The 54,780-nt window shown below is 65.1% G+C and carries 61 protein-coding genes and 1 pseudogene (2 of these 62 only partly in view); 20 read left to right on the top strand and 42 right to left on the bottom strand.

Translation table 11 applies throughout. The features are described from left to right. Both G9465_RS04515 and G9465_RS04510 read right to left on the bottom strand, forming a co-directional pair. Positions 1 to 1,059 carry the 5' portion of an ABC transporter ATP-binding protein gene (locus tag G9465_RS04515; protein ID WP_166967925.1) on the bottom strand. Its footprint begins 81 nt before the window's first position, so 1,059 of the gene's 1,140 nt are visible here — the first part of the coding sequence; it begins with the start codon at positions 1,057 to 1,059; the stop codon falls past the left edge of the window. A gap of 50 nt (positions 1,060 to 1,109) precedes the next feature. Further along, positions 1,110 to 3,233 carry a glycoside hydrolase family 32 protein gene (locus tag G9465_RS04510; protein ID WP_166967923.1) on the bottom strand — a complete coding sequence of 708 codons (2,124 nt, stop codon included), beginning with the start codon at positions 3,231 to 3,233 and terminating at the stop codon, positions 1,110 to 1,112. 124 nt (positions 3,234 to 3,357) lie between these two features. Between G9465_RS04510 and G9465_RS04505 the strand changes: the two genes are divergently transcribed. The 5 genes from G9465_RS04505 to G9465_RS04485 all read left to right on the top strand — a co-directional run bounded on the left by G9465_RS04505 (position 3,358) and on the right by G9465_RS04485 (position 9,366). Continuing rightward, positions 3,358 to 5,574: a TrmB family transcriptional regulator gene (locus G9465_RS04505; RefSeq protein ID WP_166967920.1), complete on the top strand. Its 2,217-nt coding sequence runs from the start codon at positions 3,358 to 3,360 to the stop codon at positions 5,572 to 5,574. 41 nt (positions 5,575 to 5,615) lie between these two features. Next, on the top strand, positions 5,616 to 6,647 hold the full coding sequence (locus tag G9465_RS04500; RefSeq protein WP_166967918.1) for a Gfo/Idh/MocA family protein: 1,032 nt from the start codon (positions 5,616 to 5,618) through the stop codon (positions 6,645 to 6,647). Between the two features lie 73 nt (positions 6,648 to 6,720). Further along, on the top strand, positions 6,721 to 8,043 hold the full coding sequence (locus G9465_RS04495) for a M28 family peptidase (protein ID WP_166967916.1): 1,323 nt from the start codon (positions 6,721 to 6,723) through the stop codon (positions 8,041 to 8,043). 151 nt (positions 8,044 to 8,194) lie between these two features. Further along, a complete protein-coding gene (locus tag G9465_RS04490; RefSeq protein WP_166967914.1) occupies positions 8,195 to 8,614 on the top strand; it encodes a hypothetical protein in 420 nt (139 codons plus the stop codon). After that, positions 8,611 to 9,366: a DICT sensory domain-containing protein gene (locus G9465_RS04485; RefSeq protein ID WP_166967912.1), complete on the top strand. Its 756-nt coding sequence runs from the start codon at positions 8,611 to 8,613 to the stop codon at positions 9,364 to 9,366. The genes G9465_RS04490 and G9465_RS04485 overlap by 4 nt, the downstream gene beginning before the upstream one ends. 425 nt (positions 9,367 to 9,791) lie before the next feature. On the opposite strand, the gene G9465_RS04480 is transcribed toward G9465_RS04485, so the two are convergent. Further along, positions 9,792 to 10,484 (bottom strand): hypothetical protein, encoded by a 693-nt coding sequence (locus tag G9465_RS04480; protein WP_166967910.1) that lies wholly within the window; start codon positions 10,482 to 10,484, stop codon positions 9,792 to 9,794. Positions 10,485 to 10,593: 109 nt separating this feature from the next. Between G9465_RS04480 and G9465_RS04475 the strand changes: the two genes are divergently transcribed. From G9465_RS04475 to queC, 3 genes are read left to right on the top strand one after another with little or no spacing between them, the layout of a single operon-like run. Beyond that, the gene (locus tag G9465_RS04475) at positions 10,594 to 11,043 is read left to right on the top strand and encodes a 6-pyruvoyl tetrahydropterin synthase family protein (RefSeq protein WP_166967908.1); all 450 of its coding nucleotides are present in this window, start codon (positions 10,594 to 10,596) and stop codon (positions 11,041 to 11,043) included. Further along, the gene (locus G9465_RS04470; protein WP_166967906.1) at positions 11,043 to 11,831 is read left to right on the top strand and encodes a 7-carboxy-7-deazaguanine synthase QueE; all 789 of its coding nucleotides are present in this window, start codon (positions 11,043 to 11,045) and stop codon (positions 11,829 to 11,831) included. Before G9465_RS04475 ends, G9465_RS04470 begins: the two co-directional genes overlap by 1 nt. A 23-nt stretch (positions 11,832 to 11,854) precedes the next feature. Next, complete coding sequence (gene queC / locus G9465_RS04465) at positions 11,855 to 12,553, top strand: 7-cyano-7-deazaguanine synthase QueC (RefSeq protein WP_166967904.1); 699 nt, start codon at positions 11,855 to 11,857, stop codon at positions 12,551 to 12,553. Between the two features lie 18 nt (positions 12,554 to 12,571). Here queC and G9465_RS04460 read toward each other — a convergent pair whose 3' ends face one another. From G9465_RS04460 to G9465_RS04445, 4 genes are all read right to left on the bottom strand, one after another. Next, positions 12,572 to 12,955: a methylglyoxal synthase gene (locus G9465_RS04460; RefSeq protein WP_166967901.1), complete on the bottom strand. Its 384-nt coding sequence runs from the start codon at positions 12,953 to 12,955 to the stop codon at positions 12,572 to 12,574. A 41-nt stretch (positions 12,956 to 12,996) separates the two neighbouring features. Then, the gene (locus G9465_RS04455; protein WP_166967899.1) at positions 12,997 to 13,275 is read right to left on the bottom strand and encodes a HalOD1 output domain-containing protein; all 279 of its coding nucleotides are present in this window, start codon (positions 13,273 to 13,275) and stop codon (positions 12,997 to 12,999) included. Between the two features lie 99 nt (positions 13,276 to 13,374). After that, a complete protein-coding gene (locus G9465_RS04450; protein WP_166967897.1) occupies positions 13,375 to 14,037 on the bottom strand; it encodes a helix-turn-helix domain-containing protein in 663 nt (220 codons plus the stop codon). A gap of 232 nt (positions 14,038 to 14,269) precedes the next feature. Next, complete coding sequence (locus G9465_RS04445) at positions 14,270 to 14,734, bottom strand: deoxyuridine 5'-triphosphate nucleotidohydrolase (RefSeq protein ID WP_166967895.1); 465 nt, start codon at positions 14,732 to 14,734, stop codon at positions 14,270 to 14,272. A 138-nt stretch (positions 14,735 to 14,872) separates the two neighbouring features. Here G9465_RS04445 and G9465_RS04440 point away from each other — a divergent pair, with 138 nt between their 5' ends. Continuing rightward, entirely contained in the window at positions 14,873 to 16,849 is a 1,977-nt protein-coding gene (locus tag G9465_RS04440) for an aconitate hydratase (protein ID WP_166967893.1), read from the top strand. A gap of 310 nt (positions 16,850 to 17,159) precedes the next feature. Here G9465_RS04440 and flaJ read toward each other — a convergent pair whose 3' ends face one another. The 18 genes from flaJ to G9465_RS04350 all read right to left on the bottom strand — a co-directional run bounded on the left by flaJ (position 17,160) and on the right by G9465_RS04350 (position 33,455). Beyond that, positions 17,160 to 18,908, bottom strand: coding sequence for an archaellar assembly protein FlaJ (flaJ, locus tag G9465_RS04435; RefSeq protein ID WP_166967891.1), 1,749 nt, complete (start codon positions 18,906 to 18,908; stop codon positions 17,160 to 17,162). Positions 18,909 to 18,910: 2 nt separating this feature from the next. Then, positions 18,911 to 20,584 carry a type II/IV secretion system ATPase subunit gene (locus G9465_RS04430; protein WP_166967889.1) on the bottom strand — a complete coding sequence of 558 codons (1,674 nt, stop codon included), beginning with the start codon at positions 20,582 to 20,584 and terminating at the stop codon, positions 18,911 to 18,913. 15 nt (positions 20,585 to 20,599) lie between these two features. Further along, positions 20,600 to 21,361: an ATPase domain-containing protein gene (locus tag G9465_RS04425; RefSeq protein ID WP_166967887.1), complete on the bottom strand. Its 762-nt coding sequence runs from the start codon at positions 21,359 to 21,361 to the stop codon at positions 20,600 to 20,602. Continuing rightward, positions 21,358 to 21,816: a flagellar protein G gene (locus tag G9465_RS04420; RefSeq protein ID WP_166967885.1), complete on the bottom strand. Its 459-nt coding sequence runs from the start codon at positions 21,814 to 21,816 to the stop codon at positions 21,358 to 21,360. The genes G9465_RS04425 and G9465_RS04420 overlap by 4 nt, the downstream gene beginning before the upstream one ends. Beyond that, positions 21,817 to 22,260, bottom strand: a complete 444-nt coding sequence (locus G9465_RS04415) for a flagellin (RefSeq protein WP_166967883.1) — start codon at positions 22,258 to 22,260, stop codon at positions 21,817 to 21,819. Next, positions 22,244 to 23,860: a FlaD/FlaE family flagellar protein gene (locus G9465_RS04410; RefSeq protein WP_166967881.1), complete on the bottom strand. Its 1,617-nt coding sequence runs from the start codon at positions 23,858 to 23,860 to the stop codon at positions 22,244 to 22,246. The genes G9465_RS04415 and G9465_RS04410 overlap by 17 nt, the downstream gene beginning before the upstream one ends. A gap of 239 nt (positions 23,861 to 24,099) precedes the next feature. Beyond that, complete coding sequence (locus G9465_RS04405; RefSeq protein WP_166967879.1) at positions 24,100 to 24,621, bottom strand: chemotaxis protein CheD; 522 nt, start codon at positions 24,619 to 24,621, stop codon at positions 24,100 to 24,102. Further along, the gene (locus G9465_RS04400) at positions 24,621 to 25,838 is read right to left on the bottom strand and encodes a chemotaxis protein CheC (protein ID WP_166967877.1); all 1,218 of its coding nucleotides are present in this window, start codon (positions 25,836 to 25,838) and stop codon (positions 24,621 to 24,623) included. Before G9465_RS04400 ends, G9465_RS04405 begins: the two co-directional genes overlap by 1 nt. Next, the gene (gene cheY / locus G9465_RS04395) at positions 25,839 to 26,198 is read right to left on the bottom strand and encodes a chemotaxis protein CheY (protein WP_166967876.1); all 360 of its coding nucleotides are present in this window, start codon (positions 26,196 to 26,198) and stop codon (positions 25,839 to 25,841) included. It lies immediately after the preceding gene. A 108-nt stretch (positions 26,199 to 26,306) separates the two neighbouring features. Further along, positions 26,307 to 28,247 (bottom strand): hypothetical protein, encoded by a 1,941-nt coding sequence (locus G9465_RS04390; protein ID WP_166967874.1) that lies wholly within the window; start codon positions 28,245 to 28,247, stop codon positions 26,307 to 26,309. Next, entirely contained in the window at positions 28,244 to 28,720 is a 477-nt protein-coding gene (locus G9465_RS04385; RefSeq protein WP_166967872.1) for a hypothetical protein, read from the bottom strand. Before G9465_RS04385 ends, G9465_RS04390 begins: the two co-directional genes overlap by 4 nt. A 45-nt stretch (positions 28,721 to 28,765) precedes the next feature. Continuing rightward, on the bottom strand, positions 28,766 to 29,335 hold the full coding sequence (locus tag G9465_RS04380; RefSeq protein ID WP_166967870.1) for a hypothetical protein: 570 nt from the start codon (positions 29,333 to 29,335) through the stop codon (positions 28,766 to 28,768). Positions 29,336 to 29,415: 80 nt separating this feature from the next. Next, entirely contained in the window at positions 29,416 to 30,060 is a 645-nt protein-coding gene (locus G9465_RS04375) for an archaellin/type IV pilin N-terminal domain-containing protein (RefSeq protein WP_166967868.1), read from the bottom strand. 326 nt (positions 30,061 to 30,386) lie between these two features. Beyond that, the gene (locus tag G9465_RS04370; RefSeq protein ID WP_166967866.1) at positions 30,387 to 30,992 is read right to left on the bottom strand and encodes an archaellin/type IV pilin N-terminal domain-containing protein; all 606 of its coding nucleotides are present in this window, start codon (positions 30,990 to 30,992) and stop codon (positions 30,387 to 30,389) included. 360 nt (positions 30,993 to 31,352) lie between these two features. Then, the gene (locus tag G9465_RS04365) at positions 31,353 to 31,628 is read right to left on the bottom strand and encodes a hypothetical protein (protein WP_166972900.1); all 276 of its coding nucleotides are present in this window, start codon (positions 31,626 to 31,628) and stop codon (positions 31,353 to 31,355) included. A gap of 91 nt (positions 31,629 to 31,719) precedes the next feature. Next, the gene (locus tag G9465_RS04360; protein ID WP_166967864.1) at positions 31,720 to 32,055 is read right to left on the bottom strand and encodes a helix-turn-helix domain-containing protein; all 336 of its coding nucleotides are present in this window, start codon (positions 32,053 to 32,055) and stop codon (positions 31,720 to 31,722) included. A gap of 155 nt (positions 32,056 to 32,210) precedes the next feature. Further along, a complete protein-coding gene (locus G9465_RS04355) occupies positions 32,211 to 32,936 on the bottom strand; it encodes an ATPase domain-containing protein (protein WP_166967862.1) in 726 nt (241 codons plus the stop codon). Between the two features lie 84 nt (positions 32,937 to 33,020). Further along, positions 33,021 to 33,455 carry a chemotaxis protein CheW gene (locus tag G9465_RS04350; RefSeq protein ID WP_166967860.1) on the bottom strand — a complete coding sequence of 145 codons (435 nt, stop codon included), beginning with the start codon at positions 33,453 to 33,455 and terminating at the stop codon, positions 33,021 to 33,023. Positions 33,456 to 33,626: 171 nt separating this feature from the next. Here G9465_RS04350 and G9465_RS04345 point away from each other — a divergent pair, with 171 nt between their 5' ends. The 5 genes and pseudogenes from G9465_RS04345 to G9465_RS04325 all read left to right on the top strand — a co-directional run bounded on the left by G9465_RS04345 (position 33,627) and on the right by G9465_RS04325 (position 39,646). Beyond that, positions 33,627 to 34,694 carry a chemotaxis response regulator protein-glutamate methylesterase gene (locus G9465_RS04345; RefSeq protein WP_166967858.1) on the top strand — a complete coding sequence of 356 codons (1,068 nt, stop codon included), beginning with the start codon at positions 33,627 to 33,629 and terminating at the stop codon, positions 34,692 to 34,694. Continuing rightward, positions 34,694 to 36,663 (top strand): annotated as a pseudogene (cheA, locus tag G9465_RS04340) (chemotaxis protein CheA). The gene G9465_RS04345 and the pseudogene cheA overlap by 1 nt, the downstream one beginning before the upstream one ends. Further along, positions 36,660 to 37,469, top strand: coding sequence for a protein-glutamate O-methyltransferase CheR (locus G9465_RS04335; protein ID WP_166967856.1), 810 nt, complete (start codon positions 36,660 to 36,662; stop codon positions 37,467 to 37,469). The pseudogene cheA and the gene G9465_RS04335 overlap by 4 nt, the downstream one beginning before the upstream one ends. Further along, complete coding sequence (locus tag G9465_RS04330) at positions 37,466 to 38,698, top strand: HEAT repeat domain-containing protein (RefSeq protein WP_166967854.1); 1,233 nt, start codon at positions 37,466 to 37,468, stop codon at positions 38,696 to 38,698. Before G9465_RS04335 ends, G9465_RS04330 begins: the two co-directional genes overlap by 4 nt. A 78-nt stretch (positions 38,699 to 38,776) precedes the next feature. Continuing rightward, the gene (locus G9465_RS04325) at positions 38,777 to 39,646 is read left to right on the top strand and encodes a CheF family chemotaxis protein (protein WP_166967852.1); all 870 of its coding nucleotides are present in this window, start codon (positions 38,777 to 38,779) and stop codon (positions 39,644 to 39,646) included. Here G9465_RS04325 and G9465_RS04320 read toward each other — a convergent pair whose 3' ends face one another. From G9465_RS04320 to tenA, 5 genes are all read right to left on the bottom strand, one after another. Further along, positions 39,647 to 41,578, bottom strand: a complete 1,932-nt coding sequence (locus G9465_RS04320; RefSeq protein WP_166967850.1) for a hypothetical protein — start codon at positions 41,576 to 41,578, stop codon at positions 39,647 to 39,649. Beyond that, on the bottom strand, positions 41,575 to 42,039 hold the full coding sequence (locus G9465_RS04315) for a hypothetical protein (protein WP_166967848.1): 465 nt from the start codon (positions 42,037 to 42,039) through the stop codon (positions 41,575 to 41,577). The genes G9465_RS04320 and G9465_RS04315 overlap by 4 nt, the downstream gene beginning before the upstream one ends. Positions 42,040 to 42,111: 72 nt before the next feature. Next, positions 42,112 to 43,638: a sodium:proline symporter gene (locus G9465_RS04310; protein WP_166967846.1), complete on the bottom strand. Its 1,527-nt coding sequence runs from the start codon at positions 43,636 to 43,638 to the stop codon at positions 42,112 to 42,114. Next, positions 43,632 to 44,387 carry a TenA family protein gene (locus G9465_RS04305; protein WP_227015709.1) on the bottom strand — a complete coding sequence of 252 codons (756 nt, stop codon included), beginning with the start codon at positions 44,385 to 44,387 and terminating at the stop codon, positions 43,632 to 43,634. The genes G9465_RS04310 and G9465_RS04305 overlap by 7 nt, the downstream gene beginning before the upstream one ends. Then, positions 44,384 to 45,049, bottom strand: a complete 666-nt coding sequence (gene tenA, locus G9465_RS04300; RefSeq protein ID WP_166967844.1) for a thiaminase II — start codon at positions 45,047 to 45,049, stop codon at positions 44,384 to 44,386. The genes G9465_RS04305 and tenA overlap by 4 nt, the downstream gene beginning before the upstream one ends. 110 nt (positions 45,050 to 45,159) lie before the next feature. Here tenA and G9465_RS04295 point away from each other — a divergent pair, with 110 nt between their 5' ends. Next, complete coding sequence (locus G9465_RS04295) at positions 45,160 to 46,083, top strand: thiamine-phosphate synthase family protein (protein ID WP_166967842.1); 924 nt, start codon at positions 45,160 to 45,162, stop codon at positions 46,081 to 46,083. Between the two features lie 133 nt (positions 46,084 to 46,216). On the opposite strand, the gene G9465_RS04290 is transcribed toward G9465_RS04295, so the two are convergent. The 3 genes from G9465_RS04290 to G9465_RS04280 all read right to left on the bottom strand — a co-directional run bounded on the left by G9465_RS04290 (position 46,217) and on the right by G9465_RS04280 (position 47,992). Then, positions 46,217 to 47,095, bottom strand: a complete 879-nt coding sequence (locus tag G9465_RS04290) for a CheF family chemotaxis protein (protein ID WP_166967841.1) — start codon at positions 47,093 to 47,095, stop codon at positions 46,217 to 46,219. Positions 47,096 to 47,177: 82 nt separating this feature from the next. Continuing rightward, positions 47,178 to 47,606: a hypothetical protein gene (locus G9465_RS04285; protein ID WP_166967839.1), complete on the bottom strand. Its 429-nt coding sequence runs from the start codon at positions 47,604 to 47,606 to the stop codon at positions 47,178 to 47,180. Next, the gene (locus G9465_RS04280; RefSeq protein ID WP_166967838.1) at positions 47,603 to 47,992 is read right to left on the bottom strand and encodes a 30S ribosomal protein S6e; all 390 of its coding nucleotides are present in this window, start codon (positions 47,990 to 47,992) and stop codon (positions 47,603 to 47,605) included. Before G9465_RS04280 ends, G9465_RS04285 begins: the two co-directional genes overlap by 4 nt. Before the next feature lie 156 nt (positions 47,993 to 48,148). On the opposite strand from G9465_RS04280, the gene G9465_RS04275 reads away from it, so the two are divergent. Next, entirely contained in the window at positions 48,149 to 48,457 is a 309-nt protein-coding gene (locus G9465_RS04275) for a hypothetical protein (protein WP_166967836.1), read from the top strand. On the opposite strand, the gene G9465_RS04270 is transcribed toward G9465_RS04275, so the two are convergent. Further along, positions 48,454 to 48,879, bottom strand: coding sequence for a dCTP deaminase (locus G9465_RS04270; RefSeq protein ID WP_166967835.1), 426 nt, complete (start codon positions 48,877 to 48,879; stop codon positions 48,454 to 48,456). The genes G9465_RS04275 and G9465_RS04270 overlap by 4 nt on opposite strands. 57 nt (positions 48,880 to 48,936) lie before the next feature. After that, positions 48,937 to 49,242: an Hsp20/alpha crystallin family protein gene (locus tag G9465_RS04265; protein WP_166967834.1), complete on the bottom strand. Its 306-nt coding sequence runs from the start codon at positions 49,240 to 49,242 to the stop codon at positions 48,937 to 48,939. Positions 49,243 to 49,371: 129 nt separating this feature from the next. On the opposite strand from G9465_RS04265, the gene G9465_RS04260 reads away from it, so the two are divergent. Then, positions 49,372 to 49,803: a DUF5807 family protein gene (locus G9465_RS04260; RefSeq protein ID WP_166967832.1), complete on the top strand. Its 432-nt coding sequence runs from the start codon at positions 49,372 to 49,374 to the stop codon at positions 49,801 to 49,803. A 15-nt stretch (positions 49,804 to 49,818) separates the two neighbouring features. Here G9465_RS04260 and G9465_RS04255 read toward each other — a convergent pair whose 3' ends face one another. The 3 genes from G9465_RS04255 to G9465_RS04245 are packed head-to-tail and all read right to left on the bottom strand — an operon-like array spanning position 49,819 to position 51,613. After that, entirely contained in the window at positions 49,819 to 49,959 is a 141-nt protein-coding gene (locus G9465_RS04255; protein WP_166967831.1) for a hypothetical protein, read from the bottom strand. 51 nt (positions 49,960 to 50,010) lie between these two features. Further along, positions 50,011 to 51,102, bottom strand: a complete 1,092-nt coding sequence (locus G9465_RS04250; protein WP_166967829.1) for a DHH family phosphoesterase — start codon at positions 51,100 to 51,102, stop codon at positions 50,011 to 50,013. 43 nt (positions 51,103 to 51,145) lie between these two features. Next, positions 51,146 to 51,613, bottom strand: coding sequence for a universal stress protein (locus tag G9465_RS04245; RefSeq protein ID WP_166967828.1), 468 nt, complete (start codon positions 51,611 to 51,613; stop codon positions 51,146 to 51,148). Between the two features lie 104 nt (positions 51,614 to 51,717). On the opposite strand from G9465_RS04245, the gene G9465_RS04240 reads away from it, so the two are divergent. Further along, positions 51,718 to 52,155, top strand: a complete 438-nt coding sequence (locus G9465_RS04240; protein WP_166967827.1) for a universal stress protein — start codon at positions 51,718 to 51,720, stop codon at positions 52,153 to 52,155. Here G9465_RS04240 and G9465_RS04235 read toward each other — a convergent pair. After that, entirely contained in the window at positions 52,152 to 52,673 is a 522-nt protein-coding gene (locus tag G9465_RS04235) for a GNAT family N-acetyltransferase (RefSeq protein ID WP_166967825.1), read from the bottom strand. The two genes, G9465_RS04240 and G9465_RS04235, sit on opposite strands and share 4 nt — an antisense overlap. Further along, positions 52,670 to 53,041, bottom strand: a complete 372-nt coding sequence (locus tag G9465_RS04230) for a universal stress protein (protein WP_166967824.1) — start codon at positions 53,039 to 53,041, stop codon at positions 52,670 to 52,672. The genes G9465_RS04235 and G9465_RS04230 overlap by 4 nt, the downstream gene beginning before the upstream one ends. 101 nt (positions 53,042 to 53,142) lie before the next feature. Between G9465_RS04230 and G9465_RS04225 the strand changes: the two genes are divergently transcribed. Both G9465_RS04225 and G9465_RS04220 read left to right on the top strand, forming a co-directional pair. Next, the gene (locus tag G9465_RS04225) at positions 53,143 to 53,808 is read left to right on the top strand and encodes a DUF5806 family protein (RefSeq protein WP_227015707.1); all 666 of its coding nucleotides are present in this window, start codon (positions 53,143 to 53,145) and stop codon (positions 53,806 to 53,808) included. Positions 53,809 to 53,923: 115 nt separating this feature from the next. Next, positions 53,924 to 54,250: a hypothetical protein gene (locus G9465_RS04220; RefSeq protein WP_166967822.1), complete on the top strand. Its 327-nt coding sequence runs from the start codon at positions 53,924 to 53,926 to the stop codon at positions 54,248 to 54,250. Here G9465_RS04220 and G9465_RS04215 read toward each other — a convergent pair. Both G9465_RS04215 and G9465_RS04210 read right to left on the bottom strand, forming a co-directional pair. Continuing rightward, complete coding sequence (locus tag G9465_RS04215) at positions 54,247 to 54,426, bottom strand: hypothetical protein (RefSeq protein ID WP_166967821.1); 180 nt, start codon at positions 54,424 to 54,426, stop codon at positions 54,247 to 54,249. The two genes, G9465_RS04220 and G9465_RS04215, sit on opposite strands and share 4 nt — an antisense overlap. 84 nt (positions 54,427 to 54,510) lie before the next feature. Then, a protein-coding gene (locus tag G9465_RS04210; RefSeq protein WP_166967819.1) for a dihydroorotase crosses the window boundary here: on the bottom strand, positions 54,511 to 54,780 show its 3' portion. The gene runs 1,035 nt beyond the window's last position; 270 of the gene's 1,305 nt are visible here — the last part of the coding sequence; its start codon lies off the right edge, out of view — the gene reads right to left on this strand; the stop codon is at positions 54,511 to 54,513.

Raw genomic sequence — 54,780 nt, 5'->3', positions numbered from 1 at the left:
GACGTGCAGGTGTTCCGGCGGGAGCGAGAACTCGACCGTCTCGCCCCACTCGAACCGCGTGTTGCCGTCGACGCGGACCGTCCACTCGGTGTCGCCCTTCGAGAGGTAGAGGTAGTTGTCGCTCCCCTCGTGTTCGAGGACGTCGAGGGTCGCCGCCACGGTGTCGGCGCCGTCGGTATCGACGGTGACGTGTTCCGGTCGGATGCCGAGGACGAGGTCGTCGCTCCGCGCGTTATCGCGGACGACGTTCGCTAAGTCGCTCGGAATCGCGTACTCGAAGTCGTCGCCGTAGAGGACGCCGTCATCCAGCGAGACGTCGAAGAAGTTCATCGAGGGCGACCCGATGAAGTCCGCGACGAACTTGTTGACCGGGTCGGCGTACACCTCGGCCGGCGTCCCGACCTGCTGAATCGTCCCGTCGTTGAGGATGACGATGCGGTCGGACATCGTCATCGCCTCCGTCTGGTCGTGTGTGACGTAGACGGAGGTGGTCTCAAGTTCCTCCTGAATGCGCTGGAGTTCCGTGCGCATGTGGAGGCGAAGCTTGGCGTCTAAGTTGCTGAGCGGTTCGTCGAACAGGAACACGTCCGGTTGCCGGACGATGGCGCGACCGGTGGCGACCCGCTGTTGTTGCCCGCCGGAGAGGTTGTTGGGCTTCTTGTCCAGCAAGTCGCCGATGCCCATCATCTCCGCCGTGTCCTCGACGCGCCGGCTGATCTCGTCGTCACCGAGGTCCGTGGTCAGTTTCAACCCGTAGGACATGTTCTGGCGGACGCTCATGTGCGGGTAGAGCGCGTAGTTCTGGAACACCATAGCGACGCCACGGTTCTGCGGCGCGATGTTGTTGACGACGGTGTCGTCGATACGTATCTCCCCACCAGTGATGTCCTCCAGTCCGGCGATCATCCGGAGGAGCGTCGACTTGCCGGACCCGGACGGGCCGACTATCGTGAGGAACTCCCCGTCTTGGACGTTCAGGCTCACGTCGTCGACGGCCCGAATCGTCCCAGCGTCGGAGTCGTACTCCTTTCGTACATTGTCTATTGTGATACGACCCATCGACAACAACACTCGTGCGCTACTATTTCAAGTTTTCCCAACTAGAGTGATTAATCTTCTGTAGCGGCGAGTTCCCAGACGTCGAGGGACCTGACGGTAACTTCGCAGTCGTCGGCATACAGCCCGACCCCCGTGCTATCCGGGCGTGTCGGGTAGATTCGGGAGGTGAGCGCCTGCGCGTCGTTCGTGAACAGTTCGAGGACCGACCGGTCGAGGAACAGGTGCAACGAGAACGTCCCGTCCTCGTCGAGCGTGAGGGGCATCGAGTCCGAACTGTCGGCCGCCGCGTCGCTGTTGGACGACTGAGAGCGGTCGACGACTACCTCGCGATGGCGAATCTTACAGCGGACGACGGTGCGTTCCTCGCCGTCGGGCGTCTCACGCAGAACGAGGCCGAACTCGCCGACGTTCCGCGCGTCGACGGTCATCTTCACCTCCAGCGTGTCCCCCTCGATATCGGCGAGCGGATTCGTCCCGTCCGGGGAGACGGTGAGGTCACTGAACGAGTGATGGGTTTCGCGGAGGGCTTCGAGTTCCGTCGGGAGCGAGAACTCCGGCGTGCCGTCCGCCGCCAGTGAGACGACGCGCGGGAGCGACATGGCGCCGGACCACCCGGCGTCCCACTGGGCTTCTCTGTCTCGGTCCTCCTTCAGCCACCCGAACATGAGCGTCCGGCCGTCGTCCGCCGCGAACGACTGCGGCGCGTAGAAGACGCCGTGGTCGAGGACGCCGTGGTCCTCGGGTTCGAACCGCTTCGCCGCCTCGTCGTACTCGCCGCTGAAGTACGCGACCTTCGAGTAGTCCGAGACGTGGAGCAGCGACCCCTCGTCGAACCGCAGGAGTTCCGGACACTCCCATATCGGGCCGGTCTTGCGCCAATCGCCGGTCAGAATCGGGTGGCAGTACTCCCATTCGAGGAGGTCCTCGGACTCGAACAGGAGGGCTGCACCCCCTTCGCCCTCGATGCCTGACCCGACAATCTGGTACCACGTCTCACCCGTCCGCCAGACGCAGTGGTCGCGGAACTCCGCGCGCCAGTCGATGCTCTGTAACACGTCCACGTCGGCGGGCATCTCCGTGATGAGCGGGTTCTCGGCCGCCTTGGTCCACGTCCGCAGCGAGTCGTCCTCGGCGCGAGCGAGACACGGCAGTTGGTCCCCGTCGTCGCCGCCGGTGTACATCACGCTCGGCGTGCCCTCGTCGTCGACGAAACACCCGGACCAGACGCCGACGGCGTCCGGACCGTCCGGGTCGGGTGCGAGCGCTATCGGTTCGTCCTCCCAGTGGACGAGGTCGTCGGAGACGGCGTGGCCCCAGTGGATGCTGTCGTGGAACGGCCCCGCCGGGTTGTACTGATAGAAGAGGTGATAGCGGCCGTTCCACTGGACGAGGCCGTTGGGGTCGTTGAGCCAGTTCGCGGGCGGCGTGAAGTGATAGGCGGGGCGGTGGTTCGCGTCGGGGACCGCCTCGCGCATCGCCTCGAACTCCTCGCGTCCCTTCGGCCGGCCGACAGTCCGTGGGTCCGACCCCTCGCCCGCGGCGTAGGCGAGGCAGTTGTCGAGGAGCGTCTCCTGTACGTCGGTCTGGAGGGCAGCGAGGCCGTGGCCGACGCCGACGACCCGACCGTCACCGACCTCCCAGCGGAGGAGCGACTTGAGATTTGGCCGGTCAGTGCCGTCGTCGCGTCGGGCCGCGAGAACGTCGGCGTCGTTCGGATGGAGCGAGTCGTAGTGGACCGAGACGGCGTCTGTAGCGGGTGCGCCGTTGGGGCGGAGACCGTCGATGCCGCCGAATACCGGGTGGTCCTCGAAGAGGCGGCGGACGAGGAACCCCGTCTCGTCGGCGTCGACGCGTCCGACCGAATCCGGTTCGTGCGCCTCGATACCGAGTGCGGCCGCCGCCTCGACGGCGCCGTGGGTGAGGAGGAGACCACCGCCGTCCGCGACGAACGCTGTCAGTTCCCCACCGACCGCGTCGAGTCGCTGTCTAGCGGCGTCGTCAAGCGCCGACTCGCAGTGCATCCAGAGGACGTCGTACTCGTCGAGCGCCTCGACGGAGAGGTCCGCGAGCGGGCGCGTCTCGTACGGCAAATCGGGCTCAATCGGAGTCTCGGTGACGAGAAGCGTCGTCTGGGGACGAGGGCCCGTCCCGAGAGTGGCGTTCGAGTTATCCATTTTCACAACTATCGTGAGGATTTTCTTTAGGTTTATGTGTGTCGGTCACGTCATTGTCCACCATGGTTCCGGGCACCGGTCGTGTTCAGCAAACGGCTTATTGCGGAAACTCTAGCACACGACAATGACTGCAGAGGACGACGCGAAACTCGCCCTCCTCAGGGAGACACTCGAAGACAACGTCGACCTGACGACCTACGAGACGGAGGTGTATCTCGCACTCGTCCGGGGTGGGACCCAGACGATGACCGACATCGCGGAGACCAGCGATGTCCCGAAACAGCGCGTCTACGACATCGTCGACGGCCTCCGTGAGCGCGGGTTCGTGGAGGTCATCGACGACTACCCGCGGAAGGCCTACGCCGTGGACCCCTCCGAGGCGCTCTCCTCCATCCGCGACCAGATTTCCCGGGCCGAGGAGTATCTGGAGGAACTCCACGACACCGTCGAGACCGTCGAGAGTGGCGTCGCCCTGTTCAAGAGCGAGAGCACCATCAAGCGGTACGTCAGCGACCTCTTGCAGACGGCCGAACACGACATCCTGTTGCTCCTCCCCGTCGACCGACTCTCCGCAGTCGTCGACGACCTCGAACAATGTGCGGACCAGCAAGTGCGTCTCGTGCTCTCGAACGCGTCACCGGACGCACTGGAGGAGGAGTCTTTGCACGAGTCTATCCCCGACACGGTCGACGAGGCGCGCGTCGTCTCGACGCGGGAGGACTTCGCTCTGACCACCGACCGTAGCCGGGGGCTCTACTGGGTGCAGGAGGGCCGCGACTACGTCGAGGACGAGGGACAGGGCTACTACGTCACGAACCCCAGTCTGGCGATGGTCCTCGACCGGTTCGTCTCCGAGTCGATATGGCCGCTCGCGCAACCGCTGGAGCGGTCGTCTAAGCGCCCGACGCTGCCGCGACAGTACATGCGCATCCGCGACTGTCTGGCAGACGTCTCCGTCCTGACCGACAGCCAACCGGTCGACGCCTTCGATATTACCTTCGAGGGATACGACACCGAGACGGGCGAGGAGGTGACCGAGACAGGGACGCTGATCAGTTACTACTACACGGAGTACGACATCCGGTCGTCCCTGACACTCAGTATCGACACGGCGACGGAATCGCTCGCGTCCCCGAAGATTACCGTCGGTGGCGTCGGAACGCGCAACGTCGATTACACCGCCTACAGCATCGAATTGCGGCAGAACGGGACGAGCCACACCGACACGATCGACGACGAGACGCGACGCCACTTGGAGGCGTGCAAGACGGAACTGCCTCCCGAGTTCGGCAACGGGTCCGTCGCCCTCTGTTTCGATGCGTTCATCGACCGCATGCGCGAGTTCATCCAGCGTCGGCCCGGCGGCGAGTACGAGCAGATTCGCCAGTTCGACGCCTTCCGGGAGGCGCTCGTCCGCTACGAGGCCAGCGAGACGCCGCCCCGCGTCGAGTGGCGCCAGACCCGCACCGAACCCGGCGGCCTCATCGCCCACACCGGTGGCGTCTTCGACGAACTCGGGTACGACGTGACACTCATCGGGCAGATGGGCGACCCGATACGGGCCGAGTTCGCCCGAAAGTTCCGCGACCAGACGCTCGTCAGCCTCGGCCGGACCACCAGCACCGACTACGTCTGGTTCGAGGACCGGAAGTTCCTGCTGACGGAACCGAACCCCGAACCGCTGAACTGGGCGCGCATCGAGGACCGAATCGGGGCCTCGGCGTTCGCCGAGTACATCGACGGACGGTCCGTCGTCAGCATGGGGTCGTGGTACTCGACGCCGGAACTGGTGGACATCGTCGACCACCTCAGAGACGACATCTGGCCGCGGCTCAGTTCTCCACCCGAACACGTCCACTTCGACCCCGGCGAAGTCGACCAGCTATCGGCCGAAGAACTCGAACGCGGCTGTGAGGCGCTCGGTGCGCTCGACGACGTCGTCCCCGTGACGATAACGGCGAACCGAAACCAGACCCGCCGGTTCCGTGACAGCCTGTTACAGGGCACCGACGAGGAGACGGTACCGACCATCCAGCGCGTCCGCGAGCGGTTCGACGTGACCCGGTACGTGATGCACTCACAGCGGGGCGCGACGCTCGCCTCCCGTGACGACGTGCTTTCGGTGAAAGCTCCGCAGGTCGTGAACCCGCATCAACTCCGGAACGTCGACGAGCACTTCCTCAGCGGGATGACGCTCGCACTGGCCGAGGGACTTTCCGACGGTGCCGCCCTCGTACTGGCGAACACCGTCGCCAGTTACTTCATGCGACACAAGAAGCCCCCTGAATCTCGGGAGATTCGGACGTTTGTCTCCGAGTACGAGGCGTTCTTCGCGGAGTAGCGGACCACGGGCCGGCCCACGGAACTGGTTTTATCACCACGATGGTCGTCACACCGGACGTGACAGTTGCTATCGGAGCCATCGGCCTCGGCGGACTCGGCCAGCAGGAGTGTCGACAGTACGCTGACTTCGACGACGTGACGCTCGTCGGCGGCGTCGACGTCTCGGACGACGCCCGCGAGACGTTCGAAGACGCGTTCGACCGACCAGCCTACGAGTCGGTCGAGGAACTGCTCGACGGCCACGGCGACGAACTAGACGCGGTCAGTGTCTGTACGCCCCACACCCTCCATCACGACCACACGATGGCGGCGCTGGAGGCGGACTGCCACGCCTTCGTCGAGAAGCCGCTGACGACGGAACTGTCGACGGCGCGTGAACTGGTCGAGACAGCCGCCGACCGAGACCGCGTGTTGCAGGTCGGATTCCAGCGCCACTTCGACCCGCTGTTCGACGAACTCCGGCGCATCGTCCAGTCGGGCGAGGTCGGCACGCCCCACACCGTCAACGCCTATCTGGGCCAGCGCTGGATAACCGACCACGAGGGGACGTGGCGCACCACGCCGTCGCTCTCCGGCGGCGGCCAGCTGTTCGACTCCGGCACCCACCTCGTCGACGCGATGCTGTGGGTGCTGGACGCGGAGCCGACGGCCGTGACCGGCGTCGTCGACGACCGGGGCCACGACGTCGACGTCAACAGCGCGCTGGCGGCGACGCTGGACGCGGACGGGGGACGCGTGACAGCGAGCGTCTGTGTCAGCGGCGAGGGCACTGACGTCGTGCCCGACGAGGGCATCACTATCTGGGGGACCGAGGGGCACGTCTCGCTCTCGGACGGCGACCTAACCGTGACGACGCCCGACTCGACCCGCGAGGTGCGCGTCGACGGCGACCGGGACTTCGAGACGCTGACCCGCCGGAAACTCCGCAACTTCGTCGACGCCGTCGACGGGGCAGCAGACTCCGTCGTCACCGGGGAGTACGGACTGGCGGTGACAGCGTTCCTCGAAAGCGCCTACGAGGCGGCCCAGCGGGGCGAAACCGTCCACGTCGACGACCTCACGGACGGGTGACGTAGTCGCTCGTCGGCGCGCGGAAAGCGAGACGGGGCGTAGATTCAAACCGGTCGGGCCCAGAGGAGACGACATGACCGACAGCGAGTGGATCGGCGAGACGTTCACGAGCGACGTTGGCTGGTCGCATCTGGAGACGCTGGTCGACGTCGGGAACCGGATGGCCGGCAGCGAGGGCGAACGCGAGGCCGCGGAGGCGACGCGTGACGCCCTCGCCGAGTACGCCGAGGACGCCCACCTCGAACGGTTCGACATTCAGGGCTGGGTCCGCGGCGACAGCAGCATCGCCGCCGACGGGACCACCGTCGCCGGGGCCGACCACGAGGTCATCGCACTGCCGCGCTCGCCGGCCAGCGAGGCCACCGGCGACCTCGTGGACGTGGGCTACGGCCTGCCGACGGACTTCGAGGACGCCGACTGCGAGGGAAAGGTGGTACTGGTCCGCTCGGACGTACCTGAGTGGTACGAGCGATACATCCACCGGCGCGAGAAGTACTACCACGCCGTCGAGGCCGGGGCAGTCGCCTTCGTCTACCGGAACCACGTCGAGGGGATGCTCCCGCCGACGGGGAGCGTCGGCACCGAGGACGACCCGATAGGCGAGATCCCCGCCGTCGGCGTGGCCGGCGAGACGGGGGCGCGACTGGCCCGGCGCTACGCGGGCGACCCGGTGACGGTCGCCGTCGACTGCGGGACGCCCGCCGCGACGAGCCAGAACGTCCACGCCGAACTCGGCCCGGATACCGACGAGCGAGTCCTGGTGACGAGCCACGTCGACGCCCACGACATCGCCGAGGGAGCGAGCGACAACGGCGCCGGCACCGCGACCGTAGTCGAGATAGCGCGCGCACTCGCCGCCCGCGAAGACGAGCTAGCGAGTCGCGTCGAGTTCGTCGCCTTCGGGGCGGAGGAGGTCGGACTCGTCGGCTCCGGTCGACTGGCAGCGGAGCGCGACTTCGATTCGATACGGGCGATACTGAACCTCGACGGCATCGTCCGCGGCCGGACCCTCCAGTGTTTCACCCACGGGTTCGACGCGCTCGGCGAGGCCGCCGAGTCGGTGGCCGACCGGTTCGACCATCCGGTGACGACCAGCCCCGAACAGAGCCCCCACAGCGATCACTGGCCGTTCGTCACGTGGGGCGTGCCCGGCGTCCACGTCACGAGCGAGACGGGCGAGACGGGTCGTGGCTGGGGCCACACGCACGCCGATACGATAGACAAACTCGAACCACGAACCCTCCGCGAACAGGCCATCCTGTTGACCGACCTCGCCGTCACACTCACCGAGGAGTCGTACGGCCGCACAGCCCCCGAAACGATAGCCGCCGCACTCGAAGCAGAGAATCTCGCGGCAGGGATGAAGATAACCGGCGACTGGCCCTACGACGACTGAGCGGGGGACGACGAGTTCCCGTCCGACGGGACCCACACACCGTCTCGACGCCGGTGCTGGTCACCGGTTGCTAGCGCATTTGCGGTCGGAAGGTAACACCTGGGCAACAGCTATTAGTCCATCGACCGTAGTTTTCCGTGTGTGATGCCGTATGACCCCCGTTGAAGACCCGCGAACGGACCTTTCGCTCGACGCTGGCGAACTCGAGGGCACGGCGGGACCGCCACCCGACGACCTGTTCAAAGCGCTGGCGAGCGAGAAGCGACGGCGACTCCTCGCGATACTCACCGAGCAGGCGGCGATTCCGCTGGACGACTTGACCGACGTACTCGTCGGTTGGGAGGCCACTGACAGCGGTCCTGCGGGCCCCGACGAGTGGGCCCGGATGAAGATAGAACTCGTCCACGCACACCTCCCGCTGCTGGCCGATACCGGCCTCGTGGTCCACGACGAGACCGCCGGGGAGGTCCGCCTCGCGTCGGTTTCGGACCCGATCCGTGACTTGCTCAGATTCGCCACCGAGTACGAACGCGTCGTCGAGACGGGTCGTTCCCAGCCAACGGACTCGTGACACTCGGTTCGATTCTCTCCGAGGTCGCCGCCGAAGAGAAGACGGTCGTCGTCTACTCGCCCGACGACACCGGCGAGGACTTAGCCGAGCGACTGGCGACGCGAAATCTGCACGTCGACCACCGAAAGATACCCTCGATTAGCGCCGACGCGTTCGTCGTCGTCCGAGACGGCAGTCGGTTTCGGGGTGCCCTCTCGCTGTCGGACTTGCTCGTGTTTCTCTCCCCGCCCATCCATCGGCCCGAAGACCTCGACTCGGTCGACGCCGCGTATCGAACCCTGTTCGAACTGCTCGACCAGACGGTGTTCGTCACACTCGACCGGCGGCAGTTGCTCGCAACCTCTCGCGAGATAGAGGACCGGGCGTGGCGGACCGGCCGCGGACGACTCCACGTCGGCTTTCAGTCGGTAGCGGCCTTCGAAGCACAGGCGGGCCTCTATCGGGACCTCGCAGCAACCACCGACATCGACGTCCACGTCTACGTCCCCGCGGGCGCACCCAGTGGCTACCTCGACGACGCGCCGCTTACGGCTCATACGGACGTCGACGAGGACCTCGCCCGGTACTGGTTCATCCTGTTCGACGGCCGCGGTGAAGAGGGCCCTCCAGACGGTCAGACGCCGTCCGACGACGAGACTGAGAGCACCCAGAGCTGTGCACTCATCGCCGAAGCGACCGGTCCAGACCGCTACCGCGGCGTCTGGACGTACGACCCCGACCGGGTCGCGCGAGCGTTCGAGGCCGTGGCCTGACCGGGTAGCCGAACCCGAAAGACGATAATCCGACAGATTATGTAATGAACGAGATAATTGTCCAGAAATAGTTTCCTCCGATAGATAGCGTATAACTCACGTCCTCGGCGTGAAAGAACTTACTCGGTTCGAAAGTAACATATTTCGTAGATTATTTATCTGAGTGGCGACTGTCTACCGATGGCGGGCCATCAGGCCGACCTCGGTGACCGGTCACCCCCCACCCACTGCCCGGTCACCAGACCCCATTCCCACATGGTGTCTACACCATTTCCACGGCCGACCCATGCCTGCCGTCGTCAGTCAGCCCCACGTGGCCGCTCTCGTGTCAGGGGCGGCCCCGTACACCAATCCAATCGCTGGTGCCACGCCGACCCACCACGGCGTGGCACCGACCTGCCAACCGTTCCTGTAAAGCGTAGCAGTTAGTCGCCGAACGCGCGTTCAGCGTCCGCTTTGGCCTGCGGGATGACGCGCTGTTCGGCCCGACGCATCGCCCGGGCCGCTTCGTCGGTGAACTCCACGCTCAGTGACGGGAGCGCCCGCGCGAGTCCGCCCAGCACCTCACCGGGGTCTATCTCCAACTCGAACGTGAAGGCGTCTCGTTCGTCTCGAAGCGGCGTACTGAACTCGAAGTGTTCCTCGACGACGTCGACGGCCCGGTCGTAGTCGTACGTCGCGACGACGGCCGTCCAGAAGTCGTCGCTGTCGGCGGCCACCAGCGGTTCGATGTCGTCCCCGAAGGCCCGCTGGCGGTCTAGCAGTCGCTGCCGGATGGCGTCGCGTCGCTCGCCGCGGACCGACGGCCGGAGCGCGTTCCAGTACAGGTCCCGGTCCAGAATCTCGTCTTCGTACGCCTCGAAAGACGCCCCGCGATCGGCCGCGTAGTCGAGGACGGGGTCGAACTGGTGGAGGAGCGTCCGCTGGTACTCCCGCAGTTTCGGCCGGACGACGTGGCGTTCGAGAGGGTCGCTGTTCTTCAGTAGTTTGCTCGCGGCGCGACTCCCGCCGCTGCGTGTCCCACGCAGGACGGCGGCCACGTCGAACGCCGCGTACGTCTCGTCGACGAGGTCCGAGAGGTACCTCTCAAACCCGTCTTCGACCGCTCGTCGTGTCACACCCCTCCCTGAGGACTGCACCGACCTATCGTTTGCGGCGAGTAAGCGGTCGACACGGGTGCCGGCCGCCGTCCGAACCATTTATTTCCGCCACCGATAATCTCGTGGTATGACTCAACGAATATCATCGGTCGAGGAACCGGTCACGGCGGCCGGGGAGCGAGAGCTCGTCGTCGGCGGCGACCGCCCCATCCGTCTCTCGGCTGGCCATCGGCTCATGCACCACGACGGGAAGTGCTCGCGCCCCCACGGCCACAACTACGAGGTGACGGTTCGGGTGACCGGGGAACTCACCGACGAGGGGTGGGTCGTCGATAAGGGCGACGTGACGGGCGTCATCGAGGAGTGGGACCACCGCTTCCTGCTGGAACGCGGGGACCCGCTCATCGAGGCGTTCGAGACGAGCGGCGACGGCGACGCCCTCGTCGTGCTGAACCACCCGCCGACGGCCGAGGTGATGGCCGTCGTCCTCGAATCGCGACTGAGCGACCGCCTCCCGGACACCGTCTCCGACGTCTCGGTGTCGGTCCGGGAGACGAGCGAACTCTGCACTCGCTGATGCCCGTCGCTAGCGACACCGACGGCCTCGACGAGGCGGTCGAACGGACGGACGACGCACGGTCCGGGGACGACCTGCCCATCAACGAACTGTTCTGCTCGCTCCAGGGCGAGGGCCGACTGGCCGGCGTCCCATCCGTCTTCGTCCGCACGAGCGGCTGTAACCTCCGTTGCTGGTTCTGTGACTCCTATCACACTTCGTGGGAACCGACCGGCGACTGGTACAGCGTCGACGACGTCGCGGCCGCCGTCGAGACGTACGACGCCGACCACGTCGTCCTGACCGGCGGCGAACCGCTCGTCCACGAGGCCAGCGTCGACCTGCTGGACGAACTGGGCGACCGTGGGTACCACACCACCGTCGAGACCAACGGGACCATCTACCGGGACGCGGCCATCGACCTCGCGAGCGTCAGCCCCAAACTCGCCTCCAGTACGCCCACTGCCGACCGGGATCCGAAAGGCGACGGCGAGTGGGCGGACCGCCACGAGGACCGGCGACTCGACGTGCCGACGCTCGCCGAACTGGTCGACACCTACGAGACGCAACTGAAGTTCGTCGTCACCGGCCCCGAAGACATCGGCGAGATAGAACGTCTCGTCTCTCGCGTACGCGAGGCGGCCGACGCCGCCGTCCCCGACGACCGGGTCCTGTTGATGCCGGAAGGCCAGACGCGCGAGCGACTCGAACAGACCCGCGAGGTCGTCGCAGACCTCGCCATCGAGTACGGCTACCGCTACACGCCGCGCCTACACGTCGACCTCTGGAACGACGCACCGGGTACGTGACCACCGAACGACGACACCGACCGATGATACACGACGACCGCGCTGTCGTCCTCGCCTCCGGCGGGATGGACAGCGCCACGGCGGCCTACGAAGCACAGTCCCGCGGGTACGACGACCTGTACCTGCTGCACACCAGTTACGGCCAGAACACCGAGCAACGAGAGTTCGAGTGTGCGCGATCGCTGGTCGACCACGTCGACGCGGCGGACTTCTGTCACGTCGAGACGAGTCACCTCCAGCAGATCGGCGGGTCCTCGCTCACCGACGAGGAGATGACCGTCGCCGACGCCGACACCGAGAGCGACGAGATTCCGAGTTCCTACGTCCCGTTCCGGAACGCCAACCTGCTGTCGATGGCCGTCTCCTACGCGGAGGCCAACGGTTGCTCGGCGGTGTTTATCGGTGCTCACAGCGAGGACTTCTCGGGGTACCCCGACTGCCGGCCCGCCTTTTTCGAGGCGTTCCAGCGAGTCGTCGACGTCGGAACGAAACCCGAGACGGAGATAACGCTCGTCACACCGTTCGTCGAGTGGTCGAAGACGGACATCGCCGAGCGCGGGCTCGAGCTTGGGGTCCCGTACGCCGACACGTGGTCATGTTACCGCAGCGACGAACCCGCGTGTGGCACCTGCGACGCCTGTGCGTTCCGCCTAGAAGCGTTCCAGCGACTCGACGAACGGGATCCGATACCGTACGAAGAGCGGCCGGAGTACGCCGACTGAGCGACGTCGGCAGGTCGGTCACTCCGTCTCGATGTCGGCGGCGACGCCGTCTAAGACGTACTCGGCAGCGGTCCGCGTGGTCGCGAGCGGCACGTCGTGAACGTCACAGATACGCAAGAGCGCGGAGATGTCCGGTTCGTGTGGCTGTGCCGTCAGCGGGTCGCGGAGGAAGACGATGGCGTCCATCTTGTCTTCGGCCACCAGCGCGCCGATCTGGGTGTCGCCGCCGAGGGGGCCGCTCTGCTTGCGGTCGATAGTGAGGTCCGTCTCCTCCATGATCCGCTTTCCGGTCGTGCCCGTACTGACGAGGTCGAGCTCCGAGAGGACACCCTCGTAGGCTTCGACGAGGTCTATCATCTCCGGCTTCTCGTCGTCGTGAGCAATGAGTGCAACGCGTACCATATCGCGGTCAACGTGGGCCGCCGGCAAAGTGGTATCGACGCCTACGCCACGGTGACGTCCCCGGCGGCCGTCACGGTCACTTCGTGGTTCTCCACGTCGAAGGTGATCGACTCGCGGTCACCGTCGCCGACGACCGCACGGAGGTCGGCGGCGTCGACGTACGACTCGATCGCGTCGACGTCGTCGCGGTCGAGATCTGTCGCCGCCGCGACGGCGTCGATGATTACTTCCGCTGCAGGTTCGGGGCTGATCCACTCGTCGCTGCCCTCACCGGCGGCACCACCCCGTATCATGTACACTGTTCCGTCGTCCGATTTCATACGAGCATCTACTCCGTCAAACGATATAACGGGCTGTGCGTGGTTTCAGAACGTGAAATAACCGGTCCTCTCCGGAGTGGTCGCCGAGGCGTACGGGAGTCATTTGTTCGGTAACCCGAGCTGGTGTCGGTCCGGTGCGGCGAGCGTCTGCTCGACGAGCGTCCCAGTGCCGCGTCGCAGTCGTTCGGAGGCCGCCTGACTGGAGATGTCGAGGACGCCAGCCAGATCCGAGAGCGACGCGTCCCGCGGGACGGTGAAGTACCCTTCTTCGAGTGCGAGCAGGAGGACCTCTCGCTGCGGGTCGGTCACGCCGAACGTCTCCGTCGCTTCGTCGGCGTCGTCCTCAATCATCGAGCGGACGTCGACGTCCAGATTCTCCGCGACGACGTGTTCGCGGAACGTGAGGACGGCGCTCCGGTCGGGGAAGCGCCCGCGGATCGACCAGCCACCCTCGTCACAGGTCGCACGGACGAACACGCCGTCGGTACGCAATAGCCCGTTGCCGATAGTGGTGAGCGGTCCGTCCGTCGTGTGGACGACGTACCAGTGGCCGCCGGCCTCCGGCCCGACGTGGACCGCTCTGGCGACGCGGTCGTCGCTTACCAGTGTCGCGTCGACGCTATGTTTCTCGTCTGTCCCGACCCAGACCACGGTTCGGCACCCGTCTTCGGTACACTGGAGATGTTGCATCGTGACCCCGTCGGCGGCCGACCCACCGACCTCACGAAGGAACCCTGTCTCTACGTGAAATTCTACAATCATGTCGTCACGTCCGGGCGGTGATGATATAAAACTCAGGCAGACAACCGTCCGACGGGAAAATGGTGTCCGGGAAACGGGGAACGTGCTGTCAGAGGCATGGCCCGGCGACCCGAGACACCAGTCGATATTACCGAGTGGTATTACTTAAACATACACGCTTCACGTCACGGTTTGCCGTGGCACGGACAGTCCCGTCGGCCGGGGACGTGCGTGCCGGTCCGGCGTCGACGGCTCAGTCGAGGTTCTCGCGCTGGTACGACCCCTCGTAGGTCCCCTCGTGGGCCGCCTCCGCGAGAACGAGTTGGGCGATGCGGGCGCCTTCCGCCAGTTCGATGGGATGGTGGACCTCTAACAGGCCCTCGCCGCGTCCCTCGTAGCCGGCGTCCCAGACGGCCGTATCCAGCATACAGGAGTTGCGTAGCAGCGAGGATCGAGGGTACAGAAAGCCGACGTGTCCCTCCGGGATGACCACCCGGTCGGCGTACTCGACGACGTAGCCGCCTCGCTCCAACGAGTAGACGCCGTCCTCGGCGTCGAGTTCCCTGCGTTCGCCGACCGTCTTGCCGCCCTGTTCGATTCGTCCGGGTTCGATCTGTTCGTACACCGCGCCCAGCGTCAGATCGACGCCGTTCGGTTGCACCTGTGCCTCCCGCACGTCGCCGAGTCTGTCGGCGACGAACGCGCCACTCTTGAACATGGCGGTGGGTCCAACGCCCACGGCGAAAACGCTGCTGTTTGTCCGCCCAAAAAAACCGACCGACATCGGTAGCGGTCGATGAAAAATAGGGCGGAATACGCGGGATTTATACGCGCTGGCAATCGACATGGGGACGTTATGGGACAGACGCTCACGGAAAAGATTCTCGACGACCATCTCGTCGAAGGGGAACTCACACCCGGAGAAGAGATCGGTATCGAGATCGATCAGGTGCTCACACAGGACACGACCGGCACGCTCGTCTGGCTACAGTTCGAGGCGCTGGGTCTCGAAGAGGTCCAGACGGAACTGGCCGCCCAGTACTGTGACCACCAGACCTACCAGTTCGACTTCAAGAACACGGACGACCACCGCTTCCTCCGCTCGGCCGCGGGGACGTTCGGTGCGCATTTCTCGCGCCCCGGCAACGGTATCTGTCACAACGTCCACAAGGAGAACTTCGCCGCGCCCGGCAAGACGATGCTCGGCTCGGACTCCCACACCCCGACGCCCGGTGGCCTCGGCGAACTCGCCATCGGTTCGGGTGGGCTGGACGTCGCCGTCGCGATGGGTGGCGGCGCCTACTACATCGACATGCCCGAAGTCGTCAACGTGCGTCTCGAAGGCGAACTGCCCGAGTGGGCCACCGCCAAGGACGTCATCTTAGAGCTTCTCCGCCGCCTCTCGGTCAAGGGTGGCGTCGGCAAGGTGCTCGAATACACCGGCCCCGGCGTCGAGACGCTGACCGTCCCCGAGCGGACGACCATCACCAACATGGGTACCGAACTCGGTGCCACCTCCTCGATCTTCCCGACGGACGAGCAGACCGAGGACTACCTCGAACGCCTCGGCCGCGAGGACGAGTTCGTCGAGATCGGTCCCGACGAAGACGCCGAGTACGACGACGAAATCGTCGTCGACCTCTCGGACCTCGAACCGCTCATCGCCGAGCCCTCCATGCCGGACAACGTCGTCCCCGTCAGCGAAGTCGAGGGCGTCGACGTCGAGCAGGTCATCATCGGCTCCTGTACGAACGGCGCCTACGAGGACATCCTGCCCTCGGCGAAGATGCTCGAGGGGCGCAACATCGACAAGAAGACCGAGATGATCGTCGCCCCCGGGTCGAAGCAGGCCTCCGAGATGCTGGCCCGACAGGGCTGGACCGCGGAGATGATGGCGGCCGGCGTCAACTTCTCCGAGGCGACGTGTGGTGCCTGTATCGGCATCGGCCACGTCCCGGCTTCGGATTCGGTCTCGCTGCGGACCTTCAACCGCAACTTCGAGGGCCGCTCCGGCATCGAGGACGACAACGTCTACCTCTGCTCACCGGAAGTCGCCACCGCGGCGGCGCTCAAGGGCGAAATCGTGGACCCGCGCAACCTCGCCGACGAACTCGGCGACCTCGAGGCGCCCGGCCTGGAGATGCCCGACGAGTACATCGGCAACTCCGAATCGGACCTCATCGCCCCCGACGAGGCCGTCGACGACGACCTCATCAAGGGCCCGAACATCGGCGACGTCCCGCTGAAGGACCCGCTGGAGGCCGACGTCGGCGGTGAAGCCCTCCTCAAGATGGAGGACAACATCACGACGGACCACATCATCCCGGCCACGCAGGACATCCTGATGTACCGGTCCAACGTGCCGAAGCTCTCGGAGTTCACGCTCTCGCGCGTCGACGACACGTTCGCGGAGCGCGCGCTTGAGTCCGACGGCGGCGTCCTCGTCGCAGGCGAGAACTACGGGCAGGGCTCCTCGCGCGAGCACGCGGCCCTCTGCCCGATGTACCTCGGTATCGAGACCGTCCTCGCACAGAGCTTCGCCCGCATCCACAAGGCGAACCTGTTCAACTTCGGTATCGTCCCCCTCGAAATCGACGAGGAGACCTACGAGCGCATCGATCAGGGCGACGACATCGAGATCGTCGACGACACCGCCGAGGCCGTCCGCTCCGGCGACGAGGAGTTCACGATCCGCGTCAACGACGACTGGGAAGCGACCGGCTACCTCGACGCCTCCCCGCGCGAGCGCGAGATCCTCGCCGCTGGTGGCAAGCTCTCGCACACGAAACAGCAGCACGAAGAGGGCAGCGGCGCGACGCCCGCCGACGACTAACTCGGCACTCGAACCGCGCTATTTTCTTTCGCGCCAGTCCGTGAGCGTCGCGACTACGGCCGGGAGCGGTCGCCGTGCCGCGACCCGGGTGCGGGCAGGCCCACTACGAGCATCCGCACCGCAGGCGCGGTTTCCCCGGAAGCGCGGCGACGCCGCTATTTCCGGTAGTTTTCCCCGCGTTTTTGGAGTACGGGGTTCCCGCAGCGAGCAAAGCGAGCGAGGAAACCCCGTGTGGTTCGAAAGACGGCGAAGCCGTCTTTCGTCATCACGAGAGAGGTTCGCTCTCTCGAACGACTGCAAAAAGTGGTCGTTAGATAGCGAGGAACTGCGTCACCAGCCACTTCGTGAAGGTGCCGGTGATGGCGCCGATCCACGAGAGGACGACGAAGTGCATGTAGGTGTTGGCCTTGTGGCCGCCGTCGACGGTCCGGATCATCAGCGACGACAGCATCGCCGAGAACATGATGATGATGACCAACAGGAACTCGATGAGCGGGATGTTGTAGACGCCGGTGTTGATGAGTGAGTTCACGTCCAGCCGGCTCCCGGCGTTGAGGTTCAGCGACATCTGTGCGAGGATGTTGACGACTTGCAGGCCGATGAAGAACGCGAACGTCGAGGCTGCCGTAATCCCGTACAGCAGACCGACGAGCGTCGTCGTCGCCTGTTTGCGCTTCTGTCGCAGTTGGAGCACCTGATTCATGTTCGAGGCGATGAGTTCACCCAGTTGCTTCGGTGACCCACCCATCTCTCGCCCGATGAGATACATCTCGGAGAACGTCTGAATGAGGTAGGAACGACAGTCGGCGGTGAAAAAGCGCCAGGCCGCCGTCGGTTCGATACGCATGTTGAGCCGTTTGTACAGGTCGTCGATGTTCGCGGTCAGCGGTCCGAAGTCCTTCTTGCGGAGGGTGCGAAGCACCATCCCCGTCGTCGACTGCTTGGCGCCTTCGGTGGCACCCAGTGCCCGGATGAAACTGGGGAACTCCTCGTCGCGGGCCTTGACTTTCTGTTCTTCCTGCCGGAAGACGATGCCGGGGATAATCATCGGCGTGATGGGGACGACGGCGTAGAACGGCAGGGGGACGGTATCGAGGAAGAAAAGCAAGTCACCCAGCGTGATCGGCGAGATGCCGAACATGCCGCCCACGGTGACGAACGCGAGCACCACGGAAAGTCCGACGCCGGCGTACATCGACTTGTCGAGTCGCTCCTCTATCGGCGAGGGGTACTCTTCGGGGTGGAACCAGACCGGGTCGTAGGGGGCCATCGAGCGAATCGCGAGGAAGAACCCGGACTGGACGAAGATGAACATCACGATGACGGCACTGACCGTCATCGTCGGGTTCGTCCCGGTGAGCACCGGGAGGACGACGGCGAACACCAGCGCGAACGTCATCGAGAGGATCATCGAGAGGTAGAGGTCTTTCATGACCTCCAGACTGTCCAGCGAACTCCGGTAGACGGTGGTGTAGTGCTGGATAATCTGCTCCTGTTCGGAGAGGAGGTAGTCCTCCAGTGACTGGCCGGCACCAAGCGTGTAGGCGAGTCGGTCGAGGAAATCCGAGAAGGCGTCGCTTGGCACCTCCTTCGCGCGGCGGCGACAGGCGTCATCGAGGCTCTGGTTCCACGTGTCGACCAGTTGGGTGATGCGGTGCATCTCCATGGCGAGTTCGCCGTACTCCTCTTCCTGTGCCAGGGTGCGAAACACCTCCATGCGGTCGATTTTCGTCGTCGCCAGCACGGTCATGTGGGTGATCAAGAGGTGAAAGCGGTTGTTGAGTTCGCGCTTTCGCTGGCTCAGCAGAATCTTCGGGTAGAAGATGGCCGACGTCATCGCGAGAAAGCCCAACAGCGGAATCGGCGCACGGATAGCCATCGGGAGGTCGAGCAACAGCGCCGCAACCGTCGAGACGACGAAAAAGGCCACGGACGGCAACAGGATGAAAAAGAGGTACCGCTCCAGCGGAATCGTCATCTGGCGGTACGACTCGACGAGACTCTGGACGGTCTCGGTGATGGTGAGGTCGATACCGCTCTCTGCTTCGCTCTGGGCCATCGTTAGTTGGGCCGCGAGATGTTGAACGGAATCCCCTCGACGCCGTCACGCTGGAAGTCGGAGATGAAGTCGTTGACTTCGTGGTATCCCAGAATGCCCTCCTGGATCGCGCGTTCGATCATGTCGGCGCGAAAGCGCAGGTCGTCGTAGATGTCACGGGTGTCCTCGTACCCAAGCAGCGTCGCGATCTGTTCTTCGAGGACGAACGAGTTGTTCATCCCCTGGAAGACGATTTCGTCCTCGACGGGGTCCCAGTTAAACACCTGTCGGGTGACGACACCGTCCATCTCCTTGGAGTAGCCTTCGATCTCCTGTACGCTCGTGACACGGCGCAAGACCTTATCGCCCTGCTTGACGCGGTTCTGGAACAGCGCCACGTCGGCGACGTCCATGAACGTCTCTGGAACGTTGATTGGTTCGCCGGTGAAGCGCTGAATCATCGAGACGATGTCGCTGGCGTGGAAGGTCAGCATCACCGGGTGGCCGGTCTGGGCCGCCTGGAACGCCATCCGACCCTCTTCGCCACGAACCTCCCCCACGATGATGTAGTCGGGGCGCGACCGGAGTGCGGCCGCGACGAGGTCGAACATGTCGATGCTGGTCCCCTCGTCTTCGCCCTCGCGAGTGAGGAGTTGCTGCCACGTGTTGTGTGGCGGCAGCACCTCGGCGGTGTCCTCTGCGGTGTAAATCTTCGCGTCGTCGGGGATGAACGAGGTGATGGCGTTCAGCGTCGTCGTCTTCCCGGAGGCGGTCTCCCCGACGACGAACACCGTCTGTTCGTTCTCTAGACAGAGCCAGAGGTACGCCGCCAGTTCCGGCGAGAGCGTCATCCACTTCGTAATCTGGAAGATGGAGAGGGGAATCTCATCGCCTTGACGGATGGTGAGCGACGGGCCTTTGAGGCTCACGTCGTCGGAGTAGATGAGGTTCAGACGCGACCCGTCCGGGAGCGTCGAGTCGACGATAGGGTCCGAGTCAGAGACCGGGTCGCCCATCCGTTCGCCCATGTTCCGAAGCCACTGGTCGAACGCCTCCTCGCTCTGCCACTCCACCGTCGTCTCCAGCATCCCGTAGACGCCGTGATCGACGTGGCACTCGCTCCGGCCGATGACGTGGATGTCCTCGTTGGCCGGGTCGCGCATGACCGGTTCGAGCGGCCCGAGACCGACGATGTCGCGGTTGAGTCGGTAGAGGATGTTCTCGTAGGTGGACTGAGTCACCTCGACGCTGCCGACGTCGGTGAGATTCGACAGACGGGTGAGGACGCCGCTCTCGGCGTCTTCGTCGCGGACGCGTGTCGTCTCCTGAAGGAGTTCCTCGATTCGGTCGTCGTACTCCGCCTCGTCTTCCGGGGCGGGTTTGTTGACGCTCTTCTGGAGGAGTCGGTTGCGGACCTTCCCGAAGACGACCTGTTCCTCCTGGTCCAGTTCCGGTTCGATGGCGTAGTACTTCATGTCCTGCCCGATGTCGCCGTAGATGTGACAGAAGATGGGGCCCCCGACGGGGTAGAGGACGTTCGGGCGCTTGGACTCGTACTCGCTGTCGGCCTCGTCGATGAGCATCGGGAACTCCCCGGTAATCTGTTTGAACTTCTTGAGGTGATCCCGGAGATGCGGCCGCCGGGCCGCTATCTGTCGAAGTTCGTCCGAGGGTTTCGCACGTCCGTGGTCTGTCATATCTTAGAACACCTCTTAGGCGACGCTCCGCGATTCGATGACGATGCCGGTCCCCGACCGCACCGAGAACCCGATGGTGTCACCGACCTGTTCACCCATACCGGCAAAGCGGAGGACGTTGATCTGCCGGCGCGTATCGTTGCCGACTTCGATCATCTCCAGTTCGATGAACACGTCGGCGATGGCCCGGAACGGGCCGATGGCCTCCTCGTCCAGCGTCGAGGGGTCGACGGTGAGCATGATGCACTTGCCCTCGGAGATGATGTCCCTGAAAAAGGAGATGATTTCGAGGGCCGCCTGTCGCTCATCGTTCTGACGGACCAGCGCCTCGAACTTCGGATCGTTCCGGAGGATAGCGTCGAACGTGTCGATGACGACGACGTCGGCGTCCCACATCACCTCCGCCTCCATCAGGCGGCGGAGCAGTTCCTTTCGCTCCTGTTCCTCGTCGCCGCCGGAGAACGTGTTCGAGTCCCCGATGTCCGCGTGCAAAAAGAGGACGTCCTCGTCGAGGATGTGGTCGACCATGTCGTAGGACAGCGAGTGCATCTGGTCTAAGAAACTCCCGACGGTGAGTTCCGTCGAGAGGTAGGTCACGTCGTGGCCTTCCTCACAGAGGCCGTAGGTGAACCGCTGGCTCATCGCGGACTTGCCGGCCCCGTAGTCACCCTCGACGAGGATGATACTGCCCGGCGGGATGCCGCCACCCAGTTCCTTGTTCAGTCGGTCGTGGTCGTCCAGTCCCAGCGAGAACAGGTCGGTACTTGCGAGACTCATGCTCGGAACCTGAACACCTCCTCGTCGCCGTTGACGATTATCTTGACGCGGTGGTCACCCGCCGACAGTCCGGACGTCGCTATCTCGACGCGGACCACCGTCCCGGGGCGCCAGACGCCGTCGGTACCGTCGAGCAGCGTCACCCCGAAGTTCGAGACGAACTGCCCGTCGAGGAACAGGTCCATCTGTCCGGGGTCGGCACCGAGTGGTTCGGACCCGGTGTTTTTGACGTGGAGCGTGACGTTCTCGTTGCCGTCACTGTTGTAGACGGCGCTACTGCCGCTGTCGGAGATGACTTCGACGTCGGTCCGGACGTCGCGACTGACGTCCAGTCCCTGTTCGGAGACGGCGTTGCTCAACTGCCCGATGCTGTCGGTGAACACGCCGGCGACGCTCGCCGCGATCATCATCGACGCGATGAAGATGATGAGGTGAGAGACGGAGACGCTCGCCATCTAGCTCACCACCTGCGTCGTCTCGACGGCCGAGACGCCGGGCCCGGTGACGATCTTCACCCGGCCGGGGTCCGTCGTCAGACCCGTGGCGTTGACGACGAGTTGCTCCTCGGGGAGCCAGATGTCCGTCGTCTCGTCGCCGTCGACGGCGGTTCGGTAGCCCGTGAGATACGCGTTGTTCGCCAGCAGGTCCACGTCGGCGACGGTCAGGTCCGTCGACCCCGTGTTGACGACGGTGACGTTCACCGAGTCCGCCGTCGTGTTGTAGGTCACGTCGGTCACGTCGATGGCCGTGTTCTGCTGTTCGAGCGTCCGGTCGGCCTGTGCATCGCGGGCGTCGTTGACGTTCTCGAAGCCGTTGGCCGTCGCCGAGTAGAACATCCCGAAGCCGACGAACATGGCGACGAAGATGAGGGCCGCCGAGCCACTAACGCTGAAGCCCATCGGCACCACCTCCGACGAGTTTCGAGAGCGCGACGGCGTCGGCCCCGCTGTCGTCGTCCAACTGCGAGATGTAGCGGAGGCTCTCGGTGTGGTGGTCGATGGTGAGACCACTGCCGGTGTCGTCCACGTCGTCGAACCCACGGAGGTACTCCGAGAGGGTGTCGGCGACGGACGCGTCTATCCAGCCGATGGTCTCGTAGTAGTCTATCGCACGGGACGTCTCGCGGTAGCCCGCCTGACTGACGAGGAACTCCAGCCACTCCACGACGATGAGGTCAGCGGCAAAGCCCTCAGGCATCGTCTGGAGGTACGGTTTACCGCCGTCGCTGTCGGCGTCGGAGTTCGCCTCTGTCGTCGGTTCGGGGTCCGGTTCTGGCTCCGGATCGGGCGTGACTTCGGGTTCCGGGTCCGGGTCGGACGTGACTTCGGGTTCCGGGTCCGGGTCGGACGTGACTTCGGGTTCCGGGTCCGGGTCGGACGTGACTTCGGGTTCCGGGTCCGGGTCCGGGTCAGATTCGACCGCGTCGGCGGTCGGTTCGGCCGTTTCGTCGTCGGTGTCGCCTAGCCCGTCGTCCTCGATGACTTCGTCGAACAGGTCGTCGTTTTCGAGGCCGCCGTCGTCGTCTTCCAGCAGGTCGTCGCCGTCGTCTTCCAGTAGCTCTTCGTCTGCATCCATCGACGCCTCGTCGTCGGCCTCGTCGCCGCTGGCCCAGTCGGCGTCGCCCGACTCGTACTCGTCTTTCAGTTCGGCGAAGGACTTCCCGCCCTCGCTGTCGTCGCTACCACCCTCGTCCACGTCGAGTCCATCGTCCATGCTCATGTCGTCTTCCTCCTCGAAGTCGTCGAATTCCTCGTCGAACGAACCGCCGTCGTCCTCGAAGTCGTCTCCACCGAAGTCGTCGTCGCCGAACATATCGTCGCCGTCGTCCATCGACATCCCACCGCCGTCGTCCTCGACGAGGTCCTCGTCGAAGAAGCCCTCGGCGTCCGCGGTGGCGACGTCGTCGTCGATGTCCGCTTCCTCGTCGTCACCGCCGTCGTCGTCGAACAGGCCGAACGACCCGCCGCCACCCATGCCGCCGCCCATCCCGGCGTCGACGTCGTCGGCGAAGGGGTTGACCCCGCGGGTGACCATCTCGTAGATGTCGAGTAACTTCCGGACGTTCTCCTGTACTTCGTCGACCGATTCGGAGATAGATTCGTTCTCCGTACGGACCGTGTTGACCGTCGAGGAGAGGCTGCCGACCTCGTTTTCCAGTTCGTCGATTCGGTGTTCCAGTTCGTCGGTGTCCGGCCCGGTCGCATCCTCCATGTCGCCGAACTCGTCGTCACCGAACCCGCCCATGTCGTCGCCGCCGTCGTCGAGTCCGCCGAGGCCGCCGAGGTCGTCGCCGCCACCCTCTTCGGCCATCAACCCACCGCCGTCGGCCATCTCGTCGTCGCCGTCGTCGCTCTCGTCGTCCGACATGATAGAGTCGAACATGTTCTTGATGCTCATACCGACGAGGCCTCCGGAGAGGAGTACCAGCAACGCGGGCACGAGCGCGACCACGTCCGGGGCCAGTGCCTGCAGCGTCGGCAGGAGAGCGAGACTACTCATTAGCCAGTTAATTGCCGCAAACACCCTTGAATATTCCGTCTAGCCTATCATCGTTGATAATAAAGCCGATAGTTTCCTCTTTTCATCCATAAATTTCTTATCTTATCTCCCGGATTATTTTACAGAGGGTCGTTTCGAGTGGAAATCTGCCGTGGAGACGTCTGAAGTCCGCGTTTCCGGCAGACAGGCGTCAGACACCGTTCGTGATACTGTGGTCCCCCAGCTATCAGGAAGAGAAATCAAAGTGTCGTCGACTCGGTGTTCGCGCTCTTGACCACGAAGTCGCCGGTGTCGGCCTCTAACCTGAGCGACCGGCCGTGGTCCCCACCGACGTCTTCGCCGAGAAGCGGGATGTCGAACTCCGTCAGCGTTTCCCGGACCTGATCGGCGTTCCGAGAGCCGATAGAGGGACCGTTCTCCGAGAAGTCGAGCATGTCGCTCCCACCGGCTATCTTCGCGCGCATGCCGTCACGCGAGGCGCCCTCGGCTTCGAGTGCCTCGACGAGCGCCGCCACACCCGTGTCGGCGAACTTCGCCCGGTTACCACCTTCGACGTCCTCTGCCGTCGGCAGCATGACGTGGACGAGGCCGGCGACACCCGACGCCTCGTCGTAGATGCCGACGCCGATACAGGATCCCAGGCCGCTGGTCGTCAGCACGGCCGAGTCGGTGGCCACCTGATACTCGGCGATGCCGACTTTGATACGCTCTGGTTGGCTCTGTTGGGCACTCTCTGTCTGGCTGCCGTCGTACACCTTCATTATTCGAATATCTGTTCGACGTCCGCCTCGGTCTCGTCGGCACGCTCGACGTCTAAGTCTTCGAGCGCTTCTCGCAGTTCCTTCTCGTTCGGTAACGCGTGTATCTCCGCGTTGAACTCGACGTCGTCGGTCCGCATCGTCGAGTTGATGATGAACGCGTGTTCCTGGTGCTGGCCGACCTGTGCCGCGAGCGGGTCGACGATGGACCGGCCCATGTCGTGGACCAGTCGCGGCGGCGTGTGGTCGACCGACGTCTGGAGCACGTTCGCCCACCCGTCGACGAACCCGCTGGTCATGATGTTGCCGAGTTCCTCGATGGCAGCCTTGTGCTGGTCCGTCACGCCATCGCCGTCCGTCTCGACGGGCATCATCGCCTCGGCGACGGTGACCGCCGATATTTCGTCGAACAGCACCATCAGGTAGCCGCTCGGGACGCCGGTGAACTCGACGACGGTCCCGACGTAGGTTTCGGTCCCGATCTGTTTGGGCACGTCCTCGATGGGCGCGAAGCTAATCTCGGTTACCTCCGCCGTCGTCGGAATGCCCGTCATCATCTCGACGTTGCCCGCGGCCTGCCGGGTGCCGCTCGTCGTCATCTCGTTGAACGTCTGGAGTTTGTCGATGGGAATAGCGTCGGCCTCGGGGTCACCGTGTTCCATCATCATCTCCGCGAGCGGCTCGTACTCGGGGAGCATGTAGATGTAGAAGTTGACCGATTCGCCGACCCACTCTATCTCCGACTTGAAGACGAACACCTGCTGGTGCTCGTCGGACTCCGGTGCCTCGGGCAACACGTCCTTGCCCGACTTCTCGATGTACTCGGGCGGGGAGTGGTCGATGGTCGAGTCGAGGTAGTCGGCCCACCCGTCGATGAACCCGCTCATCATGATGTTGCCGATCTCTGTGACGCTGCTTTGGGCCATCGCCGGGTCGTCGCTCGCTCCCGGCATCAAGGAGTCGGCGATGGTGTCTGCCGACTCCGTATCGAAGACGAGTACCGTCTCCCCCTCTAGTGCCCCCTCGAACCCGAACTGGACGCCGACGAACTCCGACCCGGTGAGACCCTCACCGACGTCGGCCCGATCCAGCAGCGTGATCTTGGTCACGTCGACGACGGCGTCGATACCCGTCATCTGTGCCAGCGACTGCGTGGCCTGCTGGGCCCCCTCGTGGGCGAGTTGGTTGAACGTGCCGAGCGACTGGATGTCGACGTTCATCTATGTCGGGACGACGTCTTCGATGGCCTCGATGACGCTCGGCTTCTGGAACGGCTTCGTGATGTACCCGTCCGCGCCGGCCTTGACTGCCTCTTTCATCTTCTCTTCCTGACCGACGCTCGTACACATGATGACGTTCGCGTCCGGGTTACTGGACTTTATCTCGTCGGTCGCCTCGATACCGTCCCGGATGGGCATCACGATGTCCATCATCACCAGGTCCGGCGTCTCTTCTTTGTACACTTCGACGGCCTCCACGCCGTTCTCGACCTCTCCGACGATAGTGTGGTCCTCTTCGAGAATCTCCCGGAGGAGGTTACGCATAAACTCCGAATCGTCAGCAATCAGTACGTCTGGCATGACCTATCGACACGAAGTACCGTGATTAGCTAAATAAAGGTGTCCCGTAAATTATCGCCACTGATACCGGTGTACTGCGGGCGGACGGCACGCTCGTCGTCGCCCCGCTCACAGCGTCGGCAACAGGTCAGCGACGACCCGGACGAGGTCGAAGGCGTACGTCCCGTACTCGAAGTACACCAGTCCCGACAGCACCAGCAACGCCGTCGTGAACCCGGCCGGCAGTGCGAGTCCGACGGCGGCGGTGCGGGTCGTGACGCGCTCGGGCGCGAGCGTTCGCCCGACGACGGCGATGGCACAGACGGCCGCCGCCGCGAGGTTCCACAGCGCGTGATACTGCACGGCCTCCCCGAGTGCCAGCCCGAGACCTACGATACCGCCGAGGACGACGACCACTGCGAACAGGAGACTGAGGACGTAGGCCCGGACCAGCCACCCGGTCGCGTCGGTTACGGCCGTCCGAACCGCGGGCACCCGGCAGACGCCGTACACCGCGAGCGGGACGACCGGATGGAGGTACCGCACCGTCAACTGACTGTAGAGCGGCAAGCGAGGGAGGTAGATGACGGTCAGGACCACCGCGAGTGCCACGACGAGGAGATCTGTCTGGCGTCGGGGCGAGAGACGTCGTGGCTGTGACGGGCGGAGCGATCGCTGCTCGGTGCCGACCAACCGTCGGCCGACGAGCACCGGCAACGCCAGCAGCGTCCCGAGTATCGGCGTCGCCTCCAGCAACGCGAGTTCTATCACCTCGTACTCGTTGAGCCGGTATTTGACCCCCGGAATGTGGCCGCTCCGGACGAAGACGTTCGAGAGGCGGGCCGGGTCGTCGAGGGTTCTGACCCCGTCGACGACCGCCCCGCCGGCGAACTCGCCTATCGGCCCCGTCGCGTCCAGTACCGTATCGAGCGGCGAACTATCGGGTCCCCCGCTGGCACCCTCGCCACCGGAGTCGATACCGTCCGCCGGTCCGCCGCGCTCACCACCAGAGCCCGCGTTTCCGCCCGATTCGCGGTCTGTGGCCGGCGAGAACTCGACACCGCCACCGCCCTCGACGTTCGGTAACAGGCGCGGCGGTTCCGCGGGATTACCGGAGATAGCGTCGTTCGTCGCCAGCATCGGCGTCGCCGCCAGCAGGAGGACGAGGCCGACGACCAGCAGGTCTCGCGGTCGGTTCGACCGCGCCGTCAGGAGGTCCACGACGCCGAGGACCCCCACGACGAAGAACGCCTCGAAGGCGTGGACCCACGTTATCACGCCGGCGAACGCGTACGCCGCCGCTCTGGCCCGGAGCGCCGTCCGCCCCTCGGACCGCCTGCTCACGGCGAAGGCGTACACCGCCGCGAGGACCAACGCAGCCACCAGCGTGTGTCGTTTCGGGATGGTCGCCCAGAAGCCGACGGGTGTCGCGAGACCGAGTGCGGCGCCGGCGGCCAGACCGACTCGTCGCCCGTGCCAGTCGGCGACCAGCCGGTACAGCACGAGTCCGGCCGTCGCCGCCACGGCCATCGTCGAGAGCTGGTAGGCCGCCAGCGCGAGTCGGGTCGGGTCGAGGTCCGTCGCCGTCAGGACGCTCCCGGCAAAGAGGAGTGCGACGGCCATCGAACCGACGGTGACCGTTCGCTCCCGGTCGGCACCGTCGAGTCGGCCGACCTGCGTGACGAACGCCAGTCCGAGGCCGGCCCACAGGCCGGCGAGGAGAAGCCGCGGGTCGACCACCGTGGCGAGCCCTTCAAGCGCCCAGACCAGCGGCACCGCCAGCGCGAGTTGGCCGTAGTTGCGCCCGTACAGCAGTCCGTCGGCCCGGTGGAGTCCGGGCTGTGACCCCAGCGTGAGCGAGTAGCGAATCTCCGTGACGTGTAACTGGCCGTCGGCGAGTGCGACCAGCGTGTTCGCCGTGGCGTAGGTGTCCTGTAGGAAGATGCCGACGCGCCACGTCAGCCCGAACCAGCAGAACAGGCCCAGCCACAGGACCAGTCCGTACCGGTCGGCGAACGCCCAGCGCGCGAGGGTGCGGAGACGCCGCCGCACGGAGGCACCGTCGCTCACGTCGCCACCTCCACGGTCACGTTCTCGCGATAGACCGTCCGGTCGGCGGTGAAACTCTGGACGCGGACCGTCAGGGTGCCGTCGTACGTCTCCGCCTCGGCGGTGCCACGCGCCAGCCCCTTGTCTTCAGGGACGAGTCGATACGTCCCCGACCTTCGTACGACCGCCGTCTCAACGAGGTCGACGTCGATATCCGGCACCGAGACGAGATAGACCAGCCGTGGCCGGCCGGTGACCGACGCGACGTGAACCGTCGCCGTCGGCGGCCGGAGATACTCGACCGCAGTGCCGAATCGACCGTCCGTGACACGGATGGCTGCCGTCTCGGCGCGGACCGACGACACCGTCGCCGTCCCCTCACCGAAGTCGGAAACTCGCTCGGCCGTCACGTCGCTGCCCGCGAGCGGGCCCGTCGACAGCGAGACGACTACGACGAAAAGTGCAACACCAGCCACCAGATACCGTCGGACCATCGCCTGCCGGAGAACCGCCCCCACCGGTGTTAAAACTCTCGCCGCTCAGAACTCCGCGCCGTCCCGCTCTTCGACCGCTTCGACGAGGTCCGCGATGCTGTCGTCGGGGGAGAGACCGGTCGACCGGACCATCTCCTTGAAGCTCCCCGGCGGATACTTCACGGGCACGTTCGACTCCGAAAGGAGGATGCCCAACACGTCTTCGACGGGCGTCGACCCGTCCATCTGCCGGCCGTACCAGAGCATGAAACTCTCGAAGGCGGTGACGATGTCGTTGGAGACGAGTTGCTGCTGGTCGACGTCGCCGTCGAACTTCGCTGTCACGTCGAAACCGTACCGGCTGTTCGAGTCGGCCATCTGTTCGGCGAGCCACTCGTGGACGTTCGCGTCGGTGAACTCCGGGGTCTCGGGTTCCGGGTCCGGCGCAGGCTGTGGGGCCGGATCGGAATCTGCGGATACCTGATTGCCGTAGGAGTCGTCGGTCCGCACGTCCGGTGAAACGACGTATCGACCTTCGTCTATCTCCGTGACGTGGTCGTCGTCCGCGATATCCAGTTCCTCCGGGGAGAGTATCTTGCCGTCTTCCGGTTTCGGTTCGTCTGACCCCGGGGCCATACGCACTAGTGCGTGAGGGAGTGGTATAATTCCGTCGCTGGTGGCGGATCGCTTCCGAGAAAAGAGAAACGGTAGCCGGCTTACAGCGTGACGGCGGAGTTACCGGACAGGGTCTCCGGAACGACCAGGCGGACGGTCGTGGTGCCACCGGACTGCGTGTTCAGTTGGATCGTCGCGGTCGCACCCTCACCGAGGCCATCCCCGTCGGCATTGTTATCTGAGTCGCTGTGGATGTCAGTGACGTCAAACGATAGCGTCGCTCGGTCAGACGGGTCGTTGAGGACTTGGCTACTCGAAATCGAGGAGTCATCGTCCTGCACCTTAGAGACACTGAACGCCGTCGAGTTCGGTGCGTCTGTCGCGTCACCATCATCTATACCCTGAACGAGATCGTATGAGCCCGACGAGTCGACCCACTGTGCGATCGTGCTTCCGATGTCGATGTTCGCTGCACCGGGCGCTTTCTTCACCATGATTTCGACGGTGTCTATCTGCTTGTTGGTACTGTCGATGTCGGTCCCGACTGCACTCACCACTTCGAGGCGATTGGTCACTTGGTCACTGCTCTGTTGACCGGTCTCCTCGGCACTGCTCTGGAGGAACCCGGCCGTGTTGATCAGGACGCCCGCGGCGATCGCGGCGACCAGCACCATCGCGATGAACACGATGAGGGTACCGATACCGACCTGCCCGCGGTCGTCGTCGTTTCGTAATTCCGTGAACATTGATATTTCCGGGCCTGTCTGACCCTACCAACAGTCAATCTTTCACCTGTAATAATATCTCTCCCCAAAATATCTATCCTGATAATAGTTGTTCTTGAGTTCTCTTCGTGTGGTTCTATCCGGACAGCTCAGTCGAGCGAGACGTATGCGATGTCATATGTGTCGAGTGCGATGACGAACGTAACTAACGAGGTTAAACGAGAGGACGTGACAATTATTACGTATTGTCGACAGGTACCTGTCAGCGTATTCGGTTCGGCATCGTCGAAAAACACGTCACTTACGGTAAATATCTCAAGCGATCAAAGAGAGAAATGGTAGCCGGCTTACAGCGTGACGGCGGAGTTACCGGACAGGGTCTCCGGAACGACCAGGCGGACGGTCGTGGTGCCACCGGACTGCGTGTTCAGTTGGATCGTCGCGGTCGCACCCTCACCGAGGCCGTTCCCACCGCTGTCGAGTGCGGCCGAGTCGAACTGGAGCGTGGCACGGTCGGACGGATCGTTCAGGACGTTACTGTCCGTGATAGACGTGTCGTCGTCCTGAACGGTCGAAACGTTGAAATTGGTCGAGTTGGCGGTATCGCCCTGCGTCAGATCGTACGACCCAGAGGAATCGACCCATTGAGCGATCGTGCTTCCGATGTCGATGTTCGCCGCACCAGGTGCTTTCTTCACCGTGATTTCGACGGTCCCGACTTCCTTCGTGCTGGAGTCGATGTTGGTCCCGACCGTACTCACCACTTCGAGGCGGTTGGTCACTTGGTCACTACTCTGTTGACCGGTCTCCTCGGCACTGCTCTGGAGGAACCCGGCCGTGTTGATCAGGACGCCCGCGGCGATCGCGGCGACCAGCACCATCGCGATGAACACGATGAGGGTACCGATACCGACCTGCCCGCGGTCGTCGTCGTTTCGTAATTCCGTGAACATTGATATTTCCGGGCCTGTCTGACCCTACCATCACCCAAAGTTTCGCCAGTAATAATACCACCCCCCAAAATATCCATCCTGATAACGAGGTATTCAGCCCCTGAAAAGCCGTTTTACCCGAATTTGTCCCCCCGATATCAGACCGAGACGTGATGTGAATACGTCTGTGAAAGAACGGGTAGGCGCCTCTGAACCGCCCGGTCGACAGCGTACGCCCGGTCCAGTACCCGCCCGTCACCATCGGCAGTTCGGTAGAAAACGCGTCGTTAACTCTCCGCGCACGTGCGCGAGAGTCCTGATTCGAGCGACGGCGAGAAATGGTCCGTCAACACGACCGGGTTGGCGTGTGTCGACAGGTAGTCACTCGTAGGTGACGAGGCTGTACATCACGAACAGATATCCGAACGTCGTCAACCCGCTGTTGACCAGAAGCAGTGAGCGCACCCCTTCGAAGTCGTTGACGAACGCGCTGATCATCGTCGCGGCCGCACCCGCGACGGCCAGCGAGAACCCCAGCGAGAGGTGGAGCATCGCTTCCCGGGACGTCTGGACGTACGCCCGCATCGCCATCCCGACCATAGTGAGGCCGGCAACGACAAACACGAGCGTCGAGATGGCATAGAGGAGTTCTATCATCGGCACTGGGTACGGCTATGCGAAACCCGTTATTAAATCCACCTTCTAAAATATCGGTCCTGATAATCAGAATAGAAACCGACGAGGGACGCTATCCGTCCGAAAGCGTCCGCCACGCTTCGTCGAGTTTGTTGGTCACTTCCGAGCGCTCTTCGACGTTGATGGTCAGGTCTTCCTCGAAGTCCACGCTGACCTCGTCGACGTTCCGTCGGTACACCTTGATTCGGCGTCGGTCGTCCGAGAGGATGTTGTCGTGGAGTTCCAGCAGGTCGTGTTTGGTGAGTTCGTCGATACGGCGGTAACAGGTGGCGATAGGGATACCGAGTTCGTCGCTCAACTCCTGCGCTGAGACCGGTTCGTCGGTAGCGTCGAGTATCTCGGCGCTGTATTTGTTCCCCAGCGTCTGGAGAAGATCCGCTGAAGCCATCGTTATCAAATCATGAATTTAGATTTTTATAAAACTATCGCCGGTGATACTACGTGAGTTCGGCCGTAATGATCGATTAACGTGGAAACGGGGAGAAGCCGCCCTACGGGACCTGAATCAGGCATTTCACCCAATAATAACGGATTAAGCGGCTCCTATATCGGTGACTCTTCTTCGCTCATCATCGAGAACGCGCTGGCGTTCTGATGGACCTTGATGCCGCCCCAGTCTATCTCCATCGGATAGATGTCGGTCTCGATGTTCTGCTTTCGCATCTTCGCGACCCAGACGTAGCGGTTGACACCGGTGTCGGTCGGCGTCTGGATCAGGTAGATGTTCCCGTCGGTGAGGTAGTTCTCAAGCCCGATCTCCGTATCGGGGAAGACCGCCCCCTGCTCGTTCGTCAGGAGCGACGTCAGTCCGTTCTCCCGGAGGATGTCGGTGAACTTCAGCAGGTAGGTCCGTTTTTCGGTCTCGTCATCGAAGAACAGTTCGAACATCGCCAGCGAGTCCAACACCAGCCGGTCGTACTCGTCGTCCTCTAGGTCGTCGAGGAGGAGTTCCAGCGACGAGGAGAAGTCGTTCTCGCGGAGCAGTACCTGCTTGTCGTACACCTTGATGTCGCCGTTGTCGACGTACTCGGGCCACTTGCCGAACCCGAGCGATTCGGCGGCCTGCCGGAGGTCGGACTCGTTCTCCTCGAAGGAGAGGTAGATCCCCTTCTCGTCGAACTGTTCGACACCGTTGTAGAGGTACTGGAGGCAGAGAATCGACTTCCCGGCACCGGGATTCCCGCTGATGAGGGTCGTCGAGTTTGTCACGATACCACCGTTGAGGATGTCGTCGAGGCCGTCGATGCCCGTTTTAGTTTGCTCTATCATAGTATCTGGGTCGGGAGGAGGTTGTGTAAGTCTGTGTCGTAGATGTTAAAAGTCTTGTTCACGAACGCCCGGGAATGGCGGTTTTCAGCCCTCGCTGTGGACGATTGCGGGGTCGACCCAGATGACGAAGTCGTCGTCGCGCTTGACCACGCCACGGATAGATCCCGTGTCGTTGGCGGGGGACTGGTCGACCTGTTTGGGCGATATCTGGACCACCTGAAACACCTCGTCGACGAGCCATCCCGCCGCCCCCTGATTCTGTACGATGGCCGGGTCGAAGACGATGATTCGCTTCCCGTCGGTGTCGTCGTCGATACCGAAGACGGTCTTCGGGTCGACGATAGAGGTGGTCCGACCGCGGAGGTCCATGACCCCCTCTACGTGCGCCGGCGCGTTGGGGACCTGTGTGAGGTCACCGACGTCGACGATTTCGGTCACGTAATCGATGCTGACGCAGTAGGTCTCCTCGCCAAGTTCGAACTCGAGTACCTGGCCGGTCGTGGCTGACTGTGCTGACATAGGTCCCGGAGTACCAGAACGTGGTCCGTAGGCGTGTATAAAGATGTCTGCTGGGCTATCAACTTTGATTACGTGGGCGGTGTCTTTATTTCGGGCCGAACGGGAGTACGGCACAGGAATGCAGATGCTCCGCCCGCAAACGACGCCCACGTCACAGGAGCCCGTGTGACGATGGCCGGTGGTGTGCGCGCAGTCGTCGCAGACGACTCTCACTTCATGCGAAGTGTCATCTCCGACATCCTAGCTGATGGAGGAATCGACGTCGTCGCACAGGCCCGGAACGGACGGGAGGCCGTCGAGGCAGTCGTACAGCACGAACCCGACGCCGTGACGATGGACGTCGAGATGCCCGAGATGGACGGCATCGAGGCCACAGAGCGAATCATGGCCGAGCGACCGACGCCGGTCCTGATGCTGTCGGCCCACACCGACGAGAACGCCGACGTCACCTTCGAAGCGCTCGATAAGGGCGCGGTCGACTTCTTCACCAAACCCGGCGGCGAGGTGTCGATGGAGATGTCCCGGCTGAAAGACCAACTCGTCGACATCGTCTCCTCCGTAGCCGAAGTCGATGTCGGCGGGAGCGGCCAGTCGACGGCGACGACGACGCGACAGCGCGACCGGTCTAGACCCGAGTCGGCGTCGTACACGGCGAACCCGACGCTCGTCGTCGGGTCCTCGACGGGAGGCCCGAAGATGGTTGAACAGGTGTTGTCGGCCCTGCCGCTGTCGGCCGACCTCAGAGTCCTCGTCGTCCAGCACATGCCGGAAGGGTTCACGGGCCGGTTCGCAGAGCGCATCGACGCGCGAAGCGACTACGACGTGACGGAAGCGACGGATGGGGCGCGAATCGGCGGGGGCGAAGCGCTCGTCGCTGCTGGCGACCGCCACATGGAGATCAAGAACTACCGAAACGGACGCCTGCGGGTGAAACTGACGCAGGAGGACCCGGTCAACAGCGTCCGACCGGCCGTCGACGTGACGATGGCGACGGCCGCCGACGTCATCGACGACCCCCTCGTCGGCGTCATCCTCACGGGGATGGGCGAGGACGGTGCGGACGGCATCCAGCGCATCAAAGCGGCGGGCGGCCGGACCATCGCACAGGACGAAGCCACGTCGGCCGTCTACGGGATGCCAAAGCGAGCGGTCGAGACTGGCTGCGTGGACGACGTGCTCCCGATAGACGACATCGCGAACGGTATCTTAGATACGATTACGACAGAGGTGACCTCATAATGGACGACCAGTATCTCGACGCATTCATCCGCGAGAGCGAGGAGGCGATAACGGAACTCAACAACTCTTTGCTCGACCTGGAATCGGACCCCTCCGACGAGGAGGCGATGGACGCTATCTTCCGGACCGCACACACGCTGAAGGGGAACTTCGGCGCGATGGGGTTCGACGACGCGGCGAATCTCGCCCACGCGATGGAGGACCTACTGGACGCGATGCGGCAAGGCGAGATGGAGGTCACGCCGGACGTGATGGACCTCGTCTTCGCCGGTGTCGACCAGATAGAGGTCATCGTCAAGGAGATAGAGGCCGACGGCGAGTCACAGACCCAGACCGACGAGATGGTGACCGAACTGCGGTCCGTCCTCGAAGAGGGCGCCGAGGCCGCGGGCGAAACGGCGGCCGGGGGCGAGACCACCGAGACGGACGACAGCGGCGACGCCACCGACGTCGCGCCGACCGACGTCGACCTCGACCCGAGTGCGGCCGACGGGCAAGTCGTCCACGTCTCGGTCGGCGTCGGCGACTCCGACATGCTCGGCGTGGACGCGATGCTGGCACTGGAGGCCATCGAGGACGTCTTCGACATCCTCGCCTCGGACCCCGAGCGACCGAGCGTCGAGGACGGCGAGTTCGAGGAGACGTTCGACCTCTATCTCGACGCCACCGACGCCGCGACGGTCGATGCTGAACTGGGGACTATCGGCACGGTCGACACCTTCACCGCGACCGACGTGACAGACAGGTTCGAATCGGCCGGCGGGGCCACGGCCGAGGCGGGTACCGACACCGACCTGACCCCCGCCGCGACGGAGGACGAAGAACACAGTGTCGACGAGATCAAGTCCGTCCGAGTGGACGTCGACCAGTTGGACGACCTGCACGGACTGGTCGAGCAACTGGTGACCAGCCGTATCAAGCTCCGCCGCTCGGTCGAACAGGAAGACGTCGACTCGGCAGGCGAGACGCTGAACGAACTGGACAAGATCACGGCGAACCTCCAGAACACGGTGATGGACATGCGGCTCATCCCGCTGAAGAAAGTGGTCGGGAAGTTCCCGCGACTGGTCCGTGACCTCGCCCGCGAACTCGATAAGGACGTCGAGTTCGAGATAGAGGGCGAGGACATCGAACTCGACCGAACTATCCTCACCGAGATTTCGGACCCGCTGATGCACATCCTGCGAAACTCGGTGGACCACGGCATCGAACCACCGGCAGAGCGTGAGGCGGCGGGCAAGCCCGCCACCGGCCACATCACGCTCCGGGCCACCCGGGAGCGGGACCACGTCATCATCGAAGTCGAGGACGACGGTGCGGGCCTCGACGTCGAGGGCATCAAGCAGAAAGCCATCGAGAAGGGCGTCCGCTCACCCGAGGAGATAGAGGCGATGGACGACTCGGCCATCTACGACCTCGTCTTCCACCCCGGGTTCTCGACGGCCGACGAGGTGACCGACACCAGCGGTCGCGGGGTCGGGATGGACGTCGTCCACGACACCGTCACGCAACTCGACGGCTCTGTCAACGTCGAGTCCACCGAGGGCGAGGGGACGACGGTCGCACTCCGCCTCCCCGTGACGATGGCCATCGTGAAGGTGCTGTTCGTCGAAGTTGGCGACGAGGAGTACGGGGTTCCCATCAAGAACGTCGACGAGATCACCGCGACGGACGCGACCAAACGGGTCAATGGCAAGGAAGTCATCAAGCACAACGACGACATCTACCCCGTCATCCATCTCGACGATACGTTCGACGTCCGGGAGAGACGGCGAACGGCGACGGCATGCTGGTTCGCATCCGGGAGTCAGAGCGACAGGTTGCGCTGCACTGTGACTCGGTCAACAGTCAGGAGGAGGTCGTCGTCAAACCCCTCGAGGGTATCCTCTCCGGAACGCCCGGTCTCTCCGGAACGGCCGTGCTGGGCGACGGCAACATCGTCCACATCCTCGACGTGGTGACCCTATGAGCAAAGGCAACGACCGCCAGTTCCACCGCCTGCTTGAGTTCATCGGGTCGGAGATGGACTTCGAGTCGGGATTCTACAACGACGCGTACCTCGACCGACGTATCACCGCGCGGATGCGCCGGACCGACACGGAGACCTACCGGGAGTACAAGCGCCTGCTCGAACGCGACGACGGCGAGCGCGAGCAGTTGCTCGACTCGCTGTCTATCAACGTCACCGGGTTCTTCCGGAACCCGGAAGCGTGGGAGCACCTGCGGCCGGTCCTGCGCGACCTGACCGCCGAGAACCGGCGAGTGCGACTCTGGTCCGCGCCGAGCGCCGACGGTCGTGAACCGTACTCGGCGGCGATGCTGGCGCTCGACGATCCCGAGGTGGACGACAGTCGCATCGAGATAACCGGGACCGACATCAACGCCGACATCCTTCGGGAGGCTAAACGCGCCACCTACGAGACGTCACAGACGACGGACATCGCCGAGGAACTCGCACCGCTTGATGACTACAGCGAGTACGTCGAGGAGGACGGCAACACGTTCCGGGTCCGTGACAACGTGACGGACATGGTCACGTTCCAGCAACACGACCTCATCCGCGGGGACCCGAAACGGGACTTCGACCTCGTGTTCTGCCGGAACCTGCTCATCTACATCGACACCGAGTACAAGGTCCCCATCTTCGAGACCATCCGCGGGTCGCTACGAGAGGGCGGCTACCTGATGATCGGGATGACCGAGACGCTGCCGACGGAGTGTCGGGACACGTTCGAACCGGTCGATAAACAACACCGCATCTACCGACGGGTATGAGCCTCTACGAACTCGAACGCGACGGCGAGGTACAGGAACTCATCCGTCTGCTTCGAGAGAGCGACAACGAGCGAGTGAGCGTGCGCGCCGCGGAGTTGCTCGGCAACTTCCCGGACCACGACGACCGCAAAGACGTGGTCAGTGCGCTCGTACAGGCCGTACAGACCGACAGCGACGCCGTCACGGCGGCGGCTATCGACTCGCTCGACGAACTCGGCGGCGACGCCATCGAGCAACTCATCGGGAGGATGGCCGGCATCGAACTCGACGACGACGCGGCCGACTGGGTGCGGGCGAAGGCGTTCGTGCAGGCGCTCGACGCCGAGGTCCCGGAGTTGCGGATGGCCGCCGCCAACGGTCTGGGCCGACTCGACCAGACGGACGCCGTCCCGAAACTCACAGAACGCTTCGAGGACCCGGACCCGCGCGTACGGGCGCGGGCCGCCCGGTCGGCGGGAAAGATAGGCGACTCGCGGGCGACCGGCCCGCTGGAGTCGCTGCTGACAGACCCGAAAGGCGCGGTACGTCGGGAGGCCGCCGAAGCGCTGGGCAACATCGGGAACAGACAGGCCCTACAGGCCTTGCTCCCGATGTACGAGGACGACAACGAACAGGTCCGGCGCATCGCCGTCGGCGCGTTCGGGAACTTCGAGAACGACCGCCCGGTCGACTACCTGGTCGAGGCGCTGTCGGACGACTCGGCCGGGGTCCGTCGAACGGCCGTCTACTCGCTCGTCGAACTGCTCTCGAACGTTCCGACCGAGCAGAGCCACGACATCCGCGAGACGGTGGTCGAAAAGCTCTCGAACACGGACGACCGCAGCGTCGTCGTCCCGCTGGTCGAGATACTCGAAGAAAGTACGCAGGCCGCCCAGCGGCGGAACACCGCGTGGTTGCTGGGCCGGGCGACCAGCGAGGCGGAACGGGACCGCGTCATCGACGCCCTCGTGAGCGCACTGGCCGACGACGGGCAGATGCTCCGGCAGTTCGCCGCGACGAGTCTCGCCGAACTCGGCGGCGAGGACAACAGGGTCGAACGGCGCCTGCTGAAACTCGTCCAGGACGACAGCGTCGACCCAGCGGTTCGCGGGCAGGCCATCTTCACGCTGGGGAAGGTCGGCGGCGAGCGCTCTCGAAAGGTCCTCGACAAACTCATCGACGAGACGGACCACGACATCGTCCGGAAGAAAGCGTTCTCGGCCATCTCGAAGCTGGGTGGGCGGCGATGAACGGGCCCCGACCGGCGGGACGGCCGGTCCGATTAAGGCCGAGCGGGTCGTATCACCCGGGCATAGCTGAATAGAGCGATGGCCGACGGAGAACACGCACTGGTCGATACGAAGGGGAAGTTCGTTCAGGTCGTCAAAGACGGGCGCAAGCGCAACGACATCGAATGGCTACCCGGCCGCATCCTCCTGTCGAACAAGCGCCTCGTGCTCGCGACCAACGACGGCAAGCGGACCATCCCGCTCTCGAAACTCACCAGCGTCACCGCCAGCCAGATGAACCAGTCGCTGGCACAGGTCGACAGCTACGTCAAGCTACAGGCGGGCCGGGACGTCACGCTCGTCTCGGCGAAGGCCGAGGAGTTCCAGGAGGAACTGTACCGGGCGCTGTTAGACCAGATCGTCGTCCTCGTCAAACACCCCGCCGTCGAGGGCGGTGTCGTACAAGACACCGGGTGGGAGAAAGCCCGCCTGAAACTCGACGACGAGAACGAGGACACGCTCAACCTCGCCATCGCCAGTGGCACCTTCGTCGAACTGGACATCGACGACGTCGGCACCGTCGAGGCCAAGCAAAAGGAGATTCGCGGCGCCGAACGCCCCCTGCTGGAGGTCGAACACACCATCGACGGCACCAGCGTCGAGACGCACATCTCCGGCGGACGACGGCACGTCTCGCTCATCGAGGGGCTGGTCCGACAGGGCGAGCAGCGAAACGCCGCCGACGACGTCGACCTCGAACCCGAGGAGACGCAGGTGCTGATGGCCCTTTACTCCGGTATCTCGCCGTTCAAGATTCCCGACTTCGTCGGCATGGACGTCGACGAGGTAGAGGACGTCTACGACCGACTCATCGAGGCCGATATCCTCGAACCGGTCCGAACCCGCCGTGAAATCGAGTTGGAAGCGCGCGGGCGGTCTATCGCCGGGGACGCCATCGCCGACCAGTAGTCAGGGCGGCGGCGAACTGCCCAGCAACCGCGCGTAGTGGACGGTTTCACTGACCGCCCGAGAGAGCGGCAACAGGAACTCGCCGCTGGTCGGGAACAGCGACAGACCCGCCACGAGGAGGTACACCGTCGTCGCGCCGGCGGCGACGCCGAGGGTACACGCACCGACCCGGAACCCGGCGTCCGTCAGCACCGCGGCGACGGCCCACACCGCGAGGCCGACGGCGACGGTCAGCGCGACGAGCGAGAACAGTTGGACGGCCTCGGAGAGCACCAGTCGACCGACGGCGATGGCGGCGAGGGACGTGGGGGTGCCGAGGATGACGGTGGCGGCGTAGGCGAACGTCAGCGTCCGACGCTCGGTGGCGACGACACGGCGAACCGTCGGCATGCGGACGAGCCAGTAGACGCCGAGGGCATACAGCGGGTGGAGGTACCGAACCGTGAACATGTGGTGTGACGGGAGCGTCTCGAGGTACAGTCCCACGAGCAAGAGCGCGTACAGGACGGTAAACGCGTCGAGGACGCGGGCGGGCGACCACTGTCGGGGTGACGGGAGCGGCCAGTCGGACCGAGCGATTCCGCGCCGTATCGCGAGTACCGGATAGCCGACCAGCACGCCCAGTAGCGGCATCGATGCCAGTACGCTCAGGTTGACCGCGGCGTCCTGCGTAGGCCGGAGGGTCGGGACGTAACCGGTTCGGACGAACACCCGGAACAGGTGTTCAGGGTCGAACAGTAGCCCGTAGGAGTCGACGAACTGCGAGGTGATACGCGACAGCGGTGCGGGGAACAGCGACCCGCCCGTCGCGGTCCCGCCGCCACCGCTAGCGCCACTGTCCCCGCCACCGCCCCCGCCGGAACCGCCCGCCGACGTTGGCGCGTCGGCCTCGGACGGAAGCACGTCGCCGGTGTACTCTGAGAGCAATCGCGGCGGTTGCAGTGGGTTGCCGGAGACGGCTGCGTTCGTCAGCAGGAACGGGAGCAGCGAGAGCGCCAGCGCCGCGCCGACAGACAGGAGGGCACGGACCCCGTTCCACCGGGCTGTCGGCAGGTCGACGACGCCGACGGCGACGAGCAAGACGAACCCCTCCGGCGCGTGGACCCACGCCGTCGCGCCCACCCAGACGTACGTCAGCGCCCGGAATCGAGTCGCCGACCGACGAGTGTCGGCTTCGCGGCTCCGGTACAGCGTGTACATCGCACAGACGACCAGCAGCGCCGTCACGCTGTGGCGTTTCGGAATCGGCGCCCAGAACCCGACGGGCGTCGCGGCGATCGTCGCGACGGCCGCGGCCACGCCCAGACGGCGGTCGTACAGCCGAGTCACGAGACGATAGCAGACGACGGTCAGGAGGACCGCAGCCAGCGCCGTCGTCAGTTGCAGGGCCAGTAGCGGGAGCCACAACGTCGACAGCGGCGTCGTGAGGGCCAGCGACGCGACGAACAGCCCCGCGGCGGCGACGATACCGGCGACGCGTCCCGCGTCGGGGCGGCCGACCACCCGGCCGACGCCCACGCCCACACTGGCGACGGCGAGCGACCACAGGCCGACCAGCAACACGCGAACGTCGGCGACGAGCGAGAGGGAGCGCAGGACGACGTACCACACCGCCGAAACGAGGACGACGCCGTAGTTCCGACCGTAGACGCGACCGTCGACCAGATAGGTCCCCGGTGTCGCACCGGACGCGGGGCCGTAGACGGCCTCGGTGACGTGCAGGTGGCCGTCGGCGACGGCCAACAGCGCGTTTGCGAAGGTGTACTGGTCGTTCGAGAAGAACCCAAGATGCCACGTCAGGCAGACCCAGACGAGCGACCCCATCGCCAGCGTCGCGCCGACTCGGTCGCCCAGCACGGCCCGCCAGAGCGCGTCCCGCAGTTCCGATACGTCGACCGTCTCGCCGGCCAGCAGGCGGTCGGCGACGCTCACGAGGCGACCTCCAGCGTGACTCGCCGCTGGAGGACGGCGCGGTCACGCTCGCCGGACTGGACCCAGACGGCGACGATGGCCTCGTACTGTCGCCGGTCGACCCGGTCCGGACTGACGGTGACGGGACTCGGGCGCAACTGGAGACGGCCGTCACGGCCGGCGATTTCGTATCTACTCGTCGCGGTCAGCCACACGCCGGGGACGTCGATAGTGTACCGGAGCACCGGCGTGCCGGTGACGCCGGAGACGGAGACGACGGCGGGCGGCGCGTCGATGTGGTAGCGCCCGCTCCCGAATCGCCCGCGTTCGAGCGTGAGACTGCCGTCGGGTATCGACTCGACGGTCACGCTCGCGTTGTCGGTGGTCGAGCGGGTCGACTCGCCCGCGACGCCGAGCGGTCCGACGGCGACGGCGGCGACCACGACGACCAGCGAAAACCCGACGAGCAGGCGCCGCTCCATGGATACCGGCGGTTGGCGAGCGCGGTATATGACTGTGGTGGGGCAGTTATCAGATCGGAGAAAACCGACTGGTCAGTCGGCGGACTCGGACCCGCCGTCGGTCATCGACGCCCTGCCGGTGTCGGCGAGCCGGTCGAAGTCGAACGACGCGTCCGACACGCGAGCAGCCACGAGAGCGGCGGCCGTCGAGACGAGGAAGGCGCCGGCGAACGAGGTGAGATACAGCGGGTCCGCCGCCGGAAGGAGGTCCCCGACGACGGGAATCGCCGTCGTCACGCCGCGCAGGTCCGGGAAGTACGCTAGGCCGACGGCGAGGCCGGCGAGACTGCTGACGAGCGCACCGGGACCGGTCAGCCCCCGGGAGTAGAGCCCATAGACGAGGGGGAAGGCGACGGCGGCCCCCAGCAGGTCCGCGAAGAAGAACAGGCGGAGGACGCTCCGAGCGCGCAGGCTGACGTAGATGGCGGCGACGGCGACGACGACGGTGAGCGCCCGCGCGCCGAGTCGGAGGGTACGGTCGTCCGGGTCCGCGAGCAGTCGCGGGAGGTCCGCGGTGACGAGACTCGCAAGCGCCGAGAACAGCGAGTCGACGGAACTCACGACCAGCAAGAGCGCCAGCAGGACGACGGCCAGCAAGAGCCACTCGCCGAACGCGCTCTCGACGAGGACGAAGAAGGCCACGTCGGCGTTGTACGCCGAACTGGAGATGTCGGTGACGACGTCCGAATGCCCGGCGGCGACGACGCCGAGCAGTGCCGCGACGAAGACGGTAGCGCCGTTGAGGACGGTGGCGTTACGGAAGCCGCGAGCGACCGTCTCGCTGTCGCGCCCGGCGTAGATGCGCTGCCACCACGTCTGGTTGATGAGTTCCGCGCCGAGGATGGCGAAGGCGAGGCCGAGTCCGAACTGGAGGCCGGGGAGGAAGCCGACGTCTACGAGCGTGGGGTTCGTCGCGGCGACGCCGGAGTACACCGCACTGGGGCCGCCGAGTGCGACGACGACGCCACCGGCGACGAGTGCGAGAAGCGGCAGAACGAGGACGGCCTGTACCGTGTCCGTGACGATGGTCGCCCGGAGACCGCCATACCCTGTATAGAGGAGGACGAACCCACCGACGAGGACGGCCGTCTGCCACTGCGGGACGCCAGCGACCAGCGAGAGCGCCCCGGCGATGCCGGTGAGCTCCGCGGCGACGAAGACGAACATGTACAGCGCGCTGATGAGGACGACGAAGCCGTACATCGCCGACCCGTAGCGGGCGTGGGCGTACTCGGTGAGCGAGTGGCCCTCGGGGAGGAGTTCGCGGATTCGGGGGCCGAGTTTCGAGTACGCCAGCATCGGGAGGGCCTCACCGATAGCGTACCCGACGACGGCGGCGACGCCGAAGCCAGCACCGGCCTCGGGCGCGGCGAGCAGAATCCAGACGCCCATCACGGAGGCGACGAGCGTCGCCGTCATCCGCCCCTCGCCGACGGAGTCGCGGGCGGTGAGGAAGTCGTCGGCCGAGCGGTCCTGACCACGGGTGTACCAGACGCCCAACGCGGCGAAGGCGGCCAGCGTGACGACGGTCAGTCCCAGCGCGACGGCGGTAGTCACCACGAGCGGTCACCTCCGTCGGTCGCCGTGCCAGCATCGTCGGCCCCGTACGCGGCATCGAAGAACGCGACTTCGAGGTCGACGGTCCGACAGAACAGGTCGGCGAGGCGGGCCTGTCTGCGCTCGCTCGCGGCCGCGCCGGCACGGTCCAGTTCCGTGCGAAGCCACTCGACGAACGACTCGAAGGCCGGGACGGCGTGGAGGTCGACCCACTCGGCGAGGTAGAACCGCTCCGGTCGGTCGCGGTCGCCCTCGGCCGTCGCCCACGCGAGGTACACCCACTCGGCAGGGACGAGGACGGCCAGCGTCTCGGCGTACCCGCCCTCGCGGGACGCTCGCAGGAGCAGGTCCCGAAACGCCGCCGTCGTCTCGGTCAGCGCCGGGTCTTCATAGGTCGACTCGGACACGCCGAGGGCGTCGAACGACCGCTCGAAGTAGTCGTTCTCGTCGTCCGTGAGCGTCCCGAGGAAATCGACCAGTCGGGACTTGGCGGCCATCGACGGCGCGTCGCCGACCGAATGCCCGAACGTCCCGACGAGCGTCTCCAGAAAGGCGTAGTCCTGCACCAGATACCGCCGGAAGACGGCGTCATCGAGCGTGTCGGCGTGGAGTTCGCGGGTGAATCGGTGGTCGGTGGCGGCGTCCCACGACGGCCCCGCCTGTGCGCGAAGCCACTCGGTGAACCGGGGGTCCTCGCGGTCCTCGGCGTAGGCGGCGTAGGTGTCCGGCACCGCCGACGAGTCGCCCGTCACACCGACCACGTCTCCTCTCGCCACGCGGCGTCCCAGAAGCGGTACTCGTACCGGGCCGACGTCTCGAATAGCTCGCGATAGCGCTCGCGTTCGGCCTCGGTGGCGTCGGCGGCCACGTCGTCCATCAGGCCCTTGCACCACTCGGCGAGGTCGGTGAACTCCTCGCCAGCGTACATCTCGATCCACGCGGCGTACTGCTCGTGGTCTGGTCGGCCCTGTTCGTCCAGTCTCCGGGCCGTCTCGTTGAACCCCCACATACAGGGCAGCAGCGCGGCCACGAGGTCGCCGAACGTCCCGGTGGCGGCGATTCGCACGAGAAAGTCAGTGTACGCCCGCGTCGTCGGTGACGGGTCGGTGGCTTCGAGGTCGGCCTCGCTGATGCCGAACTCGGCGGCGTACTCCCGGTGGAGGTCCATCTCCGTGTTGATGGTCGTATCGAGAAGCGTAGCGAACGTACCCATCCGGGCGAGGTCCGGGGCGTTGGCGGCTCCCAGCGCGAACACCCGCGCGTACTCCACGAGGTAGACGTAGTCCTGTCTAACCCAGTAGCGAAACGGGGCCTCGTCTAAGGTCCCCTCCCCTAGCTGTTCGACCATCGGATGGTCGACGACGGCGTCCCAAATCGGGTCGCCCACGTCGGCCAGCTCGTCGGTGAAGCTCATAGACGTGCATCGTCGGTCCACGGTGATATAACTTCCCGATACAATCCAGTTATAGGCCGCAGCGCCGTCGATGTCGAACTGTTAAGCCGTGGGTCGTCCAACCCCGTGGTATGTCGCTCCGGTTGCCGAGCGAAATCGTCGTCGAGGACGTGTTGCCGACGCTCCGTGTACTGCTCGCCCGCGAACTCGCGGACCACGGGCTTACCCAGCAGGAGATAGCGGCGCACCTCGGCGTGACGCAGGCGGCCGTCTCGACGTACGTCAGCGGCGACCCGAGCGTCGAGGCACGGATCGCCGAGCACCCGCGAACCGCGGCGACCGTCGAGCGAGTCGCCGACGGACTGGCAAACGACGAGATGGACGCCTACGACGCGCTCGCGGCCGTCTTGGAACTCGTCCGTGCGTTCGAGGACCGCGGCCCCATCTGTGAACTCCACGAGGAAGCGATGCCGGGCCTCGAAGGACTGGGGTGTGACCTCTGTGTCCGCGGCGTCAACCCGGAACTCCGGACCGAGCGCGCAGTGCTCGACAGCGTCCGGGAGGCCAGTCGCGTCCTCGCGACGACGCCGGGCCTCGCCGCGTTCGTCCCGAACGTCGGCACGAACGTCGGTACGGCGCTCCCGGACGCCGAGAGTCGGTCGGACGTGGCCGCGGTGCCCGGCCGCATCTACGTGATGGACAACAGCATCGAAGTCCCCGCGAACCCGGAGTTCGGCGCCTCCGCTCACGTCGCGACGACGATTCTCGCGGCGATGACCGTCGAACCCGACCGCCGCGGTGCGCTGAACCTCGCTACCGACGACGCCTTCCTCGCGGCCGCCCGGGACCGCGGCCTCGATATCATGGAGTTCGACGCCGGCTACGAGAACCGCGGCGACCGCCTCAGCGAGCAGTTCGAGGAGCGCGGGAACGTCCCCGACATCGTCTTCCACCGCGGCGCGTTCGGTATCGAACCGATCACGTACGTCCTCTCGGAGACGGGTGCCGATGCGGCGCGACTGGTCGCAGAGTTGGTCGCAGCGACGGAGTCCTAGAAGTCATCGAGAGTGGGCACGATGCGGTGGCCGGGAGCGCGTTCTGTCGCGCGACCCGGGGACAGGCAGGCCTGCCTGTGAAGCATACCGTGCCTCCGGCGCGAGGACACCCCTCGCAGTAAAAAGTGGGAGCCTAGACGTTGACGTCCTCTAAGAACCGGCTCGCCACGACCTGTCCCTTCGGGGTGAGCGTCGGGCCGTCCGACCCGTCCTGAATGAGGCCGTCGGCTTCGAGGTCCTGCAGGAGCATCGACACCGCCGCCGAGTCCTTCCCGAGGATGCCCGCCAGCGGCATCCCCTCCATGTCGCCGGTCGAGTACATCGCGACCAGAACCTCCTTTTTGTCCTTCGTGAGGTCGACGTTCTGTAGCTCCTCCATGAGACCGGAGTACTCCCGGCGGAGGTATCGACCGAGGATGGACATCTTCCGGGACGAGGCCAGAGCCGCGAGCGTCGTCACCGCGGTGCCGTTCTGCATGTGTCTGACGACCAGCACTGGCCGGGTCCCGCCGGCTATCTCTCGGCTCGTACGGTCGAAGTCGGAGACAGTCTCGAGGTCGATGGCGAAGGTGTCGTCGCCGCGGCGGAACTCGACGGACCCGGGCGTGAGAAAGAGGCCGGCCGACTGGAACTCGTCGTCGGTGACGCGACCACCGACGCGGGCGCGCTCTTTGACCGTCGTCTCGGTGCCGTTGATGATGGCCTTAAACAGGAGCGTCCCGAACTTCTCGATCTTCTCGTCGTCGGCCTCGATGGCGGCGACGAGTCGACGACCGCCCTTCTCGAAGGCGATGGTCACCGTCGAGTCGAAGAAGTCCCCGAGGTCGGGCGGCACCTGCCCGATGGCGATGTCGAAGATGGTATCGAGGGGAATCGTCAGTTTGTCGTCCTCGCTGGCGGCGAGAACGAGGCGTTTCTGCGAGAGGACCACGCGGCCCTTGACAGGATCACCGCGGCTGGCCACCTCCGAGTTGAACTGGCCGACGAAATCCGCGATGACTGATTCCGACATGTCGCTCGTGGTACCGGTTACAGCCGCCGGTCTATTGAGCGTTTCGCGCCAGTATCAGTCGGGAAAACCGGGGCCGACGCAGTCATCCGTCGAGGTCTCGTGCGATGTCGGACAGCGAGGAGTCCGGGGAGTCGGTCGCAGTGTAGACGACGCGAGTCCCCGGCGTTCGGAGGCCGTACTGGTGACCGGCAGTGACGACGTCGAGGTGAGCCGACCCGCCCAGCGAGACGCTGCCGTCGGCGATCCACTCGGCGAGGCGGTTCTCGCCCTCGTGGTCGCGTGCGACGCGCCGGTTGTCGGCGACGTGCGTGACGACGACGTCGCCCTCGATGCTCGTCTCGATAGCCGCGTGGTAGGTGTCGCCGTCTAGCGCCATCCCGACGACGTCGCCCTCCTGCAGGTCGACGGCGTCCGGGAGTACGACTCGCGGGCGGTCGGTGCGCCCGATGGACTCGACGGGGACGCGGTGTGTCTCGACGGCGTCGTGGTCGCTCGGAACGCGCTCGCTCACTCGTCGTCGGCACCAAGCAGGTCGTCGACCGGTTCGCTGCCGCGGCCGACGATTGTGGCGTTGATCTGGCGCGTCTCGTCGCTGATTTCGCGTCCGCGGATGGTGATGCGCTTTCGCTCGCCGTCGGTGGTCGGTTCGAAGCCGATACCGCCGTCGGACATGATGGACTTCGTCTGGATGCCGCGGACGTCGGGTCGCATCGGTCGGCCGGCGGTGTCGGAGCCACCGGTGAGTTCGAGCGTGTAGCCATCGAGGCCGACGGCACCGGCGTCGACCTCGTCGCCGAGTTCGCGGCCGATAAAGCGGTTTGCGTCCTGTCCGTCGACATCGATCTGGTACGTGTGGCCGCTCTCCGGGTCGGAGACAGCGACAGTGAATTCAGCCATACCTATTTCGTATCTATCGCGCTTCAAAAGCGCATCGAAGCGTCCCGGCCAGTACCTCGTGACGGTCCACCACGGTCTGTCGGAGGCCGACTGCGACGGCGAGACGCTAACTGGTTAGGTACTGCTGGCTCAACGACCCGGTGTGTCGGTGGGAGTATGAGCAAGACGACGAGGGCGGCGGAGCGGGTCGGTGGCGGCGAGTCGGTACGGGACTTCGGCGACGCCATGGGGACGCTGAGCGGGTCGATGAGCGACTTCAGCGACGAACTGACGACGCTCCAGCGGGCCGTGACGGACCTGCAGGACTCGACCCGTCGAGCGAGCGAGCACCAACGGGCAGTGTCGGCGTCGCTACACCGCGCCGCCGACAGTTTGGCGGGCGAACCGTCGGCGGACGAACAGCGTGCCAGTCGAGTGAGCGATAAGTCGACGGCCGCGACGGCGTCGATGGTCGCCGACGACTAGCGTTTCTCGGCGTCGACGATGGTACTGACGCGGGCGTTCGCCTTGAGGCGGAGTCCGGCACCGCCGACCGACAACGGGATTCTTGGCAGTTCGTCGACGTGGAGCGTCGGGTGGGTCCCGCCGCGTTCGAGGAGTTCGGTCCGTGGCTGGACGGTCACCGTCGCCTCGCCGGTCAGGGACTCGTTGAACTCGACGAGGTACTGCCCGGCCCGGAGCGTCCACCACTCGTAGTCGTCCTCGGGGTCGCGCTTCGCGCTGGCGTGGGGCGCGGTCCCGGCCGGTTCGAGTTCGCCGCCGCCGAAGTCGATGCGACCGGGGTCGACCACCTCGTACACCTCGGCGACGGTCAGGTCGAAGCCGGGACTGTCCGTCTGTGTCTGTTCGTGGACGACGTCGGTGACGTACTCGCTGAGGTCGGCCATACGTGGACGTGTCGGCCCGGCGTCGCAAAACTATGGGGGCGGACTGACACCGAACAGTCAGGTGATATCGATACGCCGGCCCTCCCGTTCCCGGTCGTCGAGAGGGAGCGTGACTTCCAACACACCGTCCTCGATGGTCGCCGTGATGTCGGCCTCGCGAATCGGCCGCGGGAGTCCAATCGACCGGTGGAACACCCGCGAGCGCTCGCCCGGTTCGTGGCGTTCGGCCTCGACGTGGAGGTGCCGGTCGTGCCACCGCAGGTCGACGTCCTCGCGGTCGAACCCCGACAGTTCGACGAGGACGACGAACGCGTCGTCCTCGCGGTACAGTTCGACGCCTTTGGCGGGATGGTGCGTCACCATACGTGTTACTTCGGCAACTAGATGGAAAAAGGGCACAGGCGGTTCCCAGCAGGGGAGACGGCTTCGGGCGGCCCGAACGCTGGCTGGGAGAACGCCGTGCTTTTGCGTTCCGAACGACTCGGAGCCAGTATGAGCAAGCACACGGAGTTTCTGGCGGGCGAGCGGCCCGACGACGTCCTCTTTTTCCTCCACGAGGACGCCGTCTCGAACCCCGGCGCGCTGGCGGAGTACGCCGACGCCGTCGACGACGGTCACGTCCTCGTTCTCCCCGGCGACGACGGGCGCAGCGCCTTCCAGTCGGCCACCGGCATCGACCCGATGGGGCTCGCACAGGAGGCGATGGGCACCGACGGAACGGTTCGGGACGACCTGACTGGCGCTGTCTGTCCCGTCGAGGAGGAGGAACCCGAGGAGAACCACACCACGCGGTTCGTCTTCGCCTTCGCGGAGGCCCAGAACGAGGAGGTCGGCGGCCTCTACGCCGAAGGCGACGTGATTCACGCCTACGCCGTCTGTGCCTGTGGCGAGCGGTACAGCGACAAGTGGGTCGTCGACGAGTAATCGCGCCTCGACCCGCTACCGCTCGGTGTCGACGCCTTCGTCCTCCTCTTCCGGCAACCGCTTGAACGCGTCCACGATGGCCTGTTTCGCCACCGCGCCGTGGGTCGTCCGAGTCCACCTTTTTCTTCGTCGGGTGGTCTCGCTCCGCTCGACCACCACTCCTCGAAAAACGTGGGCGAAAAAGACCTCGCTCCGCTCGCGTCCGGTCTACCGCTCGGTGTCGACGCCTTCGTCTTCTTCCTCGGGTAGCCGCTTGAACGCGTCCACGATGGCCTGTTTCGCCACCGCGCCGTGGGTCGTCCAGTGGTGGGCGTAGTCCATCATGTCGTCGTAGATGTCCGGCTTACACCCCGCCGCCTTCGGGTGGCCACCGCCGTTGACCTGTCGAGCCACCTCGTGGGCGCGCTCGAAGTTCTCGGTACCGCGGATGGACGCAGAGCCGGCGGGCTTGACGATGACGGCGGCGTCGGCGCCCTGTTCGCGCAGGGCCTCTGCGACCTCGTTCTGCGAACAGCGACCGTAGGTGACGCCGACGGTCCATTCGCCGACCTCGCGCAGTTCCGCGCGGTCGACGGCCTTCTCTATCAGCGCGTCTTTCTCGACGCGCTTCTCGGCGAGGAACTCCTGAACCTCCGGGGAGAGGTCGGGACCGTGTTCGGCGACGGCCTCGATGTACTCCTCGGGGTCCGACCAGTACGAGAAGTCCGCGAGGTCGTCGCTGCGCTCGTCGTCGCGAATCCAGAGGTCGTGGTCCCGCGTGACCGCCGCGAGGTCCGCCCAGCGCTCGTCGAACGCGTAGTCTAGCTGTTCGAGGGCCACGTCGGCGGTACACACCTCGTCGCTCTCCCCGACAGTTCGCTCGACCCCCGCGTCGTCGACGATACCGCCGAGTTCGGCGTCCCACTGGTGGTGGTCGAACCACACGACGCGTTCGACGCGGGCGACGAGGTTCGAGAGCGCGCCGAGGTCCGACTCGCTGTCCGGACAGAGGTCACAGACGAAGACGGTCGCCTCGGGTTCGGCGTACTCGGCGGTCCACGCGAGCGCCTCCTGCAGTTCGTGCGGGCCGGCGGGCAGCAGTGCGCCCTCACCGTGGGCTTCGCGAATCAACGCGGTACAAGCCAGTCCGTCGGCGTCGGGGTCGGCGATGACCACCACGTCGGCGTCGGAAAGCGTCTCGGCGGCCTCGGCCTCGGCCTGCTCCTCTTCGTAGGAGTCCGGGATGAAAAAGCCCTCGCCGGGGAGCACAGACTTACGCTCGATAGAGAGACGGTCGTCGTCGATGAGCCAATCGTCCATGCCCGTTCATGCCGACCGCCAGCAATGAACCCCGCGGTCCGTCTCAGACCTGTTCGCGTTCGGGGTTGACCGCACCCTCTAACTGGCGGACCGACAGCACCGGCATCGGGGCCTGTCGGACGATTTCCTCGGCGACGCTGCCGAGCAGGAAGCCGTGTTCGCCGTGCCGGCCCCGGGTTCCAGTGGCGACGACGTCGGCGTCGTGGTCGATTGCGTACTGGCAGATCTCGTCGGCGGGGTCGCCCTGCCGGACAGCGGTGACGATGTCGTCGCTGTCTGCCTCGGCGATGGCGGCCTCCCGGACGAACGAGAGCGCGCGCCCGCCGGTGGTCGCCAGCGCACGTTCCAGTTCGGTACGCACTTCCTCGGGCGTCGACTCGACTTCGCCGGAGTCGACGACGTACAGCGCGTGGACGGTCGCATCGAAGTGTGCGGCGAGGTCGAGGGCGGCTTCGACGGCCCGTTCTGCGCTGCCGGACCCGTCTGTCGCGATGACCACCGTGTCGAACATATCTCGGCCTACCGCGGGCACGACCAAAAAGCCGCCCCATCAGATCACAGTGCCCACTGCGGGATGAGGTGGCTTTTTGTCCGGGCCGGTCACAGAGACAGGTGATGGACATCGACCTCGTGCTCGTCCCAGTCGACGGCAGCGACCGGTCCGAGCGGGCGGCCGAGTACGCTATCGCCATCGCCGAGCGATACGACGCCGACCTCCACCTCCTGTTCGTTCTCGACGAGCGGCTCCGACGGGACATCGACGATGGCCACGTCGACGCCGAGACCATCGCGGAGGAACACCGCGCGTTCACCGATCGGGTGCGCGAGCAGTTCCGAGGCTCCGGCCACGACGGCACCCTCGATACGTCGACAGCGACGGCGTTCTCGGAACACCGCCTGATGCAGACGCCGGGCAGCGTCGTCTTAGACGTCGCCGAGGACGTCGCGGCGGACTTCATCGTCATCCCGCGAGAGGGTGACAGCGAAGAGCCCGTCGGCCGCGCGGCGCTGTACGTCTTAGAGTACGCGAGCCAGCCAGTCCTCTCGGTTTAGAGCCGTATCGCCATCTCTATCTCGAAGCTCTCGGCGTTGCTCGTCTCGAACCCGACCTTCCGGTAGAGGCTGGCGGCGGCGTCGTTCCACCGTTCGACCGTGAGCCACACCTTCTCGATGCCCGCCCGCTGGCCCTGTCCCAGTAGCGCCTCGACGAGGGCAGTGCCGATGCCGGCCCCCTGAAACGACTGGAGGACGAAGATGGCGAGTTCGTGTTCGCCGTGTCGGTCCGGCACGAGCGTCGCGTGACCGACGACGTCGCCGTCGTGGCGCGCAACGACGTTGACACAGTCGCCGTCCAGAATCGTGTCCAACCAGTCGCGGATGCCCTCCTCCTTGGCAGGCGGGATACCCTGTGCCCGGTCGGCCGGGTCGAAGTCGACGTACATCGCGACGATGGCCTCGCGGTCGGCCTCGTCGGCGGGGACTAATTCGACTTCGCGACCCTCCTTGTCGGTGACCGTCCGGGGCGGCGCGGGGAACTCGCCGGCCGGTTCGTCGGGGTAGGTCCGGCTCATCGGATGAGCGTGACCGGCGTCTGTGCGTTCAACAGGACGAACTCGACGACGGAGCCGAGTTGAATCTTCCCCAGCGTGGAGCGCTCACCGCCGCCCAGTACGATGCGGTCGAACCCTTCGCTCTCGGCGATGTCGACCAGTTCGCTCCCGGGCGACTCGCCGCTGATGTCTCGTATCGACGCCTCGAAGTTGGTCTCCGAGAGCGTCGACTCGACGCGTTCTCTGACCGCCTCCGCGTCTGTGTCTGCCTCCTCGTTGTCGAAGATGGCGATAGTGAGTTCGTCGTCCGTCTCCTGTGCGCGTGCTATCGTCTCGTCCAGTGCGTGGTAGGACAACTGGCTGCCCCCGACGCCGAGCAGGATGTGCATACGCGGTCACTCGGTCGGCATCGCTCAAAAAGCCACCTGACGAGCGAGACGGAGCGGTCGGGGGCGATACGCTTTTTCGGCGCGGGCACACACAGACGGCCATGACACCGCCGGACAGCGACGAGGAGCCGACACGGGTGGTCACGCCACACGAACCAGACGACGCGCCCGACGAGGGGACGGCCGCCGACGAGGCAGGCGTCGACGCCGCAGATGGCGGCGTCACGCCGGCCAGCGACGTGCCCGAGGACGTCCGGAAGTACGAGCGCTTCACGAAGATAGAGGGTGGCACCTACGACCGGGCCAACGAGTTCCTGCGCGAGCGGACGTACGTCACTGCCCGCGAGTGGGCTATCGCTCGCCTGTGTGCGGACTTCCGGACCGAGACCGGCGTCGAGATGACGAAGATAGGGGAGAACCTCCCCGAACTCGTCCCGTTCATGACCGATACGTACACGCCGCAGGCTGTCAATCAGGCCCGAGCGTCCTTCGAGGAGAAGGTCCGCAAGGCCGGCGCGACGTTCCTCTACGGTGCGATGTCTGACTTCTTCACCGCCGAGGAACTGGACGACGTGATGTACGAGTCCACCGAGGTGGCGAAGTTCCTGCTGGAAGTCGAGGGCGTCGACCTCGCCGTCGAGGAGGAGATGGAAGCAGAGGACCGCATCTCCTCGGTCATGCGCGAGGTGCGCGAGCACTCGGCGGCGCTCCGACACGACGAGGTCTGCTGTCCGGAGTGCGGCCACGAGTTCGACGTCGACGAGTGAGTCGGCGGCGGACCCCGGCACCGTTTGCTGTCGGTCGCCCGAACGCTGGGGCGATGGACCCCCGCACGAAAGTCCACCTACTGACGAGTTCCTCGCCGTTCTGGCGCTCGCGCAGGTGTGGCTCACCCTCGACGAAGGTGTCTCGCCGCCGCTCGCGGCGCTGTTCACGGCGACGACCGCCCTCGCCTACGACGCCGACGAACACGGCGTACTGGACCGACTACCGGGAACGCGACTGCACCAGACCGTCGCGCTCGTCGCGGTGGCCGGGACCGGCATCGTTGCGCTCGGCCTCGGTCTCGAACCCGACGCTGCGGAGACGGTGCTGTTGGCGTCGCTGGCCGGTCTCGGCGGCGGCATACTCCTGTATCGGTGCTACTTCGGTCTCGTCCGCCCGGTCCCGGAGACGAGGCTGCGACGGGCGAGCAAGCGGCAGGTCTAGCTCACACCGAGGACCTTCCCACACTTCTTACACCGGTAGACGTCGCGGATGTCGACGCCGATCTGGATGCGTGGCGGCCCCTCGTCCTCGTCTACGAGATTCAGTTCGTCGACCTCCTCGTGTTCGAGGTCGTCGGCGGTTTCGAGTTCCGCTCCGCAGTTCTCACAGCGTGGCATACGTCTCTATCACCGCGTTGACGTAAGACCACAGCGCGATTATGTGTTGTGGACACACACCACGGAAACCGACATATAACCGGCTTACTCCAGCACTTCGCCGTCGGCGTCGCGGACGTTCTCGCCCTGGTGACGGTAGAAGACGTCCTCGTCGGAGTCCCGCTCGTACACCATCGTCCCACGGACCATCGTCCACTCGGGGAAGATAGCGTCGAAACCCTCGAAGGGAGTCCAGCCACAGTCGGTGTGCAGGTTCTCGCCGCGAATCTCCGTCGTCTCGGTGGTGTCGACCAGCACGAGGTCGGCGTCCTTGCCGGGTTCGATACGCCCCTTCTGGGGCACGTCGAACACGTC

The organism is Haloarcula sp. JP-L23, assembly GCF_011602445.1.
Taxonomy (GTDB): domain Archaea; phylum Halobacteriota; class Halobacteria; order Halobacteriales; family Haloarculaceae; genus Haloarcula; species Haloarcula pellucida.
This window is presented reverse-complemented; position numbering and strand designations above follow the sequence as displayed.

Excerpts from the sequence above, each read along its gene's own strand:
- G9465_RS04510 (WP_166967923.1), bottom strand. The coding sequence starts at position 3,233 with ATGGATAACTCGAACGCCACTCTCGGGACGGGCCCTCGTCCCCAGACG.
- G9465_RS04505 (WP_166967920.1), top strand. The coding sequence starts at position 3,358 with ATGACTGCAGAGGACGACGCGAAACTCGCCCTCCTCAGGGAGACACTC.
- G9465_RS04500 (WP_166967918.1), top strand. The coding sequence starts at position 5,616 with ATGGTCGTCACACCGGACGTGACAGTTGCTATCGGAGCCATCGGCCTC.
- G9465_RS04495 (WP_166967916.1), top strand. The coding sequence starts at position 6,721 with ATGACCGACAGCGAGTGGATCGGCGAGACGTTCACGAGCGACGTTGGC.
- G9465_RS04490 (WP_166967914.1), top strand. The coding sequence starts at position 8,195 with ATGACCCCCGTTGAAGACCCGCGAACGGACCTTTCGCTCGACGCTGGC.
- G9465_RS04475 (WP_166967908.1), top strand. The coding sequence starts at position 10,594 with ATGACTCAACGAATATCATCGGTCGAGGAACCGGTCACGGCGGCCGGG.
- G9465_RS04470 (WP_166967906.1), top strand. The coding sequence starts at position 11,043 with ATGCCCGTCGCTAGCGACACCGACGGCCTCGACGAGGCGGTCGAACGG.
- queC (WP_166967904.1), top strand. The coding sequence starts at position 11,855 with ATGATACACGACGACCGCGCTGTCGTCCTCGCCTCCGGCGGGATGGAC.
- G9465_RS04460 (WP_166967901.1), bottom strand. The coding sequence starts at position 12,955 with ATGGTACGCGTTGCACTCATTGCTCACGACGACGAGAAGCCGGAGATG.
- G9465_RS04455 (WP_166967899.1), bottom strand. The coding sequence starts at position 13,275 with ATGAAATCGGACGACGGAACAGTGTACATGATACGGGGTGGTGCCGCC.
- G9465_RS04450 (WP_166967897.1), bottom strand. The coding sequence starts at position 14,037 with ATGATTGTAGAATTTCACGTAGAGACAGGGTTCCTTCGTGAGGTCGGT.
- G9465_RS04445 (WP_166967895.1), bottom strand. The coding sequence starts at position 14,734 with ATGTTCAAGAGTGGCGCGTTCGTCGCCGACAGACTCGGCGACGTGCGG.
- G9465_RS04440 (WP_166967893.1), top strand. The coding sequence starts at position 14,873 with ATGGGACAGACGCTCACGGAAAAGATTCTCGACGACCATCTCGTCGAA.
- flaJ (WP_166967891.1), bottom strand. The coding sequence starts at position 18,908 with ATGGCCCAGAGCGAAGCAGAGAGCGGTATCGACCTCACCATCACCGAG.
- G9465_RS04430 (WP_166967889.1), bottom strand. The coding sequence starts at position 20,584 with ATGACAGACCACGGACGTGCGAAACCCTCGGACGAACTTCGACAGATA.
- G9465_RS04425 (WP_166967887.1), bottom strand. The coding sequence starts at position 21,361 with ATGAGTCTCGCAAGTACCGACCTGTTCTCGCTGGGACTGGACGACCAC.
- G9465_RS04420 (WP_166967885.1), bottom strand. The coding sequence starts at position 21,816 with ATGGCGAGCGTCTCCGTCTCTCACCTCATCATCTTCATCGCGTCGATG.
- G9465_RS04415 (WP_166967883.1), bottom strand. The coding sequence starts at position 22,260 with ATGGGCTTCAGCGTTAGTGGCTCGGCGGCCCTCATCTTCGTCGCCATG.
- G9465_RS04410 (WP_166967881.1), bottom strand. The coding sequence starts at position 23,860 with ATGAGTAGTCTCGCTCTCCTGCCGACGCTGCAGGCACTGGCCCCGGAC.
- G9465_RS04405 (WP_166967879.1), bottom strand. The coding sequence starts at position 24,621 with ATGAAGGTGTACGACGGCAGCCAGACAGAGAGTGCCCAACAGAGCCAA.
- G9465_RS04400 (WP_166967877.1), bottom strand. The coding sequence starts at position 25,838 with ATGAACGTCGACATCCAGTCGCTCGGCACGTTCAACCAACTCGCCCAC.
- cheY (WP_166967876.1), bottom strand. The coding sequence starts at position 26,198 with ATGCCAGACGTACTGATTGCTGACGATTCGGAGTTTATGCGTAACCTC.
- G9465_RS04385 (WP_166967872.1), bottom strand. The coding sequence starts at position 28,720 with ATGGTCCGACGGTATCTGGTGGCTGGTGTTGCACTTTTCGTCGTAGTC.
- G9465_RS04380 (WP_166967870.1), bottom strand. The coding sequence starts at position 29,335 with ATGGCCCCGGGGTCAGACGAACCGAAACCGGAAGACGGCAAGATACTC.
- G9465_RS04375 (WP_166967868.1), bottom strand. The coding sequence starts at position 30,060 with ATGTTCACGGAATTACGAAACGACGACGACCGCGGGCAGGTCGGTATC.
- G9465_RS04370 (WP_166967866.1), bottom strand. The coding sequence starts at position 30,992 with ATGTTCACGGAATTACGAAACGACGACGACCGCGGGCAGGTCGGTATC.
- G9465_RS04365 (WP_166972900.1), bottom strand. The coding sequence starts at position 31,628 with ATGATAGAACTCCTCTATGCCATCTCGACGCTCGTGTTTGTCGTTGCC.
- G9465_RS04360 (WP_166967864.1), bottom strand. The coding sequence starts at position 32,055 with ATGGCTTCAGCGGATCTTCTCCAGACGCTGGGGAACAAATACAGCGCC.
- G9465_RS04355 (WP_166967862.1), bottom strand. The coding sequence starts at position 32,936 with ATGATAGAGCAAACTAAAACGGGCATCGACGGCCTCGACGACATCCTC.
- G9465_RS04350 (WP_166967860.1), bottom strand. The coding sequence starts at position 33,455 with ATGTCAGCACAGTCAGCCACGACCGGCCAGGTACTCGAGTTCGAACTT.
- G9465_RS04345 (WP_166967858.1), top strand. The coding sequence starts at position 33,627 with ATGGCCGGTGGTGTGCGCGCAGTCGTCGCAGACGACTCTCACTTCATG.
- G9465_RS04335 (WP_166967856.1), top strand. The coding sequence starts at position 36,660 with ATGAGCAAAGGCAACGACCGCCAGTTCCACCGCCTGCTTGAGTTCATC.
- G9465_RS04330 (WP_166967854.1), top strand. The coding sequence starts at position 37,466 with ATGAGCCTCTACGAACTCGAACGCGACGGCGAGGTACAGGAACTCATC.
- G9465_RS04325 (WP_166967852.1), top strand. The coding sequence starts at position 38,777 with ATGGCCGACGGAGAACACGCACTGGTCGATACGAAGGGGAAGTTCGTT.
- G9465_RS04315 (WP_166967848.1), bottom strand. The coding sequence starts at position 42,039 with ATGGAGCGGCGCCTGCTCGTCGGGTTTTCGCTGGTCGTCGTGGTCGCC.
- tenA (WP_166967844.1), bottom strand. The coding sequence starts at position 45,049 with ATGAGCTTCACCGACGAGCTGGCCGACGTGGGCGACCCGATTTGGGAC.
- G9465_RS04295 (WP_166967842.1), top strand. The coding sequence starts at position 45,160 with ATGTCGCTCCGGTTGCCGAGCGAAATCGTCGTCGAGGACGTGTTGCCG.
- G9465_RS04290 (WP_166967841.1), bottom strand. The coding sequence starts at position 47,095 with ATGTCGGAATCAGTCATCGCGGATTTCGTCGGCCAGTTCAACTCGGAG.
- G9465_RS04280 (WP_166967838.1), bottom strand. The coding sequence starts at position 47,992 with ATGGCTGAATTCACTGTCGCTGTCTCCGACCCGGAGAGCGGCCACACG.
- G9465_RS04275 (WP_166967836.1), top strand. The coding sequence starts at position 48,149 with ATGAGCAAGACGACGAGGGCGGCGGAGCGGGTCGGTGGCGGCGAGTCG.
- G9465_RS04270 (WP_166967835.1), bottom strand. The coding sequence starts at position 48,879 with ATGGCCGACCTCAGCGAGTACGTCACCGACGTCGTCCACGAACAGACA.
- G9465_RS04265 (WP_166967834.1), bottom strand. The coding sequence starts at position 49,242 with ATGGTGACGCACCATCCCGCCAAAGGCGTCGAACTGTACCGCGAGGAC.
- G9465_RS04260 (WP_166967832.1), top strand. The coding sequence starts at position 49,372 with ATGAGCAAGCACACGGAGTTTCTGGCGGGCGAGCGGCCCGACGACGTC.
- G9465_RS04250 (WP_166967829.1), bottom strand. The coding sequence starts at position 51,102 with ATGGACGATTGGCTCATCGACGACGACCGTCTCTCTATCGAGCGTAAG.
- G9465_RS04245 (WP_166967828.1), bottom strand. The coding sequence starts at position 51,613 with ATGTTCGACACGGTGGTCATCGCGACAGACGGGTCCGGCAGCGCAGAA.
- G9465_RS04240 (WP_166967827.1), top strand. The coding sequence starts at position 51,718 with ATGGACATCGACCTCGTGCTCGTCCCAGTCGACGGCAGCGACCGGTCC.
- G9465_RS04235 (WP_166967825.1), bottom strand. The coding sequence starts at position 52,673 with ATGAGCCGGACCTACCCCGACGAACCGGCCGGCGAGTTCCCCGCGCCG.
- G9465_RS04230 (WP_166967824.1), bottom strand. The coding sequence starts at position 53,041 with ATGCACATCCTGCTCGGCGTCGGGGGCAGCCAGTTGTCCTACCACGCA.
- G9465_RS04225 (WP_227015707.1), top strand. The coding sequence starts at position 53,143 with ATGACACCGCCGGACAGCGACGAGGAGCCGACACGGGTGGTCACGCCA.
- G9465_RS04215 (WP_166967821.1), bottom strand. The coding sequence starts at position 54,426 with ATGCCACGCTGTGAGAACTGCGGAGCGGAACTCGAAACCGCCGACGAC.